The following is a 42292-nucleotide window of genomic DNA, read 5'->3' on the forward strand; positions in this document are numbered from 1 at the left end:
AGTTTCCAGCCAACGGCGCAGCCCCTCGTGGGTGGTGTCTGGGTGGTCGCGGAAAGCAGAAGCCGCGGGTGGGCCGGTCGGGTTGGGTACGCGGGGGACGCCGTGAATCCGTCCCTGGAGGCTTGGCAGCCGCTTGCTCGTGTGCGCTGTCCTGCGCACACGGCAAGACCCGGGTTGGGCGTCCTGCCCAACCCGCCCGAGGCATGCCTCGGGCCCATGCGGCTGACACCCCCGCGCACCCAACCCGACCGGCCTCCGACAGATTTCGGTGGCCTGCACCCACGGAGAAGAAAATAAGATCAAAAGCGGGTCGCGCGCTGCGCTTGCTCGTGTAGAGCCGAGCCCATGCTCGGCTTCACGGACCGGCCAGAAAGCAGCCGAGCGTGGGCTCGGCTCTGCAAAAAGCGGCCTGTCAGGCTGCCTTTGCTTTTGATCTTCTTTTCTCTTCCGTGGATGGATGCGCACGGAACCTGTCCGTGGCCGGGTAGCTGGGCTGCGCAGGGGCGTGAGCCGCATGGATGCGGCGACCGAGCTTACATGGATGTACTTGCAGCGGCCCCTGTGCAGTCCACCTGCCCGGCCTCACCCATGAACTGCTCTACGTGTCCACCCACGAGGGGCTGCGCCGTTTGCTGGAAACTACAGCCCGATGCCGGCGTCGCCCTCGGGCTCCAGCGCCTTCACCAGCACCGCCGCCTGTGTGCGGCTGTGGCACTCGAGCTTCTTCAGGATGGCGGTGACGTGCACCTTCACCGTGTTCTCGGCCAGCCCCAGGGTGTAGGCGATCTGCTTGTTGAGCAGGCCATCGGCCAGGCAGAGCAGCACGCGGAACTGCTGCGGGGTCAGCTGGGCCAGGCGGCTGGCCAGTAGTGCATCGGCCTCGGAACGCTCGGCGGCCATCGCCGGGAACCACAGGCCGCCATCGAGTACTGCCTGCACGGCCTCGCCGATGGTCTCGGCCGGCGCGGACTTCGGGATGAAACCGGCGGCGCCGAACTGCTGGGCACGGCGGATCACCCGCGGATGGTCGTTGGAGGAAAGGATCACCACCGGGATGTCCGGATGCGAGCCGCGCACGTGCAGCAGCGCGGAAAAACCGTGCGCGCCGGGCATGGTCAGGTCGAGCAGCACCAGGTCCACGTCCGGCTGTGCGTCGAGCGCCTCGGCCAGCGCATCGGCACTGGCCACCTCGCGCACCTGCGCCAGCGGCAGGCTCTGCCGCAAGGACTGCACCACCGCCGAACGCAGCAGCGGGTGGTCGTCGGCGATCAGGATGGTGTATTCGCTCATGCCGCCATTGTACGGGCAGGCCGGAGCCTCAGCGCCCCGCCGGCTCGACGCTGCTGCGCCAGGCATCGAGGAACTGGCGGCGCTTGAGCGCATCCAGGTACACCAGCAGGCCCGGGCCGAGCTGGATCGGACGCCGGCTGCGGCCGGGCGCATCGTCGCCACGTGCGTTGCCGGTCACGATCGGCATCAGCCGCGCCTCGCGCGACAGCACCTGCTGGCCACGGGGCGACAGCAGGTAGTCGAGGAAGCGCCGCGCTTCTTCCGGGTGTGGGCCGGTACGCGGAATCACCGCGGTGCGCAGCACCACCAGCGTGTAGTCCTCAGGCTCGACGATGGCCAGTGGCGCGCCGGCATCGACCCGTGCCTGCGCGTAGGAACCAAGCACGTTGTAGACCAGCGACAGCTCGCCGCTGGCCACCTTGTCCAGCAGCACGCCGGTGCGCTCTTCGCGCACTACGTCGTTGTCGCCGAGCGCCCCCAGCAGCGCGCCGGCGATGCTGCCGCGCTGCGCATCCTGGGTTGCCAGCAGGTAGCCGACACTGCTGCGCTCGATGTCATAGGTGCCGACCCTGCCGCGCAGCGGTGCACCTTCGGCACGCAGCCGGTCCAGCAGCTGGCGGCGCGTGTGCGGCACCTTTGCCGAAGGCATTGCGCGGGTGTTGTAGACCATCACCACCGGCTCGTAGCTGATGCCGAAGGCCTCGTTGCGCCACTGCGCCCAGGCTGGCAGCGCAGCGGTCAGCGCCGAGCGATGTGGCAGCGCGTGGCCATCGTTGACCAGCTTGGTCTGCAGGTCCATGCCGCTGGAGATCAGCAGGTCCGGCGATGCCGGTCCACCGCGGTCGTGCAGGTAACGCGCGTACAGGTCCTGGGTGATGATGTCCTCGTACACCACCTCGGTGCCCGGGTGCAGCCGCTGGTAATCGGCAATCACCACCGCGAACACTTCGATGTCGGTAGTGCCGTGAATGCGCAGCTGCGCGGTGGCCGCCCCCTGTGCGGGAAAACGACGCACATCGCCGGGCGCGGCCAGCACCGGCAGGGCCAGCAGCAGGGCAACGGCCGTGGCAAACAGGCGGATCATGGACTGCTCCGTGGCAGGCGGATGGTGGCGATCAGCCCGCCCTGCGGGCGGTTGCTGAGGTCGATGCGGCCGCCGTGGCTGTCGACCACCCGCTTGACGATGGCCAGGCCCAGCCCGGCACCGCCGGATGGCGCGCCTTCGCCACGCGCGAAGCGCTCGAATACGCGTTCGGCATCGGCAGCCGCGATGCCGGCGCCATGGTCGGCGATGGTCAGCACGGCCTGCCCGCTTTCCACGGTCAGCGCGATCTGCAACGGGCCGTCGCCGCCGTACTTCAACGCGTTGTCGACCAGGTTCTTGATTGCCTCGCGCAGCAGCAGCGCGTCGCCATGCACCTGCACCGGCTCGGCAGTCATCGCCAGTTGCACGCGCGGTGCCGGGCTTGCCTGCGGCAGTGCTTCATGCAACGCCTGGTGCACGGTCTCGGCCAGATCCACCGCCGCAAAGCGCTGCAGGTGCGAACGATGGATCACGCTGGCATCGCTGAGCAGCTGGTTGAGCAGCCGGCTCATATGCGTGGCGTTGCGCTCGATCGCCTGCAGGCTGCGTCGCATGTCCTCCGGATCGTCATCATCCAGCGCCAACTGCGCCTGAGCTCGCAATGCCGCCAGTGGCGTGCGCATCTGGTGTGCGGCCTCGGCCATGAACGCGCGCAGTGTCTCGTTGCTGCTGGACAGGCGCTCCATGAAGCGGTTCAACGCGGCCACCATCTGGTCCATCTCGCGTGGCACGCGGGCATCGAGCGGCTTCAGGTCGGACGGCTCGCGGCGCGACAGCTCGCGCTCCACCCGCACCAGCGGCCGGAACGCACGATGCACGCCGAACGCCACCAGCGCCAGCAGCAGCCCAGACAACACACCGATCGCCAGCAATGCACGATTGACCATGTCCTGCGCAACGGCTTCGCGCGCGCGCCGGGTCTGGCCCACCTGCACCTGCACCTCGCCCTGTGCCGAGGCCGCGGCGAAACTGCGGCCGACCACCACGAAGCGCACGGTTTCGCCGCTGTAGGGGGCGTCGAACAGCTGCGGCTGGGTACCGGGCCTGCGCGGCGGTGTCGGCAGATCACCGTAGCCGGTGATCAGCGTGCCGCGGCTGTCGGCCACCCGGTAGAACACGCGGTCCTCCGGCGCCATCGCCAGCAGGTCCAGCGCCGCATAGGGCAGATCGACCTGCCACTGGCCGTCGACCAGGGCCACCGAATCGGCGATGGACAGCGCCGAGGACACCAGCAGGTGATCGTAGGATCGGTTGGCGGCGCGCTGGCCGTAATCGCGTGCGGCGAACAGCAGGGCCACCGCGAACACCGCCAGCAGCACGCCGAGGTAGAGCAGCAGCGTGCGCCGCAGCGAACCCGGCGCCGCAGTCGCAGCACGCGTGTCAGCCATCGGCGTCGGCATGGGTATCGCTGGCTTCCAGCAGGTAACCGACGCCACGCACCGTGGTGATGCGCAGCGGCGCGCCCGCCAGCTTCTTTCTCAGGCGACCAACGTACAACTCGATGGCATTCGGGCCCGCTTCGTCATCGAAACCAAACAGGCCGTTGCCGATCTCGTCCTTGCCGACCACCTGGCCAAGACGGCCGACCAGGATCTCCAGCAGGCGGTACTCGCGATTGGGCAGTTCGATCGGCTCCCCGTCGAGGCTGACCCGGTGCGCCGCGTTGTCGAACTGGAATCCGCCAATCTGCACCACTTCGCTGGCCTGGCCGCGCGCACGCCGCAGCAGCACGCGGCAGCGTGCTTCGAACTCGCGGAAATCGAACGGTTTGCCCAGGTAGTCGTCGGCGCCGACGTCCAGCGCCTGCACACGGTCTTCGATGCCATCGCGCGCGGTCAGCATCAGCACCGGCGTGCTGTCGCCGCGCTCGCGCATGCCGGCCAGCACGCGCAGGCCATCGAGCTTGGGCAGGCCGATGTCCAGCACCACCAGGTCGAAGCTCTGGTAGCGCAGCACGCTGGCCGCCGCCAGGCCATCGGCCTGCCAGTCCACGGCATGCCCACTGCGGCGCATGCGGCGGATGATCGCATCGGCCAGATCCGGGTTGTCTTCGACCAGCAGCAGGCGCATGGGCACGGGGGTGGGAAGGGAAACGAATGCTACCGCATGCCGCTGCCGCGCTAGCCGCGCCCCGCCCGGAGGCGGCAGCGGGCCGCTTTACGCTGCACCGCACAATCCGTTGACAGGACGATGACAGCTTGCCCGACCCAGACTGCGGCCGCGCACCGTCCGGTGCCCACGATTGCCGCGCGCCTGGCGCGCACCTGGGAGGGTTTGTGGAATTCATGTTTGCCTGGCGGCGCCCTGCCGCCATGGTGGCGCTGGCTGCCCTGTCGGCGCCGGCCATTGCCGCCGAAGACGACCGTCCGGTCACCGCCACCCTGGGTGGCCGCCTGCACCTGGACTTCGCCACCTTCGACAACGACAACCGCGGAACGCCGAACAAGGATGACACCGAGATCCGCCGTGCATGGGTCGATGTGTCCGGCAAGTTCTTCGTGGTCGACTACAAGCTGGAAGCCGACTTCTCCGGCGACCGCGTCGAGGCCAAGGATGTCTACCTGGCCCGCAGCTTCGGCAAGGCGGGCAAGCTGACCGTGGGCCAGTTCAAGCAGTATTTCTCGCTGGATGACCGTACCAGCTCCAACTACGGCAGCTTCCTGGAGCGCGGCAACGCCGGCACCACCCTGGCGCCGCTGTACCGCCTGGGTGCGTCCTGGCAGGCCAACCCCGGTGACTTCACCTGGGCGGCCAGCCTCTACAGCCTGGAGAGCATCGACGCCTGGCAGGTGAAGGGGCGCGCTGCCGGTGGCCGCGTCACCTGGGCGCCCTCGCCCAGCGATGGCGACGTGCTGCACCTGGGCCTGTCGCTGGCCCGCGAGGCCTACGACAACCCCGGCGCCAACGGCGTGCCCGGCCTGCGCATCCGCCCGCGCCCGGCCGGCCATCTGTCGGACGAGAGCCGCCTGACCCTGGTCGACTTCTCCGCCGGCCGCGATACCGACGTCAACAAGTGGTCGCTGGAATACGCGCAGGTGCGCGGCCCGCTGTCGTGGCAGGGCGAGTTCAGTGGCGCCACCTTCGATGACGGCGCCCAGCGCGGCGACGTGATGGCCGCCTACGGCATGCTCAGCTGGTTCGTCACCGGCGAAAGCCGCGCCTATGACCGCAAGACCGGACGCTTCGCGCGGGTGAAGGACATCCGCCACAAGGCCGGTGCATTCGAAGTGGCGCTGCGCTACGACCAGATGTGGGGCGCGCAGCACCTTGATGGTGCGCCGGACCTGCGTCGCGGCAGCACCGAAGCCTGGACGCTGGGTGGCAACTGGTACCTGCGCGACAACCTGCGCTTCATGCTCAACGTGATCGAAAGCCGCAACCGTGATCGCCTGGCCGGGGTCACGGTGGACCGCACGCGCGCGGTCACCGGCCGCCTGCAGTACGACTTCTAGGCCCGACATTCCGGGCATTCCGCCCGGGCCCCTTCCACTCCCCACGTCCTGTTTTCGCAAGGAGTCCGCAGATGATGCTGAGCATCCTCGGCTTTGGCATGGTCATTACGTTCATGTACTTGATCATGAGCAAGCGCCTGTCGCCGCTCGTCGCCCTGATCACCATTCCCATCCTGTTCGCGCTGATCGGTGGCTTCGGTGCCGGCATCGACGAGATGATGCTGGAGGGCATCAAGAAGATCGCGCCGACCGGCGTGATGCTGATGTTCGCCATCCTCTACTTCGGGGTGATGATCGACGCAGGCCTGTTCGATCCGCTGGTGCGGGTGATCCTGCGCTTCGTCAAGGGCGATCCGATGAAGATCGTGCTTGGCACCGCCGTGCTAGCGATGCTGATCTCGCTCGACGGCGATGGCTCGACCACCTACATGATCACCGTCTCGGCGATGCTGCCGCTGTACCAGCGGCTGGGCATGAACGCGCTGAACATGACCTGCGTGACCATCCTTGCCGGCGGCGTGATGAACCTAACCCCGTGGGGCGGCCCGACCGCACGCGCGGCCACTGCGCTGCACGTGGACCCGGCCGATGTGTTCGTGCCGCTGATCCCGTCGATGGTGATCGCCTGTGCCGGCGTGCTGCTGCTGGCCTGGTACCTGGGCTTGAAGGAACGCCGTCGCCTCGGCGTGGTGACCCTGCCCAAGGGCGGCAGCTGGATGGACAACAGCGTGTCCGATGACAGCAATCCGCTGCCGACCGTGGAAGACGCCGAGGACATCAAACGGCCGAAGCTGCTGTGGGTGAACCTGGCCCTGACCGTGGCGCTGATGACCGCGCTGATCATCGGCGTGCTGCCGATGCCGGTGCTGTTCATGGTCGGCTTCGCCATCGCCCTGGTGATCAACTACCCGAACCTGGCCGAGCAGCGCCGCCGCGTGGTCAACCACGCCGGCAACGTGCTGTCGGTGGTGTCGCTGATCTTCGCCGCAGGCATCTTCACCGGCATCCTCAACAACACCGGCATGGTCGAAGCGATGTCGCACAGCTTCCTGGCGGTCATTCCGGAGTCGTGGGGCCCGTACCTGGCGGTGATCACCGCGGTGGCGTCGATGCCGTTCACCTTCTTCATGTCCAACGACGCGTTCTACTTCGGCGTGCTGCCGATACTGTCCGAGGCCGCCGGCAACTACGGCATTACTCCGGTGGAAATGGCGCGCGCCTCGCTGGCCGGCCAGCCGGTGCACCTGCTCAGCCCGCTGGTGCCGTCCACCTACCTGCTGGTGGGCTTGGCCAAGGTCGAATTCGCCGACCACCAGAAGTTCACCCTGAAGTGGGCCATCGCCATCTCGATGCTGCTGATGGTCGGCAGCCTGCTGTTCGGCCTGTATCCTCTCGCCGCTTGACCCTTTGCCAAGGAGCCTTCTGCAATGACGCTTCGAATCGCTTACGTCACCAGTGGAATGGGCAGTGTCGGCACTGCCATCTGCCAGAGCCTGGCCCGCAGCGGCCACACCGTGGTTGCCGGCTGCGCGCCGAACTCGCCGCGCAAGGCCAACTGGCTGCGCGAGCAGCGCGAACAGGGCTTCGACTTCATCGCCTCCGAAGGCAACGCGACCGACTGGGCCTCGACCAGCGCCGCGTTCGCCAAGGTCCGCGCCGAAGTGGGTGAGGTCGATGTACTGGTCAACAACTCCGGCGGCAGCCGCGACCTGCTGTTCCGGCAGATGACGGTGGAGGACTGGAACGCGGTGATCGCCTCCAACCTCAATGCGCTGTTCAACCTGACCAAGCAGGTGGTCGACGGCATGGCCACGCGGGGCTGGGGCCGCATCATCAACATCGGCTCGGTCAGCGCCCACAAGGGCCAGATCGGCCAGGTGAACTACGCCACCGCCAAGGCCGCGATGCATGGCTTCAGCCGTGCGCTGGCCGCCGAAGTGGCTTCGCGCGGCGTCACCGTCAACACGCTTTCGCCGGGCTACATCGCCAGCCAGGCGATCAGCAGCTTCCCGCCGGATGTACTGGACCGGCTGGCGGCCTCGGTGCCGGTGCGCCGCCTGGGTCGCCCCGAGGAAGTGGCCGGCCTGTGCGCCTGGCTGGCCTCGGATGAAGCCTCGTACGTGACCGGCGCCGACTATCCGGTCAACGGTGGCCTGTACATGGGGTAAGCCAGTCTCCACGCTGCGCGTGGACCGCCTCCCCCACGGAGTGCGCGGGGCCGGTGAACCTTTGCTTGCGAAGGGAATCCGGCCCCTTTTTCATCCGGCTGCGGGACCTGCGCGGGTGCCCTGCACCATTCGTTGGTTTTCCGTAAAGAAGGTTTCATGTTCCGTTCGCATAGTGGCCCTGCACCGCGCACGCGTGCCGGTGATCACCCCCCATGCAACGGACCACCATGCAGACCCGACACCTGACGATCGCCGTAGCGATCGTGCTCTCCGCCGCCGCCAGCGCCCATGCCGCCACCACCGCCGATACCGGCGCCAGCACCGATGCCGCGCTGAGCGCGCAGACGCTGGATACCGTCTCTGTGATCGGCCAGGGCGAGACCCGCCAGGTGCAGCGCATCACTGCCGTGGACAAGCAGGTGCTGCCGCCGGGCACCAGTGGCCAGAAGATCCTCGATCGCCTTCCGGGCGTGTCGGTGCAGTCCAACGATGCCTTTGGCGCCAACGAGGAATCGCAGACCATCAGCCTGCGCGGCTTCGACAAGAGCCGCCTGGGCTACACGCTGGACGGCATCCCGCTGGGCGACAACAGCTACGGCAATTACAACGGCCTGAGCATCGCCCGCGCGATCATCGCCGAGAACCTGGCCGGCGCCGAACTGTCGCAGGGCATTGGTTCGCTGGGCGTGGCCTCGACCAGCAACCTGGGCGGCACCATCCAGTATTTCTCGATGGATCCATCCACCGAATTCGGTGGCCGCGCCAGCGTCACCGTCGGCGACAACCACCAGCGCCGCGGCTACCTGCGCGTGGACACCGGCGACCTCAACGGCTTCTCGGCCTATGTGTCCGGCGTGCACCAGGACCAGGACATGTGGGCCGCGCCGTACCAGAACCAGACCACCCGCCAGTTCAATGCCAAGGCAGTGTGGAACGTTGGCGACCACCGTTTCGGTGCGTTCGTGGCGACCTCGCGCGCCAGCCAGGCCAACTATGCCTACCTGTCCAAGGACATGCTGGCACGCGGACTGGGGTATGACTGGAACATCTACGCGCCGGACTGGGATCGCGCCGTCGCCGCCGCGTACTGCGCGCCTGGCACCTACAACAAGGCGCGCTGCAAGTTCAGCGGCGGCGTCAACAGCATCGACGATGCGTACTATCAGAGCCGTGCGCTGCGCGACGACAACCTGTACTCGGTCGATGCCGACCTGCGCCTGGGCGAGCAGGGCCGCCTGAAGCTGCTGGCCTACCACCACGACAACCGTGGCCAGGGCCACTGGTGGGCACCGGGCCAGCCGTCCTACCCGGGTACCGACAGGATGCTGCCGATCTCGATCCGCAGCACCAACTACACGATCAACCGCGATGGCCTGACCGCCGCGCTCTCGTGGACGGTGGGCATCCACGAGCTGGAAGCCGGCCTGTGGTACGAGCAGAACGACCATAACGTGTCGCGCAACTTCTACTACATCAGCGGCCCGTTCCTGGACGACCTGTACCTGAAGAACCCCGACCGCTTGCTGTTCAACCAGGACTTCGACATCCGCACGCGCCAGTTCTACGTGCAGGACCGCATGCGCTTCCTGGACCAGCGCCTGACCGTGGACGTGGGCATCAAGAGTCCCAACACCCGCATGCGCGCCACCGCGCAGCCCGGCGTTGAAACCCGCATTGCGTCGGGCACACTGACCGCCAAGGAATCGGTGCTGCCGCAGGTAGGCCTGGGCTTCAAGCTCAACGCCAACAACGAGCTGTTCGCCTCCTACGCCGAGAACATCGCCGCCTTCGTCGGCGGTGGCAGCGGCGGCCCGCTGCAGGTGTCGCCGGAATCGTTCGCGGCCAGCGCCGGGCTGGAGCCGGAGAAGTCCAAGAGCCTGGAAGCCGGCTTCCGCACTTTCGGTGAGAAGTACCAGGCCTCGATCGCTGCATACAACGTCAAGTTCGACAACCGCCTGCTGTCGCTGAACCCGTGTTCGAGCATCGAAGTCGGCACGCGCCCGGAGTGCGTGACGCGCTTCATCAACGTCGGTTCGGTGAAGAGCCATGGCGCGGAACTGACTTTCATCCTCAAGCCGATTGATGGCCTGCAGTGGTACAACGCGCTGTCCTGGAACAAGACCACCTACGAGGATGACTACACCTCGGGCGGTGCGATCGTTCCGGTGGCCGGCAAGATCACGGTGGATACGCCGCAGCGCATGGCCTCCAGCGAGATCAGCTGGAACCGCGACGGCTTCTTCGCCAGCCTGCGTGCGAAGTACACCGGCAAGCGCTACTACACCTACACCAACGACCAGTCGGTGCCGGGCGTGACCACCTTCGACGCCGGTGCGGGCTACGATTTCGGCCCGGGCCTGGGCCTGCGCAACGTGCGGGTGTCGTTGAACGCGACCAACCTGACCAACAAGCGCTACGCCGGCCAGCTGAGTTCGTTCGCACCGACTGATCCGAAGGGCACGCGCTATGCGATCCATGCGAGCGCACCGCGGCAGCTGTTCATGACGGTGGCGGCGGAGTTCTAAGTCAGAAGCGGGCGCTGCGGCGCATTGAGTTTTCCTGCATGGCGCAGGTAGGCAATTCCCAGCGCCGGCGCGGAGGCAATGGAAAGCTAGAGCAAAAGCAAAGCGCCGGGCATTGACCGGCGCTTTGCTTTTCAAGCTTTCCAAACGCAATCCCTTTGGTGGACCTGCTGCCGCGCCCGCAGGAAATTGTCTGGAGGAGGCGGGGCACCCTGGTCAGGACCGTTGGCGCCATGGATGGCGCCATCGAGCACCATGGAGGGGCTTTTGCGTGTCCTGACCAGGGTGCCCCGCCTCCTCCCAGCCGATAGCAGGCAGGCGCAGGAGGATCCGCCAACGCATTTCATTCCGGCGCCAGCTGGTCCATCCGTATCCGGTTGGCGAACAGCGAGAACGCCAGCATGCCGGCCAGGCCGTTCGCCCGGCTCACCCAATGCGGCAGCCAGCGCGGCGGCTTCAGCACCCCCGCCTCGAACAGCGGCGCGAACGCGATCGCATCGGCCAGGCTCATCTTGCCGGCGAACAACCAGCGGCAGACCTGCAGGCGGTCCTCGGCCAGCATGTGCCGGAAGAAGGTATGCACCGATACCAGGCCGCGCAGGTACACCGTGTCCTTGGTGAAGGCCAGGCCGCCACTCGGCGGCACGCCACGGAACACGCGCTGGGCCGAAGCGAAACTCTCTTCCGCGTTCTGCCCGGCATCGCAGAAATAGCGGAACACTTCGATGAAATCAGCGCCTTCGCGTGCCATCGCAATCGCTTCGGTACGCAGGCTGATGCGTTTCAGGCGCTCGATGTCGATGCTGCCGGTGATCTGCTCGGCGAAGGTCGCCAACCCTTCCTGGGTCGCCGTTACCCGTGGCGAGGACAACGCCAGGCTCGGCAGTACCGGCTGGCCGCGGCCATTCAATGCGGTCAGCGAATGCACCAGCGCTTCATGGTGGAACAGCTGCGCGCGGTCGTAGGCGCTGAAGCGCGCGCTGGTGCGCAGGCGGATGCGGGTCGGGCCGGCGGCGGCCTTGGACACCAGTTCCGGGTCGAGCTGCACCTGGATGATGCGCGATTCGAAAAACGCATCCAGATCATTCTGCAGCTGCAGCTGCAGGGCGATGGCCGAGACCGGCACCTGCTCTTCCGGCGCCAGCAGTTCGTGGTCCAGTTCGGCGGCAATCTGTATGAAGTGGCGCGCCGCGTCGCGCGTGCTCGGGCCATTGCCCGGCAGCGGCTGCTCGGGGGCGCCGAACAGCTGCACCGAACAGGTATCAACGGCGGCGGTGCCCAGTCCTTCCAGCAGCTGCGCGGCCAGGTCCCAGCTCTGCGCTGACTGCCGCACGTAGTGGCCCAGCGGATGAGTGTCGTCGCAGTCGGCTGCGATCGCGGCCAGCGCGCGACGTTCTTCGCTGAAGTCCAGCCGGGGGTAATCCACCTTCGGCAGCACCGGCTGGCCGCGCGCCACGCTGTCCAGGAACGGTGCCTGCAGCGTTGCCGGCCAGCTGGTCAGGCCCAGCAGGCGGATGCCTCCCACGGCCTCGACCAGGCGCGCATCGAGCGCTGCATGGTGGGCCACGTCACGGTCCAGCGTCGCAGTCGGTTCCATGCGCGGACTATAACGCCCTGCCCCTGCTTTGGTAGGTGCCAACCTTGGTTGGCATCCGCCGACGGCGGGCTTGCCGACACACCCGTGCCAACCAAGGTTGGCACCTACCAGGCGCGGGCTGTTGGCACCCGCTCGAAGCAGGCAGTGGCGGGTTCATTGCAGGGGTCAGAGCCCATTGCGGCGCAATGGGATCCGACCCCGCGGTACCGATCAGCGCCTACGCGGCTTGCCTGCCGGGCGGAACTGCTGGCCCTTGCCCTTCCTGCCGCCGCGCTCCTGCGCGGTCTCGGCCTGGCGTACCGCCAGCTTGGCGGCAGCGGCAGCCACTTCTTCCTTCAGCTTGAAGTAGTTCAGCAACCGGCTTTCTTCGATCTCGCCCGCCTCGATCGCCGCCCGCACCGCACAACCTGGTTCCTGCTGGTGCTTGCAGTCGTTGAAACGGCACTGTGCGGCCAGCGCCTCGATGTCCGCGAAGCCACCTTCGGACAGCGTCTCTTCGCCGGTCGGCTTCAGCTCGCGCATGCCCGGGGTGTCGATCAGGCAGGCGCCCGTCGGCAACGGCATCAGCGCGCGGTGGGTGGTGGTATGGCGGCCACGCGAATCGTTGGCGCGCACCGCGTTGGTCTTCATCCGCTGCTCGCCAAGCAGGGTGTTGGTCAACGTGGATTTGCCGGCACCGGAGGAACCGACCAGCACCACCGTGCGGCCCGGGCCCAGCCACGGTTGCAGCACCGCCACACTGTCGGCATCCAGGCCGTTGATCGCATGCAGCGCGATGCCCTGCATCTCCAGCTCTTCCAGCACCGCCAGCGCATCCTCGCTGTACTCGGTCTGGTCGGCCTTGGTCAGCACCACCACCGGTTCTGCACCACCACCGCCGACCAGCAGCAGGTAGCGCTCGATGCGGCGCGGATTGAAGTCGGCATCCAGGCCGCAGACGATGAACACCGTGTCGATGTTGGCCGCGATCACCTGCTGGTGGTAGTGCTCGCCGGCGGCGCCACGCTTGATCGCGGTGCGGCGTGGCAGCAGCGCGACAATGCGGATGCCGTCCAGCAACACCCAGTCGCCCACTGCAGGCCGCTCGTGGCTGGGGAAGCGCGGGCGCTGCCATTCCGGCAGCGATTCGGCCTTGATCGACGCATCCGGGCCATCGGCCACCACGTAGTGGGTGCGGTGCTGTTCGATCACCCGCGCCGGGCGGGCCTGCGAGTGCGCGGCCATCACGGCCTGCCATTCGGCCTGCTGCGCCGGGCCCGGCCAGGGCCAACCGATGGTCTGCAGGGCGATGAAATCGGGGGTCTGGGTCATCGCCGCCATTCTACCTGCGCCGGCGCCCTGCCAGCCCAGCAATGACAAGCCCGGCACCCCTGCCATGCACTGCAGCAATTCCGGTAGGATGGAATCCCCATGCCTTTTGACGGCCCAGCCCCCATGTCCACCATCTCGCCCAAGCCCCTGGCCATCCGCGAGCGCCTTTCCGAAGTGCGCTACGAAATCCGCGGAGAACTGGCGCGGCGAGCCCGGGAGCTGGAGGCGCAGGGCCGCAAGCTGATCAAGCTCAACATCGGCAACCCGGGCAACTTCGGTTTCCGCGCGCCCGAGCACCTGCAGCGCGCGATCGCCGATGACATGGGCCGCACCGATCCATACACCCACCAGCAGGGCCTGCCGGTCGCACGCGAAGCCATCGCGGCGTACTACGCCCGCCGTGGCGCACCGGATGCGCACCCCGACCGTGTGTTCGTCGGCAACGGCGTCAGCGAACTGATCGACCTGTCGCTGCGCGCATTGCTCAACCCGGGCGACGAAGTGCTGGTGCCCTCACCCGACTACCCGCTGTGGTCGGCCTCGACCATCCTCAACGATGGCCGCCCGGTGTACTACCGCTGCGCCGCCGAGAACGGCTTCCAGCCGGACCCGAGCGAGATCGAGACGCTGGTGTCCTCGCGCACCCGCGCCATCGTGCTGATCAACCCGAACAACCCCAGCGGCGCCAGCTACCCGCGTGAACTGCTCGAGCGCGTGGTCGAGATCGCGCGCCGCCACAACCTGCTGCTGCTGGTCGATGAGATCTACGACCAGATCCTGTACGACGATGCGGTATTCCAGCCGGTCGCGCCGCTGGCCGGCGACCACCCGTGCCTGACCTTCAGTGGCCTGAGCAAGGTGCACCGTGCCTGCGGCTGGCGCGTGGGCTGGGCCCACCTCAGCGGCGACGACGCGCGCCTGGGCGACTTCCGCGCCGCGCTGGACCTGCTCGGCGCGCTGCGCCTGTGCGCCAACGTGCCCGGCCAGTACGCCATCGAGGCCGCAGTGAACGGCCCGGACACCATCTCCGAACTGTGTACCCCGGGCGGCCGCCTGTATGAGACCCGCCGCGCAGTGATCGAAGCCTGCGAAGCCAGTGAGCACCTGTCGCTGGTCGCGCCGGCCGGTGCGCTGTACGCGTTCCCGGCCGTGGTCGGTGCCGCTGCCAAGGGCTTCGACGACCACAACTTCGCGCTGGACCTGATGAACAATGAAGGCGTGCTGGTGGTACCGGGTTCCAGCTTCAACGTGCCCTACCGCCATCATTTCCGCGTGACCCTGCTGCCGGAAGCCTCGGTGATGCGCGATGTGTTCGCCCGCATCGACCGCGTGCTGGCCCGCCGTGCCGAGGACGCGACCAAGGTCGTACCGTTGAAGCCGCGCCGTTCGGTGGCCTGAGCCGTGGCGCTGTCCTACCTGGCGCTGGGCGATTCGTACACCATCGGAGAAGCCGTTGCCGTTGAAGGCCGCTGGCCACACCAGCTGGCCGCCGCCCTGCGTGCGCAGGATGTGGCGCTGGCCGACCCGCAGACCATCGCCACCACCGGCTGGACCACCGACGAGCTGGACGCCGGCATCGATGCGGCCGCGCCGCAGGGCCCGTTCGATTTCGTCAGCCTGCTGATCGGCGTCAACAACCAGTACCGCGGCCGGCCGCTGGACGAGTACCGCCTACAGTTCCACGCCCTGCTGCAGCGGGCGATCGGCTTTGCCGGTGGCCGCCCCGGGCGTGTGCTGGTGCTGTCCTTCCCCGACTGGGGTGCAACCCCGTTCGGTATCGGCAGCGGCCGTGACCTGGCCGCGATCGAGATCGAGACCGACGAATTCAACGCGGCCGCTGAAGTGATCTGCACCCAGCAGGGCGTGGCCTTCGTCGACATCACCGACATCAGCCGTGACCACGGTGGCGACCCGGCGATGATCGCCGACGACGGCCTGCACCCTTCAGCACGGATGTACGCGCTGTGGAGCGCGCGCGCGCTGCCGGTCGCCGCCCACCTGCTCGGCGGAACGGACTGAGGCGATGGACGGCACGCCACGGAACGGCCCGCCCCTGCCCTGCACACCCTTGAGCGCCGCGCAGGCCCGCGCGATCGCCGAGGCATTCCGCCCCGCACACGCCTGGGCCAGCCGCCGCGACTACTACTACACCCGCAGCAAGCTGGGCAGCGACCCGCTGTATGACGGCGTGCTGCAGCACCTGCCTGGCGACGGGCAACCCGTGCTGGACCTGGGCTGCGGGCTGGGCCTGTTCGCCCACGTGCTGCGCCAGCGCGGTGGCTCCCAGCCCTACCGGGGCGTGGACGTGGATGCCAGCAAGATCGCCCGCGCCCAGCGTGCCGCCACCGGCCTGCCCGCTGTGCGCTTCGACTGCCTGGACGTGCAGGCGCCGCTGCCGGCGCAGGCCGGGCATGTGCTGTTGCTGGATGTGCTGCAGTACCTGGACGCGGGCCCACAGCAGGCACTGCTGCGTGAGGCCAGTATGCGGGTCGCTCCCGGCGGCCGCCTGCTGCTGCGCACGCCACTGGCCACCGGCGATGGCCGCGACCGCACCACGCGGGTGGCGGACCGGCTGGCCTGGCTGGTCGGCTGGATGGGCACGCGGCCGCGCCACTACCCCGACCCGCAGGTGCTGCAGGCGACACTGGCCGAGGCCGGATTGAAAGTGACGGCGCCGCGCCCCCTGCACGGGCGCACGCCGTTCAACAGCTGGTTGCTGGTGGCCGAACGCCCCGCGTTGTAGCGCCGAGTGCAGCATGTGCCGGCGCTACGCTACAGGATGATCGCCAACCCTTGTAGCGCCGAGCCCATGCTCGGCGGCTCCACACCACCAGGGCCCGGCGTTACGGAACCGGCAGCCGCGCCTTCAGCCCCCGCTCGTCCAGCGCCTGCAGCACGCGTTCGATGATCGCCAGGTTGTGGCCGTGGGCGGCCCCCTCATGCAGCAGCACGATGGCGCCCGGGCGCAGGTCCGGCAGCAGCCGCGACAGCACGCCCTCCGGCGTGCAGCCGACACCGTCGTAGCCACGGGCGCTCCAGCCCACGCGCACCAGTCCCAGCGCCTTCAGCACCGGCGCCACGAACGGATTGGTCATGCCCACCACCGAACGGTACCAGCGCACCGGGCGGCCGCTTACCGCCTGCAGCGCATGCTGGCAGCCCTCGATCTCGGCACGCATCGCTGCCGGGCCCAGCCGCCAGAAGCGCGCCTGCGGATGGCTGTGGCTGTGGTTGCCCAGGTCGTGGCCGCGGCGCAGGATCTCCTGCACCAGCTCCGGCTGTGCCAGCGCACGCTCGCCCACCAGGAAGAAGGTGGCGCGGGCCTGGTAGCGGTCCAGCAGGTCGAGCACCGCACGGGTCTCCGGGCCGGGACCGTCATCGATGGTCAACCAGACGCTGTTGCCGGCCTCTCCCATCCGGCTCAGCACCGGCGCGTAGAAGCGGCTGTTGGGCAGGAATACCGGCACCAGGAACAGTGCGTGGCTGGCCACCATCACGGGCAGCCCCCAGTGCCAGCCGGCCAGGGCCCAGACCAGGATCACGGCCAGCTGCGACGCCACCAGCCAGGGCAGCCAGCGCCAGGGCCGGGTCGGGATGCGATGCAATGTTCCTGCGTTGCTCATCCCCCATGATGCCATGAGGGGTAGAATTGATGATTCGAATTCCCGGAACCCCGACGTCCATGTCCCTCGATCCCGCCCTGCGTTCGCGCATCGAATCCATCCTCAACGCCAACCGCGTCGTGCTGTTCATGAAGGGCCAGCCGTCGATGCCGCAGTGTGGTTTCTCGGCCAAGGCCGTGGGCGCCCTGCAGGACCTCGGTGTCGAGTTCGCCCACGTCAACGTGCTGGCCGACCAGGAAATCCGTGAAGGCATCAAGGCCTATGGCGACTGGCCGACCATTCCGCAGCTGTACATCGACGGCGAACTGGTCGGCGGCAGCGACATCGTGCTGCAGATGGCTGCCAGCGGCGAGCTGAGCAGCGTGCTGGGCCTGGCCGCGCCGGACCGTACCCCGCCGAGCATCACCGTCACCCCGGCGGCCGTGGAAATGCTCAAGGGCGCGCTGGCAGATGCCCCGGGCGCTGCTCTGCAGCTGTCCATCGACGCCGGTTTCCAGCCGAACTTCCAGCTGGCCCCGCACGACGAAGGCGCCATCGCCGCCGAGTCCAACGGCCTGCGCGTGCAGTTCGACCTGGCCAGCGCCCGTCGCGCCAACGGCATCACCATCGACTGGGTGGACGACATCCGCGGCAAGGGCCTGGCCATCGACAACCCGAATGCGCCCAAGCCGGTGCAGGAAATCAGCGTGCGCGATGCCGACGACCTGGTGCGTGCCGGCAACATCACCCTGGTGGACGTGCGCCCGGCCGACGAGCGTGAAATCGCCGCCGTGGGCGTGCCGTTCAAGACCTTCGACGGCAACGGCCGCGCCGCGCTGGAAGCCCTGCCCAAGGACACCGCGCTGGCCTTCATGTGCCACCACGGTGGCCGCAGCGCGCAGGCCGCCGAGCAGTTCCGCGCCCTGGGCTTCACCAAGGTGTTCAACGTCACCGGCGGCATCAACGCCTGGTCGGAAGACGTCGACAACGGCGTGCCGAAGTACTGATTGAAGGCCCGGGGTCAGAGCCCTTTCCTGCGGAAAGGCGATCTGACCCCTAAAAAGGGGACGGAGGGAATTAAGTCGTTTGTGGCAAAAACGACTTAATTCCCTCCGTCCCCTTTTTCTTAGCCGGCGAAACCGCCTTCGGCCAGGTAGTCCAGCTCTTCCGGTGAAGGAATGCGACCCAGTACGGCGTTGCGGTGCGGGAAGCGACCGAAGCGGCGGATGATGTCGCGGTGCAGCTCGGCGTACTGCAGGTATTCCTTGTCGCCCAGCACGTCGAACATCGCCACCGAGCGGTCCTGGTCCAGCGGATCCTCGGAGTGCTCGAACGGCAGGTAGATGAAGGCGCGCAGCTTGGGCACCAGCTGCAGGTCCAGGCCTTCCTCGATGGCGCGCATGGCGTAGTGCCGGGCCAGGCCATCGGTGGCGTAGGAATGGGCGCTACCGCGGAAGCAGTTGCGCGGGAACTGGTCCAGCAGCAGCATCAGCGCCAGTGCGCCCTCGGCACTGCCCAGCCAGTGTTCGCGCGCGCGCGAGGCGGCTGCGAAATGCTCATCCAGGAACAACTGGCGGAACTGCGCGTCGAACGCATCATCGCGGGCGAACCACTTCGCAGGGCCCGCCTCTTTCCAGAATTCCACCACGTGCGCGGCAACGTCCATCACCTACTCCCCAGGGCCGGCGCGCCGCGCCAGGCCATCATCATCATTCGTCGAAGCGCAGGTGGCGGACCGACTTGCCGTTGCGCCGGATAAGCTTAAGCGCCTCGATACCGATCTGGATATGGTTTTCCACGAACTGGGAGCTGACCTTGGCATCGGAGGCCTCGGTCTTGACCCCATCGGGGATCATCGGCTGGTCCGACACCAACAGCAGTGCGCCGCTGGGAATGTGGTTGGCGAAGCCAGCGGCGAACACGGTGGCGGTTTCCATGTCGATGGCCATGCAGCGCATCGCCCGCAGCCGCTCCTTGAACGCCTCGTCGTGCTCCCAGACCCGGCGGTTGGTGGTGTAGACGGTACCGGTCCAGTAGTCGTGGCCGAGATCACGGATCATGGTCGAGACCGCACGCTGCAGCGCGAACGCCGGCAAGGCCGGCACTTCCGGCGGCAGGTAGTCGCCCGAAGTGCCCTCACCGCGGATCGCTGCGATCGGCAGCACCAGGTCACCCAGCTGGTTCTTGCGCTTCAGGCCACCGCACTTGCCCAGGAACAGCACCGCCTTGGGCATCACCGCCGACAGCAGGTCCATGATGATCGCGGCATTGGGGCTGCCCATGCCGAAGTTGATCATGGTGATGCCATCGATGGTGGCGCTGGCCATCGGCCGGTCCAGGCCGATGACCGGGGCGCCGGTCAGCGCGGAGAAGGTGTGCAGGTAGCCGCCGAAATTGGTCAGCAGGATATGCTGGCCGAACTGGTCCAGCGGAACGCCGGTATAACGCGGCAGCCAGTTGTCGACGATTTCCTGTTTGCTCTTCATGCCCGGTCCGGTTCTGCAGGGGCGCCATTGTAGGCAACGCTGCGCCTGCCCTGCCACACAAAGAGAAGGGGCGGCCCAACGGCCGCCCCTCCTGGTTTCCCTGCGGGAGCCGGTGGCTTAGAAACGCACCGACCAGCGCAGGTTGGCACCGTGGTCACGGCTTTCGTCGCCGAACTGGCCGCTGTAGCCCAGTTCCAGCTGCTGCTTGGCGGTCAGCCAGGCCGAGAGGCCCAGTTCGGCCACCACCGCGCTGTCGGCGATGGGTGCACCGTTGACCACGAAGCTGTCACCGCCGGTGGCAAAGCCCAGGCGGGCCGACGGGTTGCGGTCGCCGCTGGCGTGGCGGTACGCCACCGCGCCGCGCACGTGCAACCAGCTGTCCTGCTGGAACGAGGCCTTCAGGCCCTTGTCGAAGCGCACGCCGGCCGTGGCCAGGGTGGTGCGCACGTCGTCCACCGAACCCTGCAGGGCCGCAGCACCGCCACGCTCGTTCACGTGCTTGGTGTCCACTTCCACGCGGGCCACCTGCACGTACGGCTCCAGGCCAGCCTCGCGGCCACCGAAGCGGTAGGCCGCTTCGATGAAGGCCTGGCGGGTACGCGCGTCGTAGCGGGCGCTCAGGGTGTCGCTGTAACCGGCGAACGCCAGCTCACGGGTACTGTCCACATCGTGTTCGCTCCATGCCAGGCCGCCACGCAGGCCGAAACCGCCCCAGTTGTGGCTGGCGTAGGCGCCGAAGTGGGTGTTGTCCACCTTCGACCTCGCACGGCGCCCTTCGCCCTGCTTCACGTCGGTGCGGCCGGTACCGGCCAGCACGCCCACCTGCCAGCCGCCGAACTCGCGGTCGGCACCGACCAGCAGGCCGTTGCTGTTGGCTTCGGTGCGGGCGGTGTTGGTGTTGCCGTCCAGCGTGGTGCTGCCGGCCAGGGCCTGCACCCACACACCGGTGGCGTCGCCGCCTTCGGCACCCGGTGCAGCGGCACCGGCACGGCGGGCCAGCGCGGCATCACGCACGTAGCGGCTGCCTTCCAGCAGGGCCGCGCTGGTGGCGGCATGCAGTTCGCCGCTGAGGCTGTCCAGTGCGCTGCCCACCTGTTCCGGGAACAGCATGGTCAGCGGACGCGGCAGGCCCTGGTTGACCGCCAGACCGTCGACCACGGTGGCCACGGCCAACTGGTTGGCGGTGGTGGCCGCGGTAGCCAGCGCGTTGCCGCGGGTCACTTCAATGCGCGCGCCGGCGGCGGAGTAGGCCAGGCCGAACTGCAGGAAGGGCGAGAAGGCGCTGAAATCGGTGCTGGCGAACCGACCGTTCACGCCGCCGTCGGCCTGGATGAAGTTGAACTGCTCGCCCAGGTAGTAGGTGCCCGGTTCCGGCAGCGCCACCAGGGTGCCGCCCAGGGTGGCGGTGCCGGTCACGTGCAGCTGGTCGCTGCGGCTGCCCGGGGCCACCTCGGCCTGGTACACGCCAGTGGCGGTCTGCACATAGTCACCGTTGATGGTGAGCGTGCCGATGGAGTTGCCCGGAGCGATGATGCCGGCCACGGTGGTGTTTCCCAGCTGGCCCACGCCCTTCAGCGTGCCCTTTTCACCCACGAAGGTGCTGCCGCCGGTCTGCACGCCGTTGAAGGACACCACGCCGCCGGTGACGGTCAGGTCCGAGCCGTCCAGCACACCGGTGGCGGTGATGCGGCTGCTGCCGCCCAGGCTGTTCAGCGCTGTGTTCTGCAGGGTGCCGTTCAGCAGGAAGGTTCCGCCGGTCACGTCCACGGCGCTGGTCAGCGTGTTCACGCCGTCCAGTTCCAGCACGCCTTCGCGCACCACCGCGCCGTTGAAGCTGTTGTCGCCGCTCAGGCGCAGCCAGCCGATGCCGCTCTTGGTCAGTTTGCCCGGGCCGCCGATGTCATTGGTCCAGTCGTCCCATGCATCACCTTCCCACACCTTCAGGCCGCCGGCCTTCTGGTTCATCACCACTTCGGTGTCCACGCGCAGCGAGCCGTAGCCTTCGACGGCCGCAGCCAGGTTCATCAGGCCCCAGCCGTAGACATCGTCCACGCCTGCAGCACCCAGGTCGGTGGCGGTGGTCAGCAGCACGTCGCGCACCTGCGTGCTGTCCAGGTACGGGAAGCGCTCGAACAGCAGGCCCAGCGCGCCGGTGACGTGCGGGGCGGCCATGGACGTGCCGCTCAGTTCCTCGTAATCGGACGACGGGGTCTGGCTGATGATGTCCACCACCAGGTTGCCATTGTCATCGTAGAAATCACCTTCGATCACCGAATCGGGACCGTACACGGTCGAGTTGATGTTCGAGCCGGGCGCGGCGAGGCACCAGTTCGCCGCCAGGCCACAGCGCATCGAGCGGTTGCTCAGCTCCAGGTCCTGATTGACGTTGACCACGGCCAGCCAGTACGGCTCGACGTCGGCGACGGCGCGCGGCAGCGAGGCATACATGCCGGCAATCGGCGCTTCTTCCGGCGAAGTGTTGGGCGAATCGGTGTTGCCAGCGGCCCATACCTGGATCAGGCCGCTGCTGCGCGAACCTTCGGCCATCGCAGCCAGACTGGCGGCGAACACCGGGTGCGACTGGTACATGTCCAGGTCTTCCGCTGTGGTCGGCTCGTTGGCCAGGCCCCAGCTGTGGTTGATGGCGCGCACACCCTGCTCGTTCATCTGCGCATACAGCTGCGGGTAGATCGAATCGTCGGCCTGGATGGCGGCGATGGTCTGTTCGTCCAGATACAGGGAACCGCCGATATTCACCACCGACAGGTAGGTGGCGCTGTTGGAGAACAGGCGGGCCACGCTCAGGTCGGCGCCGAAGGCAACACCGTGGGTGCCGTTGCCATCACGGTTGGCGGCGATGGTGCCCGACACGTGGGTACCGTGCACGTTGTAGCTCAGGCCTTCGTAGAAGCCATTGCGCTCCAGCAGATCGGCATAGTCCGGGTCGAGCAGCTGGTAGGACACGGCCACCTGGTCACCGTCGCTGGCGAAGCAGGCGTCCGGGCCACTCAGCACTTCGCGCGCGCACAGGCTGCCATCGGCCAGCACGTCGGCCAGATGGATGCTGCGGTGGTCCTTGCCGGCGAACTCGTCGTGGTCCAGGCCGGTGCCGCTGTCGAACACGCCCAGGCGGATGCCGGTGCCGGTCAGGCCGCGTGCGTAGGCCACATCGGCGTTGATCGCCTGCAGGCCCCAGTCGCTGTTGAATTCGGTGGTGCGCCAGCTGGCGGCATCACCCGGCTTGCCCATGATGGGTTCCGGATCGACTTCCACATCGGCGGCGGCGACGGCCAGCGACGGCGAAGCGGTGAGGACCGGTGCGGCAAACGCGGCCTGCAGGCTGCGCTGGAACTGGTAACGCGACAAGGCGTCTGCGTTGCTGTCCTGGGCCAGCGCCGGCAGAGCGGCGGCCATCAGCAGCGAGCCGACAATGGCCGAGGCCAGGGGTGAGGGGAGGATCGAGCGGCGGGAAGCGGTGGAGCGATACGACGGGAAGACAATCATCTGCAGTTACGTCCTTGATTCCTTGAAATATTTCAGGTGCAGCTCCGTCATGGAGCAATGGAAAGCACACCTCACGGCGGGTCAGCGCTCGCTGTCCCACCCGTTGGTAGCGGCAGGTGTCACAAAAAATTAATGCTTCGTTCAGAATTTTTGTATAGGAAAATCCCCACCCCTGCCCCTGCCCAAGGTCACTTGGCAAGTGGTATCGACGACAGATAGCGTCGGCGGATTCACGCGTGGGTTGGGGGATCTCTGCATGGCATCGATGGTGTTGCGCGCCGCTCTTGGGATGGCGCTGGTTTCGTTGAGCACGGCACCGGCGGTGGGCGCCTCGCGCTTCGTCGCCGATCCCTACCCCAGCACCTACCGGGCGCATCCCGATGCGCCGGTGCTGATCCAGAACGCCACCGTGCTGACCGGCACCGGCCAGCGCCTGGACAACGCCGACGTGCTGCTGCGCGAGGGCCGCATCGTCGCCGTGGGCCGCCAGCTGCAGGCCGATGCCGGGGTCACCCGCATCGATGCGCGGGGCAAGTGGGTCACCCCGGGCCTGATCGACGTGCACTCGCACCTGGGCGTGTACCCCAGCCCGGGCGTCGGCGCGCACAGCGACGGCAACGAGATGACCGCACCGGTCACCGCCAATGTCTGGGCCGAGCACTCGGTGTGGCCGCAGGACCCGGGCTTCGCTACAGCCCTGGCCGGAGGCGTGACCAGCATGCAGGTGCTGCCTGGCTCGGCCAACCTGGTCGGTGGCCGTGGCGTGACCCTGAAGAACGTGCCGGCCATCACCTACCAGGCCATGAAATTCCCGGGTGCTCCGTGGGGGCTGAAAATGGCCTGCGGCGAGAACCCGAAACGGGTTTACGGCGAAGGCAAGGGCGTCGCCCCGGCCACGCGGATGGGCAACGTTGCCGGCTACCGCGCCGCCTTCATCGATGCTGCCGACTACATCGCCAAGAACAAACCCAAGCCGGCCAAGCGCAAGGGCTGGTTCGGCAGCGACAAGGGCGACAGCGCCGGTGATGCCGGCGGCAAGCGCGATCTCAAGCTGGACACGCTGGCCGGCGCGATCGAAGGCGACATCCGCGTGCACATCCACTGCTACCGCGCCGACGAGATGGCCACCATGCTCGACCTGGCCAAGGAATTCGGCTTCAAGGTGGCGGCCTTCCACCACGGCGTGGAGGCCTACAAGCTGGCCGACCGGCTGGCCGCCGACGGCGTCTGCGGTGCGCTGTGGGCCGACTGGTGGGGCTTCAAGATGGAAGCCTTCGATGGCATTCCGGAGAACATCGCACTGGTCGACCGGCCGAAGAACAGCTGCGCCATCGTCCATTCCGATTCGCCCGAAGGCATCCAGCGCCTGAACCAGGAAGCGGCCAAGGTGATCGCCGCCGCGCGCCGCGCGCACATGCCGGAGATCACGCCCGAACATGCCATCACCTGGATGACGGCCAATGCCGCCAGAGCGCTGGGCATTGAAGGCCAGACCGGCACCCTGGAGGCCGGCAAGATGGCCGACGTAGTGGTGTGGAACGGCAACCCCTTCGGTTCCTACGCGCTGGCCGAACAGGTCTTCATCGACGGCCGCCGCCTGTACGACCGCAGTGCGCCGGCAGCGACGCCGCGTTCCGATTTCCAGCTCGGCCAGGAGGTGCACTGATGGGCGCGTTGAACAAGCGTCGCCGGGCTTGGCTCGGCGCTACGGTCATGGTGCTGGTCTACCTCTCCGCAGCTGCGCAGGCGCAGGACCTGCTGGTCCGCAACGCCACCGTACATACGGCCAGCGCGCGCGGCAGCCTGCAGCACGCCGATGTACTGGTGCAGGGCGGCATCATCCGCGCAGTCGGCAACGGGCTGTCCGCACCGGCCGGGGCCAACGTCGTCGAGGCCGATGGCCGCCCGCTGACACCCGCGCTGTTCGGGGGCATCACCGAGATCGGCATCGAAGAAGTCTCCGGTGAAGCGAGCACGGTCGACAGCACGCTGAAGATCGGCGAACAACCGTTGCGCCCCGAATTCGATGTCACCCTGGCCTACAACCCGGCCTCGGTGCTGATCCCGGTGGCGCGCCTGGACGGCATCGGCTTCACCGCCCTGGGGGCCGCCACCGGTGGCGGCTTCGTCGCTGGCCAGGGCGGTGTGATGCGGCTGGACGGCAGCGCCGATCCCCTCGGGCCGCGCGCGCTGTTCCTGCGCCTGGGGTCGGCCGCAGTGGAACTGACCGGGCATTCGCGTGCGGCGCAATGGATGCTGCTGCAGCAGATGGTGGACGAGGCGCGTGGCCAGGTCGCCGCGGACTCACCGCATGCGCTGCTGACCCCGGCCGGGCGCCGCACGCTGGGCCGCTACCTGGCCGGCCAGGGCCGCATCGTGGTGGAGGTGGACCGTGCGGCGGACATCCACCAGCTGCTGCGCTGGGCCGCCCGCGAGAAGGTGAAGATCGCCATTGCCGGTGGCAGCGAAGCCTGGCAGCTGGCACCGGAGCTGGCCGCCGCGCAGGTGCCGGTGTTCGTCGACGTGCTGTCCAACCTGCCGGCCAGCTTCGACCAGATCGGTGCAACCCTGGAAAATGCGGCACGCCTGCAACGGGCCGGCGTGGCGGTCTCGTTCGTGCAGCGTGGCGACGCCTCGCACAACGCCCGCAAGATGCGCCAGCTGGCCGGCAATGCCGTGGCCAATGGACTGCCCTGGGCCGACGGCCTGGCCGGCCTGACCCGGGTGCCGGCGCAGGCGTTCGGTGTGGCCGACCAGATCGGCAGCATCGAGCCGGGCAAGCGTGCCGACCTGGTGCTGTGGGAGGGCGACCCGCTGGACGTGGCGCACTATGCCGAACAGGTCTGGCTGGGCGGCCGGGCGATGCCGATGCGCTCGCGCCAGACCGAGCTGCGCGATCGCTACCTGCTGCGCAACGCGCAGCCCTGACCGCATTGAAGGACACCACCATGGCCACCCTGCGCTGGTATTTCGACTTCGTTTCGCCGTACTCCTACCTGCATTGGCAGAAGCTGAAGCAGCTGCCCGAGTTCCCGCGGATCCAGCCGGTGCCGATCGCCTTTGGTGCCGTGCTGCATCACCTGGGCAACCTCGGGCCGGCCGAGATTCCGGCCAAGCGCCGCTTCATCTACCGCCAGCTGCTGTGGACCGCGCAGGCCGAAGGCACACCGCTGCGGTTCCCGCCGGGCCACCCGTTCAATCCGCTGTCTGCCCTGCGCCTGTGCCTGGCCGCGGGTGGCAGCGCACAGGCGGTGGACGTGCTGTTCGACTGGATCTGGCGCGACGGCAATGCCGCCGACAGCGCCGAGGCCCTGCGCGAACCAGCCGCGCGGCTGGGGATCGAGGATGTCGCCAGCGCCATCGCGACGCCCGCGGTCAAGGAGCAGCTGCGGAGGAACACCGAGGCCGCCATTGCAACCGGCGTGTTCGGCGTGCCGACCCTGGCCATCGATGGCGAACTGTTCTGGGGCAACGACGCCCACCCACTGATGGCGGCGGTGCTGGCCGACCCGGATCTGCTGCGGCAGCCCGAATGGCAGCGCCTGGCCGAGCTTCCGGTGGCCGTGCAGCGCAGTCGCTGAACAGGGCGTGCCGCGTTTCCCTCGCGCGCCACGCCAGAATTTGAGATAGATTTCACATTTCCGAACCTACAACCGCCCTGGAGGGGGAGCCGCGGATGCGCATCGGAATCGTCGTCGACTCGGCCTGCGACCTGCCGCAGGACTTCATTGCCGAGCACAACATCGTGCTGCTGCCGATCACCGTACGGATCGGCGAAGCCGTGCTGGCCGATCATCGCGATGAGCAGGCCACCCTGAGCTTCCTGCACGCGCATGTGGCCGAACATGGCGCTGAAGCGGAAACCATCCCCTTCAGCGTCAACCAGATCCGCGACCTGTTCCTGCAGCAGCTGGTGATCGATTACGACCACGTGTTCTGCATGACCATCACCAAGACCCGCAGCCCGATCCACGACAACGCGCTGCAGGCCAGCTTCGCCATCCTCAACGATTACAAGCCGGTGCGGCAGGCAGCGGGCTACAACTCGCCGTTCGCGCTGCGCGTACTTGATACCCAGAACCTGTTCGCCGCGCAGGCCGTGACCGCGGTGGAGGCTGTCCGCCTGCGTGACAGTGGCGCCAGCGTGCAGCAGATCCGCGAACGGCTGGAAGAACTGGCCGGCAACGTGCACGGCTACATGATCACCCGCGACCTGTACTACATGCGCGCACGCGCGCGGCACAAGGGCGACCGCAGTGTCGGCCTGCTCAGCGCGGCACTGGGCAGTGCACTGGACATCAAGCCGGTGCTGCACGGCTACCGTGGCGAGACCGGGCCGGTGGCCAAGATCAAGGGCTTCGACAGCGCCGTGCAGAAGCTGTTCGCGGTGGTCGGCCAGCGCGTGCGTGCCGGGCTGATGACGCCGACGGTGTGCGTCAGCTACGGCGGCGAACTGGACGAGCTGCGCAGCCTGCCCGGCTATGCACAGATGAAAGAGGTCTGCGCCGGCCATGACGTGACCGTGTACGAATCGGTGATGAGCCTGACCGGCATGGTCAACGTCGGCAAGGGCGCGGTCACCGTGGGATTTGCCGATGGGCCGCATCGGTTCGAATGAGCGCTGGCCACGGCCGGAATCTGCACATCGATTCCACCCCGACTGTGCCAGCCTTGCCGCACTTCAAGGAGAACTCCATGCCTGCGCAGTACCACATCAGCCTGCCCGATCCGTCCAAGGCCCGCGGCAACGACCCTGACCTGTCCTTCCATTCCCAGGGCGCCGCCGGTTTCGCCGAAGAGCTGCAGGATGCCCTGCGCAGCGGCACGCTGTTCGAACGCTGGAAGGCCAAGCAGCCCGACCCGGATGCGGTGGAACCGCAGTGGGGCGTGACCGACCCGGAGGCCACCGTGACCGGCGAGCAGAAGGACCTGCGCATCAACCTGGTCGCCACCACCCGCATCGACAGTGACGTGTTCAAGCAGCGCCTGCGTCTGCTGGCCGGCAGCCACTGGGAACTGCGCGACGTGCGGTAGTGCCGGCCGCTGGCCGGCATCTACACACCTCATGAAAATGCCGGCCAGCGGCCGGCACTACCAGCCACCGCCCAGCGCGCGGTACAGCTCTACACGCGCGATCGCGGCGGCGGCCTGGCTGTTGGCCAGCGCGGCCTGGTTGTCCAGCGCGATGCGCTGGGTGGTCAGCACGTCCAGCATGTCGACCACGCCGGCCTGGTACTGCCGGCGCGCCGCCCCCAGTGCCGTCTCGCTCTCATCCACCGCCACGTGCAGCTGCACCGTGCGCTGCTGCTCGGCACTGTAGCCATCCATGGCGTCGTCCACCTCATGCCAGGCCTGCAACACGGTACGGCGGAACTGCAGGGCCGACTGTTGCTGCTGCAGCCTGCTCAGCGCGAGGTTCGCCTTCAGCCGCCCGCCCTGGAAGATCGGCAGGCTGATCGACGGCCCGATGCTGAAACGGTGCGCGTTCCAGCCATCCAGGTCATCCAGCTGCTTGGCCTGGAAGCCTGCGTCACCATTCAAGGTGATGCGCGGCAGGAAACTGGCCTTGGCCACGCCGATGCCGGCCGTTGCCGCATGCAGTGCCGCCTCGGCACGACGGATGTCCGGGCGACGCTCGGCCAGTTCACTCGGCAGACCCACCGCCACCGCTGGCAACGCCGGCCAGTCACGGCGTGCATCCTGCAGCTGCGCGTCCAGTGCCTGCGGCGGCTGTGCCAGCAGGAACGCCAGCGCATTGCGCAGCTGCGATTCGCGATGCCGCAGCGGCGCGATGCGCGCCTGCAGCGAAGCCACCTGCGCGGCCGCGCTGGACACCTGCAACGTGCTGGCCACGCCCTGCTTCTGGCGCGCCTCGGTCAGCCGTTTGATGTCATGCGCGATGCTGAGGTTGTCCTCGGTGATCGCCAGCAGCTGCCGCGTCGCACGCAGCTGCAGGTAATCACGCGCGGTTTCCGCCAGCAGCGCGATGCGCACGGCGTGTGCATCCTCCTCGGCCATCTGCACGCGCGCGTCGGCCGCTTCCACCTGGCGCCGCACGCGGCCCCACAGGTCCAGTTCCCAGCCCAGGCCGATACCGGCGTGGAACAGCCCGTAGTCATCACGGCCGCCGTTGCCGGACGGATCATTCAGGCCCACTTCGCTGTTGCGTGCACGCACGCCACTGGCGCTCGCGCTGACGCTGGGCAGGCGATCGGCGGCGGTGATGCCGCGCGCGGTGCGGCTCTGCTGCACGCGGTTGGCGGCCAGCTGCAGGTCCAGGTTGGCCGCCAGCACCTGGTGGGCCAGCTGCCCCAGCAGCGGATCGTCGAAGCCGGCCCACCAGGCGGCGTCCTGATCGATGGCGTTGCCGGCGACAGCCCCACCCCGCCAGTGGCCGGGCAGTTCCGCCTGCGGGCGTACGAAGTCCGGGCCCATCGCGCAGGCAGCCAGGGCCGTGCACAGGCTGGCCGCAACGAAGGTGCGGAAAACGGTAATGGCGCTCATGCGCCCTCCCCGCGCTTGTGGCCCGGTCCGTGCTGCATGCTCTGCGTACGCGCGCGGCTGCCCAGGTCAACGCTGGCTTCCACCGACATGCCGGCACGCAGCTGGTCCAGCAGCGGTTGGCCCGGCTCCAGCACGATCTTCACCGGAATGCGCTGCACCACCTTGGTGAAGTTGCCGGTGGCGTTCTCTGGTGCGACTGCAGCAAAGGTGACGCCGGTGGCTGGTGCAATGCTGTCGATGTGCCCGCGCAGCGGCGTGCCCGGGAATACGTCCACCTTCAGTTCGACCTGCTGGCCGGCCTGCATGCGGGTCATCTGCGTTTCCTGGAAGTTGGCGACCACGAAGGCGCGCTTCAGCGGGACCACCGCAGCCACCGGCGTACCCGGGGTCAGGTAGGCACCGACGCGCACTGCGCGGCGACCGACCATGCCATCGATCGGCGCGCGCAGCACGGTGTGCGACAGATCCAGTTCGGCGCGTGCCTGTGCCGCTTCTGCACGCTGCACCGCCGCCTGTGCAGCCTGCACGCCCGCGCTGAGGATGTCGGTACGCTGGCGTGCGGTCGACAATGCGGCCTGGCCCTGCTGCAGATGCGCACTGGCTACGGCCTGCTTCGACTGCGCCTGCTGCGCGTTCTGCACGGTACCGGCGCCATCTCGGGCCAGTTCGCGGTAACGCTGCTGGTCGGCACTGGCCAGGGTCAGTTCGGAACGGCTGACATCGACGCTGGCCCTGGCCTGCGCGATCAGCGAGTCCTGCTGGGCCAGTGCGGCCTGCGCATTGGCCAGCTGCGCACGGGCATTGGCAAGGTCGGCACGCGCAGCCTGCAGTGCCACCTGGTAGTCGCGGTCGTCGATGCGCGCAAGCACGTCACCGGCCTTCACCGACTGGTTGTCCTCTACGTCCACGGCACTGACGAAGCCGGCAATCTTCGGCGCTACCAGGGTGTAGTCGGCCACCACGTACGCATTGTTGGTGGTCTGGTGACCGCCATCGCGCAGCAGCAGCCACGCGCCGATGGCCAGGGCCAGCACGCCCAGGCCCAGGCCGGTGTTGAGAGGGGTTCGATTGATCGTCATGAGGGGTTCCTGCGAAAGGTTCAGGCCACGGCGCGTGGCGGATGGATGCGGGTGGGCATCCAGGCAATGAGGGGAATGAAGGCCAGCGCCACCAGTGCGACCACCCAGTACAGGTCGGCAGAAGTCAGCGCCTGTACCTGTGCATGCAGGCGCGCGCCCAGCTGCGGGCCATCGGCCAGCCACGGTTGCTCGCCAAGGCGGTCGACCAGCACGGTGGAATGGAAATGACGGCGGCCTTGGGCGATGGCATCCAGTACGCCACCGGCGAGCACCGCAGCGAAGCCCTTGACCGTGTTGAACCAGGCCGAGGCAAACGGGCCATCCTGTGGCGCCAGGCCGCCGGTGGCCAGCATCAGCAGCGGCAGCACCGCCATCGGCTGGGCAAACACCTGCAGCAGCTGCACCCACAGGAAGTTGTCGCGGATCCAGGCCACGTCCAGGTGCGAGCCCAGCCAGCAGGCCAGGGCCAGCATCGCCAGGCCGGTGGCCTGCACCCAGCGGCAGTCCACCGCGCGGATGTTCAACAGGGCCGCCACCAGCGGCAGCGCGATCACCTGTGGCAGTGCCACCCACAGCAGCATCGGTGCGGTCTGCAGCGGCCGGTAGCCCTGCACGCTGGCCAGGAAGCCGGACGGGATCGAGATCACCGCCAGCAGCACGAACAGCACGCCACCCAGGGTGACCAGCGAGTAGCTGAGATTGCGATTGGCCAACAACTGCAGCTTGAAGAACGGCAGCGGGTGGAACCATTCGTTGATCATGAACAGCACCATCAGGCCGGCACCGCCACCGATCATCAGCGTGATCATCGGCGAATCGAACCAGTTCAGCCGCGGGCCCTGCACCAGGCCCAGCACCAGCAGCACCAGCGCCGGCAGGCCGAGCAGCAGCCCAACGCCATCGAACTGGGCGAAGCGTTCCAGCCGCAGCGGGTCCTGTGGCAGGCCCCAGCCGACCATCGCCATGGCGGCCAGGCAGTACGGCACGATCTGCCAGAACGCCCAGTGCCAGCCCACCTGCTCGACCCAGAACGCGGCCAGCGGCGTGCCCATGCTCGGGCCGAACGTCGCCGTCAACGCGTAGCCGGCCAGGCCGTACAGCTTGATGCCAGGCGGCAGGAAGCGCAGCGCCACGCTCATCAGCAACGGCGGCAGTGCACCGCCGCACAGGCCCTGCAATGCACGCAGCAGCAGGAACACCTGCAGGTTCGGGGCGAGCGGGCACAGCACGCCCAGCACCATGAAGCCACCGATCATCGCCAATGCGAAGCGGCGCAGCGAGAAGGTGGCGGCACACCACGGCGCGAAGGCCATCGCGCTGACCGACATCGCGCTGTAGAGGGCGACGATCCAGCTGCCGTCGTCGACGCTGAAACCCATCGCGCCACGGATGTCGGCCAGCGCGACCTTGGTGATGTTCTCGTTGAAGCCGGACACCAGCACCGCCAGCAGCACGCCACACAGGCCGACCAGAATGCGGCGATCGAGCCCGGGGGCGGCGGCAGGACGGGGCGCCGCGGCGGCCGGGACAGCGGCGGCCGGCGCACTCATCGCCAGGCGCCGATCCGTGCAGTGCACGGCATGTTGAGGGTCATTGGAATGCGCTCAGTGAAACTCCGGGGAGCGCAGTCTAGGGAGCCGGTACCCTGTGAAAAATGGCGTCGCCGGCATCCCAGGCGTGCGTCCAGCGCACGCCTGCGGGTCTCAGCGGTGGGCGTCCTCGACGCGCTCGCACATGGTCTTGATCGAACGGCGAAGCCACTGGTGCGCGGCATCGTTGTCCAGCCGCGGATGCCAGGCCTGCACGATGGCCGCGGTACGCACCGGGATCGGCAGCGGGAACAGGCGCAGCGGCAGGCGCATGCTGACGATCCGCTCCAGCATCACGCTTGGCATCTGCGGCAGGATCAGGTCTGATTCGGCCGCCGCGAAGATCGCACCGTGGAAGGTCGGGCTGATCAGCGCCACGCGGCGCTGCAGGCCGAGCGTGGCCAGGTCATCATCGATCGGCCCACGCGGCAGGCCACGGCGCGACACCGCGATGTGGTCGCACGCGGCAAAGCGCTCTGCACTGATCTCCTCGTCGAACAGTGGATGGTCCTCGCGCGCGGCGCCCATGAACGAGGTACTGAACAGGTTCTGCACCTTGGTATCGGGCGCATGCTTGCCGGCGGTGCTGATGTACAGGTCGATCCGGCCCTGCGCCATCGCATCATCGTCGGTATCGCCCTCGGGTACGAAGCGCAGCACCGCGCGCGGTGCCTGCTGGCGGAAGATCTCGCGCAGGCGACCGCCAAATCCACCGATGAAGACATCATTGGCGCGCACGCTGAAGGTTCGCTCGAGCACGCGCATGTCCACTTCACGACCAGCGTTGAAGACGCGGTGGGCCTGCTCGATCACATCGCGGACCTGCTCGCGCAGCTGCAGCGCGCGGGGCGTGGGCGCCAGACCGCGGCCGGCACGCACCAGCACCGGGTCACCCAGCGCAGTGCGGATCCGGCCCAGGGTGCGGCTCATCGCCGGCGCGCTCAGGTTCATGCGGCGCGCGGCGGCGGCCACGCTGCATTCGTCAATCAGCACGTCCAGTGCCAGCAACAGGTTCAGGTCCGGCAGGGGCATGACAGTCTCCAGTAAATCAGATGACTCTACGGCACTTGCAACCACCGTGGGTTGCGTTCGACGCATTCATTGACTGCCGCGCACGGCATGGGTGCGCGCGGTGACATCGGCGACCATCCCCGTCCTGCCAAGGAGACATCCATGTTCACTACCCTGCTGGTCGCCCTGGATGGTGGCCCCCAGCACGCACGCGTGCTGGACCTGGCCGCCGCCATCGCCGGCCCCCACAGCCGCCTGCACCTGCTGTGCGTGCTCGACCCCGAATTCGCGCTGGCGGCCGATGCCAGCGAAGCCGATCGCACCGAGTATCCGGAAGCCGCCCGCCAGCGCTCCCGCGCCGAGGCAGTATTGGCCGAAGCCCTGGCCGAACTGCGCGAGCGCGGCGTCGATGCCATCGCGCAGATCCCCTCCGGCGATCCCGGCGAAGTGATCAGCGAGCAGGCCCGGCGCCTGAAGTGCGACCTGATCGTGATCGGCCATCGCCACCTGTCCCGGCTGGAACGCCTGTTCGAACCCTCGATCGGGCAATGGACCATCGACCACGCGCCCTGTCCGGTGCTGGTGGAAACCCGCGACCCACAGCCCTAGCCACCATGGCCTCCCGTTCCCCCTTGTTTCCCACCCGGGTCAACTACCGCGCCTTCGGTCGACAGTTCGGCCGGGGCGAACAGGCGCTGCTGGGCGCGATACGGCAATTGCGCGACCCCGATCTGCAGGCCGATGGCCTTGCCCAGCTGAGCGGACTCGGGCTTGGCCAGGAGGGCTGCGACGCCTTCATCGGCCTGCTGCCGCTGCTGGCCGCGCCGGCGGCACCGATCGACCTGTTGCCCGCCGGCTCCCCCTTCATTGCCGCCAGCGAACTGGACCTGCTGGTCTGCCTGCTGCGCATCGCACAATGGCGGCATGCGCGGCCCCGCGAAGACGACACGCTGGCACCGTTGCGCCGGCAACTGGCACGCTGTGCGATGGCCGTGCAGGCGGCAAACCTGCCGTTGCGGCAGCGCTCATTGTCACCGGTCGGGCTGAGGCTGCTCGATCCGACCGGCTGGTTGCGGCAGCGATAAGCCGTCGCGCCCCCCGTGTGATCGCATGCAGAGAGCTGCTCAGCAGTCCATCGTTCCGTGCGTGCTGCCCTCGTCATCCAGCACGTGCGCATGCAGGATCACCTGGTTGCGGCCAGCCCGCTTGGCGGCATACAGGCCGGCATCGGCGTCTGCCAGCAACTGATCGGCACTGGCCAGAGCCGGCGGATGCAGGTAACCCACGCCGATGCTGATACTGACCGATCCTTCCGGCAACGGCAGCGCTTCCACCGCCTGGCGCAGGCGCTCGGCCAGCGCCAGAACGCCCGACAGCGCGCTTCCGGGCACGATCACCGCAAATTCCTCGCCGCCATAACGTGCGACGCTGTCACCGGCGCGACCGGCGCTCGCCTTCAGTACCGCTGCCACGGCCTGCAGGCAGCGGTCGCCGGCGGGATGGCCGTGGCGGTCGTTGAAGGCCTTGAAATGATCGATATCCAACAGCAGCAGGCCCAGCTCGGTGCCACTGCGCCGTGCGCGATTCCACTCGGCCAGCAGCAGCGCGTCGAACTCGCGCCGGTTGGCCACGCCTGTCAGGCCATCCTGGCGCGCCAGCTGGTCCAGCGAGGCCTGCCGTTCCATCAGGTCCACCTGCAGCAGGATGCTGCGCAGGCCGAACCCCAGCGTCGCCACCACGAAACCGCTCACGGCCAGGGGCCGGGCATGGTCGACCACCAGGGTGCCCACCACCAGCAGCAGCAGCGGCAGGATCATCGGGCCCGCCGCCTGCACCGTGCGCGCCATCCGCGGATGCGGCGTCAGGACCCGCGCCGGTGCCTGGCTGAGTGCGAGCAGCGCCAGCAGCAGGAACGGCAGATCGATCAGCAGATCGGCATAGGCACCGAACGCATCACCGGAGGTGTAGTGGTTGATGTAATACGCCACCAACAGGTAGGTCGCCGCATACATTGCCAGCGCGCGGAAAAAGGTACGCCGCTCGGGAACGTCGCCGGCCAGCCAGCGCACCACCGCGAACACGGCGATGCACAGGTTCTGGATATCGAACATGCGTTGCATGTTGGACAACGCGTGGTCGTCGATGTCAACGCGGGCGGCGAACGACTGCGCGTGCACGAAGAACAGCACGCCCAGCAGCGCCGCCATGGCCGCATCGATCAGGCTGATGCTGACCCGTTCCCGGCGCGCCCTGGCCAGGATGAACACCAGGGGCACACCGTAGAGCACGTAAAGGAACAGGCTTGCGCGCGGGGTGAAATCGGCACGCCCGGCGCCTAGGGCGTCGATCATGTTGAACGCCATGCCGCCGGCCCACAGCAGCAGCGCCAATGCCGTGGCGCGCCACCCCAGTGCCGCGCGGTCGCGGCGGGCCCGCCACAGGCAGGCGGCCGCCGCCAGCAACGGGGCACCGGTCAGGAAAACGAAGGAGCCTACCCCGGCCGGACCAGGCCACAAGGCCAGCACCAGGCCATGGCACAGCACATACAGCAGCGCCAGCACTACCGGCATGCATCCCCCGATCCGCAAGGCCGTCTACGCGCACGATAGCGCGGGGCGGCGCCACGAGGGTGTGATCCATCGCTGAAAAAGGGGACGGAGGGGATTAAGTCGTTTGCGGCACAGCGGCAAATGCGACTTAATCCCCTCCGTCCCCTTTTTCCGTCCCCTTTTTCCCGGGGGCTCAGCCGTGCAGGGCGCGGGCGTGGTGGGCGATGTGCTCGCCGATGAAGCTGCCAATGAAGTAGTAGCTGTGGTCGTAGCCGGGCTGCAGGCGCAGGGTCAGCGGATGGCCGGCAGCGGCGCAGGCCTCCTGCAGGCGCTGCGGCTGCAGCTGGGTCTGCAGGAACTCGTCCGCCTCGCCCTGGTCGATCAGCAACGGCAGGCGCTCGCTGGCCGCGGCAATCAATGCGCAGGCGTCCCATTGCGCCCAGTCGGCCGGGTTGTCGCCAAGGTAGGCGTGGAAGGCCTTCTGCCCCCACGGAACATGGCTGGGCGCGACGATCGGCGAGAACGCCGACACGCTGCGGTAGCGCCCCGGATTGCGCAGCGCGATCACCAGCGCACCGTGGCCGCCCATCGAGTGCCCGCTGATGGCGCGTGCGCCGGTCGCCGGGAACTCCGCTTCGATCAGCGCCGGCAACTCCTGCACTACATAGTCATGCATGCGGAAGTGCTTCGCCCACGGTGCACGGGTGGCGTTGAGGTAGAACCCTGCGCCCTTGCCCAGGTCGTAGCCTTCGGCATCGGCCACGTCATCACCGCGCGGGCTGGTATCAGGCGCGACAATGATCACGCCGTGTTCGGCCGCATAGCGCTGCGCGCCCGCCTTGGTGATGAAATTCTGCTCGGTGCAGGTCAGTCCGCTCAGCCAGTACAGCACCGGCAGCGTCTGCGTTTCCGCCTGCGGCGGCAGGTACACGGCGAACTGCATGTCGCAGCCCAGCGTGGTCGAATGATGGCGGTAGACGTCCTGCCAGCCGCCGAAACAGGCGCGGTGTTCAATGCGTTCCATGGTGCTCTCCTGCGCGGCGCGTCAGCGCACGCGTGCTTCTGGTAGATGCCGACCTTGGTCGGCTTATCCACGCCCGGCGTGGACGCCTTGGTTGATCAGTTCATCCAGCTGTGCCAGCAGGCGCAGCAACGATTCGACGCCAGGCTGGCCGTCCAGGTTGCGGTACGCCGCCACCGCCACGTCGCTGCGCGGTGGCCACTGGCCGTCGGCGCGGGCTTCGTGCAGGCGCGGCAGGAATACCTGTGCCAGCCAGTGCTCGAACGGCATTTCATCAATGCCGAAGGGCGAGTCCACCACGCGCGGTGGACCCACGCCGCCCTCGACCCAGCCCAGCGCGCGCAGCGCCTGCTCGATCGGGTCGACCAGGGCCGCGCGTGGATCCTCCACACGCGGCCTGCGCAGGGCGTCGAACCAGCCCACGCCGCGGCTCAGTAGTGGACCACCGAACGGATCGACTTGCCTTCATGCATCAGGTCGAAGGCGTCGTTGATCTTGTCCAGTTCCATGGTGTGGGTGACGAACGGGGCCAGTTCGATATCGCCCTTCATCGCATCCTCGACCATGCCCGGCAGCTGGCTGCGGCCCTTCACGCCACCGAAGGCGGTGCCCATCCACTTGCGGCCGGTCACCAGCTGGAACGGACGGGTGGAGATCTCCTGGCCCGAACCGGCCACGCCGATCACCACGCTCTGGCCCCAGCCACGGTGCGCGCATTCCAGCGCCGCGCGCATCACGTTGACGTTGCCGATGCACTCGAAGCTGTGGTCCACGCCCCAGGTGGTCATTCCAACGATGACCTGCTGGATCGGCTTATCGAAGTCCTTCGGGTTGATGCAGTCGGTGGCGCCGAATTCGCGCGCCAGTTCGAACTTGGACGGATTGGTGTCCACCGCGATGATGCGGCCGGCCTTGGCCTGGCGCGCACCTTGGATCACCGCCAGGCCGATGCCGCCGAGGCCGAACACCGCAACGCTGTCGCCCTCCTGCACCTTGGCGGTGTTGTGCACCGCGCCGATGCCGGTGGTGACACCGCAACCGAGCAGGCAGACGTGCTCCGGGTTCGCTTCCGGGTTGATCCTGGCCAGCGACACTTCGGCCACCACGGTGTATTCGCTGAAGGTCGAGCAACCCATGTAGTGGTACAGCGGCTCACCGTTGTAGCTGAAGCGGCTGGTGCCATCGGGCATCACGCCCTTGCCCTGGGTCGCGCGCACGGCCACGCACAGGTTGGTCTTGCCGCTCTTGCAGAACAGGCACTCGCCGCACTCGGCGGTGTACAGCGGAATCACGTGGTCGCCCGGCTTGACGCTGGTCACGCCCTCGCCCACTTCAACCACGATGCCGGCGCCTTCATGGCCCAGCACCACCGGGAACAGGCCTTCCGGATCATCGCCGGACAGCGTGAACGCATCGGTGTGGCAGACACCGGTGTGGGTGATCTTCACCAGCACTTCGCCCTTCTTCGGCGGGGCGACGTCGATCTCGACGATCTGCAGCGGCTGGCCGGGACCAAAGGCGACGGCGGCACGGGACTTCATGGTGGACTCTCCAGAGACAGGCAATGACAGGATGGGCGGCGCCATGTTGCGCCGTCGTTTATTTCAGGTACGAACGGATCAACGCGCTCATGTCGCGCACGCGTTCGGCGCGTTGTTCGTCGGAGGCGGCGGGTTGCCCGAACTCCTCGCGCAGATGGGCCTCCATCACCTCGGACATCAGGCCGTTGACCGCGCCACGGATGGCGGCGATCTGCTGCAGCACCGGCCCGCAGTCGGCGCCAGCTTCCAGCGCGCGGTCCAGCGCATCGCACTGGCCACGGATGCGGCGCACGCGGGCCAGGACCTTCTTCTTCTCTTCGGGGGAGTGCGGCATGATCAGGCCACCTCGAAACTATACTGGGGGATAGTATACACGGGCAACCATCCCGCTCAATCGTGCCGGTTCAATCGAACAAGCCCTCACCCGCCAGCCGCGCCAGTTCATCCACCACATAGCGCACCTTCGGCCGCAGGTGCCGGGTCGGTGGCCACAGCGCATGGATGTCGATATGCCGTTGCATGTGCGCATCCAGCACCGAGTGCAGCGCGCCGGATTCCAGATGTCGGCGTACCAGTGAAATGGGCATCTGGCAGATGCCCAGTCCTGCGATGGCCGCATCGATCACCGCGTCACCATCGTTGAGCTGGTAGGCCGCGTTCGGGATGAACGTTCCCTCGGCATCATCACTGCCAATCCGCCACGCCACCGGTTGCCCATGACGGAAGCCAACGATGCTGCGATGCTGCGCCAGTTCCTCCACGGTCGCAGGCACGCGATGCGCCTGCAGGTACTCCGGCGATGCGCAGGTGACCAGGCGCTGGCGACCCAGCCGCCGCGCCACCAGGTGCTCGGCCTGGTGCAATCCGCCGAAGCGGATCAGCAGGTCGATGCCCTCTTCGACGGGATCGACGAAATGATCGGTGAAGGTCATCGTCAGTTGCAGGTCCGGGTACTGCCGGCACAGGCGCAGCAGCACGGGCAGCACCACCAGCCGCCCGAACGAGGACGGCATGTCGATGCGCAGCCGTCCGCTGGGCAGGCCGGCCGACCCCAGGCAGGCCTCGGCGGCGGAGATTTCTTCCAGCGCCGCCGCGCACGATGCGTAGTACGCCTCGCCGTCGGTGGTCAGCGCGATGCGCCGCGTGGTGCGGTGGAACAGGCGCACGCCCAGCCGCGCTTCCAGCCGGGCGATGGCCTTGCCCACTGCCGAGCGCGAGATGCCCAGCGCCTCGGCAGCCTCGGTGAAGCTGCCTGAGCGGGCCGTGGTAACGAAGGTCACCAGGCCATTCAACGATTCCAGCGGCAGCATCTATCACGCTCCATTGGGGACAAATAGTCCCGCGCCCAGGGAGATCGAAGCGCTTTATGCGTCTGCATGTCAACTCCATCCTGTGTGCATCGCGCCGCTGGCGCCTTCCCCCCACACCGAGATGACCGACATGACCGCCGCCCTGTTCCGCCCCTTCGATCTGGCAGGCACCGCCCTGCGCAACCGCATCGCGATGGCCCCGATGACCCGCGCCCGCAACCCCGGTGCGGTCGCCAACGAACTCACCGCGCAGTACTACCGGCAGCGCGCCAGCGCCGGCCTGATCATCAGTGAAGGCACCCCGGTCTCGCCGCAGGGCCAGGGCTACATCGACGTCCCGGGTATCTGGTCGGCCGAGCAGGTGGCCGGGTGGAAGCTCGTCACCGAGGCGGTGCATGCCGCACAGGGCACGATCTTCGCCCAGCTCTGGCACGTCGGCCGCATGTCGCATTCCTCGCTGCAGCCCGACGGTGGGCAACCGGTCAGCGCCGGTACCCGCCCGGTGGCCAGCGCACCGAAGAACACCTCGTTCGTGTACCTGGACGATGGCAGCCGCGGCCACGCCGATCCCACCCCGGCACGTGCACTGGAGACCGCAGAGATCCCCGGCATCGTCGACGACTTCGTGCGCGGCGCAGAGAACGCCATCGCCGCCGGCTTCGACGGCATCGAACTGCATGCCGCCAACGGCTACCTGTTCGAACAGTTCCTCAATCCGGTCATCAACCAGCGCGAAGATCACTACGGCGGCTCGCTGCCCAACCGCGCGCGCTTGATCCTGGACACCGTCGATGCGATGGCCCAGCGCATCGGTGCGCAGCGCATCGGCGTGCGCCTGGCACCGAACAATCTCACCTTCGACATGCCGTTCTACCCCGACAACGAAGCTACCTATCTGTACCTGGCCGAGGAACTGGGCAAGCGCGGCCTGGCCTATGTGCATCTCAACGACAACCAGCAGGCGGGCCAGTCGGTGCTGGGCGAGGCCTTCCTGCAGCAGTTCAAGCAGGCCTACGGTGGCACCGTGATCCTGGCCGGCGGCATGACCCGCGAACGCGCCCTGCAGCTGGTCGAGGCCGGCACCATCGACCTTGCCGCGTTCGGCCAGCCGTTCATCGCCAACCCGGATCTGGTCGAACGCCTGCAGCGCAACATCGCGCTGGCCACGCCCGACCGCAGCACCTATTACGGGGGCGGCGAGGCGGGCTATCTCGATTACCCGGCCGCAGGCTGATCCCGCACGGGGTCGGATCCCTTTCCAACGGAAAGGGCTCTGACCCCTGCTCGGCGAACAAGGAGTCAGAGCCACGCTGCGCGCGGATCCGACCCCGGCCTTCAGGCGTCCTCGCGCACGTAGGCGAACGACTCGTCCAGCCGCTCGAAGCCGATCACTTCAGCGACGATGGCCTGTGCCTCGTCTTCGCTGAAGTTCCCTTCTTCAATATCGTCAACGCGGGCGAACAGCCGCTGCAATGCCGCGTACTGGTCGCCGCGCAGGAAGGAATGGTGAGTCTGCAGCCAGCACTGCAGATTCCCGGCCAGCTCGCCGTGCGACAGCAGTGTGTACGGCCGCTGGTAGTCGGCAACCGCTTCGACCATCTTGCGGAACACGAAATCCTGGTAGCTGGCGGCCAGCACGTCGGCACGGTCGTCGTCATGCCACACCATCACCACCGGCGGTTCGCTGAAACCGGGCGCGTTGCTCCAGAAACAGTAACTGTCACCCGCGCCGGTCCGCGCAAAGGGCAGCAACTGCAGGTCAGTGCGCAGGGGATTGTAATGATCCTCCGCGGTCAGCTCCTGCCACGCCTCGAGCAGTTCATCGTGTTCCAACGGCTCATAGTCCTGGGCGTACAGCAGCACCGGCGGTTCCGCCTGCAGCGCCGGGAATACCACCTCGGACCATTCCGGATGGGGAGCACCCCAGCTCAACCGACCCGCTGCATGCAACTGCTTGAACAGGGGCGGGAAGGTCTGGCCGGTGGCCTGTTCGATGCCGGATAGCGCGCTCATGGATGTCCTTGTCGATCGAGACCGCCCAGCTTGCCCGAATCCGCGCAGGAGATGAACCGGCAGCACCACGCGGCAGGACTAGACTGCGACCACCGGATGCCGCCCATCGCTACCATGAACGCCACTGCCCACAGCTTCATCGTCAACATGGACGTGCCCGACCTGGCCGCCGCCGAAGACTTCTACATCCGGGCCTTCGGCCTGCGCATCGGCCGCCGTCTCGGCCCGGGCGCCGTGGAGCTGCTCGGTGGGCCAACGCCGCTCTACCTGCTGCACAACGACGCCGGCAGCGCCGCCACGGAAGACGGCGACGTGCGCGACTACGAGCGTCATTGGACGCCGCTGCACCTGGACTGGGTGGTGGATGACATTGAAGCCGCGCTGGCACGTGCAGTTGCGGCCGGGGCGACACTCGAGCAGTCCGTGCGCGAGCGTCGCTGGGGACGCATCGCCGTACTGGCCGATCCGTTCGGGCATGGCTTCTGCCTGATCCAGTTCAGTGGCGAAGGCTACGATGCGCTGGTTGAATGACCGGCGCGCCGTTCACCACGGCAACGGCACTGCTTCGCCGTTGGCGCGCTCGCCGTAGTACAGCGAAGGCAGCAGCCGCGACAGGAAACTGAACTCCGTATAGCAGTGCCTGAGCAGGCCCAGGCCGA

The 42292-nt window shown here is 67.8% G+C and carries 38 protein-coding genes and 1 pseudogene; 17 read left to right on the top strand and 22 right to left on the bottom strand.

The genetic code is table 11. The annotated features are described in order from the left end of the window. Positions 1-639: 639 nt before the first annotated feature. From VG566_RS19120 to VG566_RS19135, 4 genes are read right to left on the bottom strand one after another with little or no spacing between them, the layout of a single operon-like run. Positions 640-1290: a response regulator gene (locus VG566_RS19120; RefSeq protein WP_014648360.1), complete on the bottom strand. Its 651-nt coding sequence runs from the start codon at positions 1288-1290 to the stop codon at positions 640-642. Between the two features lie 28 nt (positions 1291-1318). Next, positions 1319-2374 (bottom strand): ABC transporter substrate-binding protein, encoded by a 1056-nt coding sequence (locus VG566_RS19125; RefSeq protein ID WP_014648361.1) that lies wholly within the window; start codon positions 2372-2374, stop codon positions 1319-1321. Beyond that, a complete protein-coding gene (locus VG566_RS19130) occupies positions 2371-3762 on the bottom strand; it encodes a sensor histidine kinase (protein ID WP_014648362.1) in 1392 nt (463 codons plus the stop codon). Before VG566_RS19130 ends, VG566_RS19125 begins: the two co-directional genes overlap by 4 nt. Further along, on the bottom strand, positions 3755-4444 hold the full coding sequence (locus VG566_RS19135; RefSeq protein ID WP_005419188.1) for a response regulator transcription factor: 690 nt from the start codon (positions 4442-4444) through the stop codon (positions 3755-3757). The genes VG566_RS19130 and VG566_RS19135 overlap by 8 nt, the downstream gene beginning before the upstream one ends. A 242-nt stretch (positions 4445-4686) precedes the next feature. On the opposite strand from VG566_RS19135, the gene VG566_RS19140 reads away from it, so the two are divergent. From VG566_RS19140 to VG566_RS19155, 4 genes are all read left to right on the top strand, one after another. Then, positions 4687-5826, top strand: coding sequence for an OprO/OprP family phosphate-selective porin (locus VG566_RS19140; protein WP_111151103.1), 1140 nt, complete (start codon positions 4687-4689; stop codon positions 5824-5826). A gap of 74 nt (positions 5827-5900) precedes the next feature. Then, positions 5901-7229 (top strand): CitMHS family transporter, encoded by a 1329-nt coding sequence (locus tag VG566_RS19145; RefSeq protein WP_012481220.1) that lies wholly within the window; start codon positions 5901-5903, stop codon positions 7227-7229. Positions 7230-7253: 24 nt separating this feature from the next. Beyond that, positions 7254-7994: an acetoacetyl-CoA reductase gene (gene phbB / locus VG566_RS19150; protein ID WP_005419193.1), complete on the top strand. Its 741-nt coding sequence runs from the start codon at positions 7254-7256 to the stop codon at positions 7992-7994. A gap of 227 nt (positions 7995-8221) precedes the next feature. Next, entirely contained in the window at positions 8222-10519 is a 2298-nt protein-coding gene (locus VG566_RS19155; RefSeq protein ID WP_069117896.1) for a TonB-dependent receptor, read from the top strand. 340 nt (positions 10520-10859) lie between these two features. Here VG566_RS19155 and VG566_RS19160 read toward each other — a convergent pair whose 3' ends face one another. Together VG566_RS19160 and rsgA are read right to left on the bottom strand one after the other, a co-directional pair. After that, complete coding sequence (locus tag VG566_RS19160; RefSeq protein WP_075076345.1) at positions 10860-12113, bottom strand: flavohemoglobin expression-modulating QEGLA motif protein; 1254 nt, start codon at positions 12111-12113, stop codon at positions 10860-10862. Positions 12114-12323: 210 nt separating this feature from the next. After that, entirely contained in the window at positions 12324-13433 is a 1110-nt protein-coding gene (gene rsgA, locus VG566_RS19165; RefSeq protein WP_134965967.1) for a ribosome small subunit-dependent GTPase A, read from the bottom strand. Positions 13434-13547: 114 nt separating this feature from the next. Here rsgA and VG566_RS19170 point away from each other — a divergent pair, with 114 nt between their 5' ends. Genes VG566_RS19170 through VG566_RS19180 form a run of 3 tightly spaced genes read left to right on the top strand, consistent with a single transcriptional unit; the run spans position 13548 to position 16167 of the window. Further along, the gene (locus tag VG566_RS19170) at positions 13548-14822 is read left to right on the top strand and encodes a pyridoxal phosphate-dependent aminotransferase (RefSeq protein WP_032956570.1); all 1275 of its coding nucleotides are present in this window, start codon (positions 13548-13550) and stop codon (positions 14820-14822) included. Between the two features lie 3 nt (positions 14823-14825). Then, a complete protein-coding gene (locus tag VG566_RS19175; RefSeq protein WP_164110859.1) occupies positions 14826-15443 on the top strand; it encodes an SGNH/GDSL hydrolase family protein in 618 nt (205 codons plus the stop codon). Positions 15444-15447: 4 nt separating this feature from the next. Further along, positions 15448-16167: a class I SAM-dependent methyltransferase gene (locus tag VG566_RS19180; protein ID WP_164110860.1), complete on the top strand. Its 720-nt coding sequence runs from the start codon at positions 15448-15450 to the stop codon at positions 16165-16167. Between the two features lie 100 nt (positions 16168-16267). Here the strand turns inward: VG566_RS19180 and VG566_RS19185 are convergent, their stop codons facing one another. Continuing rightward, positions 16268-17047: a polysaccharide deacetylase family protein gene (locus VG566_RS19185; RefSeq protein ID WP_032956574.1), complete on the bottom strand. Its 780-nt coding sequence runs from the start codon at positions 17045-17047 to the stop codon at positions 16268-16270. Between the two features lie 59 nt (positions 17048-17106). On the opposite strand from VG566_RS19185, the gene grxD reads away from it, so the two are divergent. Next, positions 17107-18033, top strand: a complete 927-nt coding sequence (gene grxD / locus VG566_RS19190) for a Grx4 family monothiol glutaredoxin (RefSeq protein WP_032956577.1) — start codon at positions 17107-17109, stop codon at positions 18031-18033. A 119-nt stretch (positions 18034-18152) separates the two neighbouring features. Here the strand turns inward: grxD and VG566_RS19195 are convergent, their stop codons facing one another. The 3 genes from VG566_RS19195 to VG566_RS19205 form a co-directional block, all read right to left on the bottom strand. Beyond that, positions 18153-18692, bottom strand: a complete 540-nt coding sequence (locus VG566_RS19195; protein ID WP_014648372.1) for a DUF924 family protein — start codon at positions 18690-18692, stop codon at positions 18153-18155. A 43-nt stretch (positions 18693-18735) separates the two neighbouring features. Continuing rightward, positions 18736-19512 (bottom strand): AMP nucleosidase, encoded by a 777-nt coding sequence (locus VG566_RS19200; RefSeq protein ID WP_005419211.1) that lies wholly within the window; start codon positions 19510-19512, stop codon positions 18736-18738. Between the two features lie 117 nt (positions 19513-19629). Then, on the bottom strand, positions 19630-23016 hold the full coding sequence (locus VG566_RS19205; protein WP_241884210.1) for an autotransporter serine protease: 3387 nt from the start codon (positions 23014-23016) through the stop codon (positions 19630-19632). A gap of 256 nt (positions 23017-23272) precedes the next feature. Here VG566_RS19205 and VG566_RS19210 point away from each other — a divergent pair, with 256 nt between their 5' ends. The 5 genes from VG566_RS19210 (at position 23273) to VG566_RS19230 (ending at position 28050) form a co-directional block, all read left to right on the top strand. After that, positions 23273-24682, top strand: a complete 1410-nt coding sequence (locus VG566_RS19210; RefSeq protein WP_142235187.1) for an amidohydrolase — start codon at positions 23273-23275, stop codon at positions 24680-24682. Beyond that, positions 24682-25944 carry an amidohydrolase family protein gene (locus VG566_RS19215; RefSeq protein ID WP_164110864.1) on the top strand — a complete coding sequence of 421 codons (1263 nt, stop codon included), beginning with the start codon at positions 24682-24684 and terminating at the stop codon, positions 25942-25944. The genes VG566_RS19210 and VG566_RS19215 overlap by 1 nt, the downstream gene beginning before the upstream one ends. 20 nt (positions 25945-25964) lie before the next feature. Continuing rightward, positions 25965-26597 (top strand): 2-hydroxychromene-2-carboxylate isomerase, encoded by a 633-nt coding sequence (locus VG566_RS19220; protein WP_032956588.1) that lies wholly within the window; start codon positions 25965-25967, stop codon positions 26595-26597. A 95-nt stretch (positions 26598-26692) separates the two neighbouring features. Continuing rightward, positions 26693-27634, top strand: a complete 942-nt coding sequence (locus VG566_RS19225; protein WP_164110866.1) for a DegV family protein — start codon at positions 26693-26695, stop codon at positions 27632-27634. Between the two features lie 77 nt (positions 27635-27711). Next, the gene (locus tag VG566_RS19230; RefSeq protein WP_005410998.1) at positions 27712-28050 is read left to right on the top strand and encodes a hypothetical protein; all 339 of its coding nucleotides are present in this window, start codon (positions 27712-27714) and stop codon (positions 28048-28050) included. A 57-nt stretch (positions 28051-28107) separates the two neighbouring features. On the opposite strand, the gene VG566_RS19235 is transcribed toward VG566_RS19230, so the two are convergent. The 4 genes from VG566_RS19235 to VG566_RS19250 all read right to left on the bottom strand — a co-directional run bounded on the left by VG566_RS19235 (position 28108) and on the right by VG566_RS19250 (position 33220). After that, positions 28108-29520 carry an efflux transporter outer membrane subunit gene (locus VG566_RS19235; RefSeq protein ID WP_164110867.1) on the bottom strand — a complete coding sequence of 471 codons (1413 nt, stop codon included), beginning with the start codon at positions 29518-29520 and terminating at the stop codon, positions 28108-28110. Further along, entirely contained in the window at positions 29517-30599 is a 1083-nt protein-coding gene (locus VG566_RS19240) for an HlyD family secretion protein (RefSeq protein ID WP_164110869.1), read from the bottom strand. The genes VG566_RS19235 and VG566_RS19240 overlap by 4 nt, the downstream gene beginning before the upstream one ends. A gap of 20 nt (positions 30600-30619) precedes the next feature. Next, positions 30620-32149, bottom strand: a complete 1530-nt coding sequence (locus VG566_RS19245) for an MFS transporter (RefSeq protein ID WP_014648380.1) — start codon at positions 32147-32149, stop codon at positions 30620-30622. A 153-nt stretch (positions 32150-32302) separates the two neighbouring features. Next, the gene (locus VG566_RS19250) at positions 32303-33220 is read right to left on the bottom strand and encodes a LysR family transcriptional regulator (RefSeq protein WP_014648381.1); all 918 of its coding nucleotides are present in this window, start codon (positions 33218-33220) and stop codon (positions 32303-32305) included. Positions 33221-33361: 141 nt separating this feature from the next. Here VG566_RS19250 and VG566_RS19255 point away from each other — a divergent pair, with 141 nt between their 5' ends. Both VG566_RS19255 and VG566_RS19260 read left to right on the top strand, forming a co-directional pair. Then, positions 33362-33808 (top strand): universal stress protein, encoded by a 447-nt coding sequence (locus VG566_RS19255; protein WP_049408788.1) that lies wholly within the window; start codon positions 33362-33364, stop codon positions 33806-33808. A gap of 5 nt (positions 33809-33813) precedes the next feature. After that, complete coding sequence (locus VG566_RS19260; protein ID WP_069117887.1) at positions 33814-34284, top strand: hypothetical protein; 471 nt, start codon at positions 33814-33816, stop codon at positions 34282-34284. Positions 34285-34323: 39 nt separating this feature from the next. Here the strand turns inward: VG566_RS19260 and VG566_RS19265 are convergent, their stop codons facing one another. The 6 genes from VG566_RS19265 to VG566_RS19290 form a co-directional block, all read right to left on the bottom strand. Then, entirely contained in the window at positions 34324-35769 is a 1446-nt protein-coding gene (locus VG566_RS19265; RefSeq protein ID WP_049408786.1) for a GGDEF domain-containing protein, read from the bottom strand. 172 nt (positions 35770-35941) lie between these two features. Continuing rightward, a complete protein-coding gene (fghA, locus tag VG566_RS19270; protein ID WP_049408785.1) occupies positions 35942-36772 on the bottom strand; it encodes an S-formylglutathione hydrolase in 831 nt (276 codons plus the stop codon). Positions 36773-36835: 63 nt separating this feature from the next. Continuing rightward, positions 36836-37192 (bottom strand): YqcC family protein, encoded by a 357-nt coding sequence (locus VG566_RS19275; RefSeq protein WP_241884209.1) that lies wholly within the window; start codon positions 37190-37192, stop codon positions 36836-36838. 8 nt (positions 37193-37200) lie between these two features. Further along, positions 37201-38310, bottom strand: coding sequence for an S-(hydroxymethyl)glutathione dehydrogenase/class III alcohol dehydrogenase (locus VG566_RS19280; protein WP_241884208.1), 1110 nt, complete (start codon positions 38308-38310; stop codon positions 37201-37203). A gap of 58 nt (positions 38311-38368) precedes the next feature. Beyond that, the gene (frmR, locus tag VG566_RS19285) at positions 38369-38644 is read right to left on the bottom strand and encodes a formaldehyde-responsive transcriptional repressor FrmR (RefSeq protein WP_005411009.1); all 276 of its coding nucleotides are present in this window, start codon (positions 38642-38644) and stop codon (positions 38369-38371) included. Between the two features lie 70 nt (positions 38645-38714). Beyond that, positions 38715-39620 carry a LysR family transcriptional regulator gene (locus tag VG566_RS19290; RefSeq protein WP_241884207.1) on the bottom strand — a complete coding sequence of 302 codons (906 nt, stop codon included), beginning with the start codon at positions 39618-39620 and terminating at the stop codon, positions 38715-38717. Positions 39621-39750: 130 nt separating this feature from the next. Here VG566_RS19290 and VG566_RS19295 point away from each other — a divergent pair, with 130 nt between their 5' ends. After that, positions 39751-40854 carry an alkene reductase gene (locus tag VG566_RS19295; RefSeq protein WP_197561721.1) on the top strand — a complete coding sequence of 368 codons (1104 nt, stop codon included), beginning with the start codon at positions 39751-39753 and terminating at the stop codon, positions 40852-40854. A gap of 101 nt (positions 40855-40955) precedes the next feature. Here the strand turns inward: VG566_RS19295 and VG566_RS19300 are convergent, their stop codons facing one another. Then, positions 40956-41633: an SMI1/KNR4 family protein gene (locus VG566_RS19300; protein ID WP_241884206.1), complete on the bottom strand. Its 678-nt coding sequence runs from the start codon at positions 41631-41633 to the stop codon at positions 40956-40958. A 114-nt stretch (positions 41634-41747) separates the two neighbouring features. Here VG566_RS19300 and VG566_RS19305 point away from each other — a divergent pair, with 114 nt between their 5' ends. Beyond that, positions 41748-42164, top strand: a complete 417-nt coding sequence (locus tag VG566_RS19305) for a VOC family protein (protein WP_014648391.1) — start codon at positions 41748-41750, stop codon at positions 42162-42164. Between the two features lie 12 nt (positions 42165-42176). On the opposite strand, the pseudogene VG566_RS19310 reads toward VG566_RS19305, so the two are convergent. After that, positions 42177-42292: pseudogene (locus tag VG566_RS19310) on the bottom strand (hydrolase); the annotation flags it as partial.

It is taken from the genome of Stenotrophomonas sp. CASM114 (assembly GCF_049384325.1).
Lineage (GTDB): Bacteria > Pseudomonadota > Gammaproteobacteria > Xanthomonadales > Xanthomonadaceae > Stenotrophomonas > Stenotrophomonas muris.

Coding starts and splice junctions, on each gene's coding strand:
- VG566_RS19120 (WP_014648360.1), bottom strand. CDS start 1,290: ATGAGCGAATACACCATCCTGATCGCCGACGACCACCCGCTGCTGCGT.
- VG566_RS19125 (WP_014648361.1), bottom strand. CDS start 2,374: ATGATCCGCCTGTTTGCCACGGCCGTTGCCCTGCTGCTGGCCCTGCCG.
- VG566_RS19130 (WP_014648362.1), bottom strand. CDS start 3,762: ATGGCTGACACGCGTGCTGCGACTGCGGCGCCGGGTTCGCTGCGGCGC.
- VG566_RS19135 (WP_005419188.1), bottom strand. CDS start 4,444: ATGCGCCTGCTGCTGGTCGAAGACAACCCGGATCTGGCCGATGCGATC.
- VG566_RS19140 (WP_111151103.1), top strand. CDS start 4,687: ATGGTGGCGCTGGCTGCCCTGTCGGCGCCGGCCATTGCCGCCGAAGAC.
- VG566_RS19145 (WP_012481220.1), top strand. CDS start 5,901: ATGCTGAGCATCCTCGGCTTTGGCATGGTCATTACGTTCATGTACTTG.
- phbB (WP_005419193.1), top strand. CDS start 7,254: ATGACGCTTCGAATCGCTTACGTCACCAGTGGAATGGGCAGTGTCGGC.
- VG566_RS19155 (WP_069117896.1), top strand. CDS start 8,222: ATGCAGACCCGACACCTGACGATCGCCGTAGCGATCGTGCTCTCCGCC.
- VG566_RS19160 (WP_075076345.1), bottom strand. CDS start 12,113: ATGGAACCGACTGCGACGCTGGACCGTGACGTGGCCCACCATGCAGCG.
- rsgA (WP_134965967.1), bottom strand. CDS start 13,433: ATGGCGGCGATGACCCAGACCCCCGATTTCATCGCCCTGCAGACCATC.
- VG566_RS19170 (WP_032956570.1), top strand. CDS start 13,548: ATGTCCACCATCTCGCCCAAGCCCCTGGCCATCCGCGAGCGCCTTTCC.
- VG566_RS19180 (WP_164110860.1), top strand. CDS start 15,448: ATGGACGGCACGCCACGGAACGGCCCGCCCCTGCCCTGCACACCCTTG.
- VG566_RS19185 (WP_032956574.1), bottom strand. CDS start 17,047: ATGAGCAACGCAGGAACATTGCATCGCATCCCGACCCGGCCCTGGCGC.
- grxD (WP_032956577.1), top strand. CDS start 17,107: ATGTCCCTCGATCCCGCCCTGCGTTCGCGCATCGAATCCATCCTCAAC.
- VG566_RS19195 (WP_014648372.1), bottom strand. CDS start 18,692: ATGGACGTTGCCGCGCACGTGGTGGAATTCTGGAAAGAGGCGGGCCCT.
- VG566_RS19200 (WP_005419211.1), bottom strand. CDS start 19,512: ATGAAGAGCAAACAGGAAATCGTCGACAACTGGCTGCCGCGTTATACC.
- VG566_RS19205 (WP_241884210.1), bottom strand. CDS start 23,016: ATGATTGTCTTCCCGTCGTATCGCTCCACCGCTTCCCGCCGCTCGATC.
- VG566_RS19210 (WP_142235187.1), top strand. CDS start 23,273: ATGGCATCGATGGTGTTGCGCGCCGCTCTTGGGATGGCGCTGGTTTCG.
- VG566_RS19215 (WP_164110864.1), top strand. CDS start 24,682: ATGGGCGCGTTGAACAAGCGTCGCCGGGCTTGGCTCGGCGCTACGGTC.
- VG566_RS19220 (WP_032956588.1), top strand. CDS start 25,965: ATGGCCACCCTGCGCTGGTATTTCGACTTCGTTTCGCCGTACTCCTAC.
- VG566_RS19225 (WP_164110866.1), top strand. CDS start 26,693: ATGCGCATCGGAATCGTCGTCGACTCGGCCTGCGACCTGCCGCAGGAC.
- VG566_RS19230 (WP_005410998.1), top strand. CDS start 27,712: ATGCCTGCGCAGTACCACATCAGCCTGCCCGATCCGTCCAAGGCCCGC.
- VG566_RS19235 (WP_164110867.1), bottom strand. CDS start 29,520: ATGAGCGCCATTACCGTTTTCCGCACCTTCGTTGCGGCCAGCCTGTGC.
- VG566_RS19240 (WP_164110869.1), bottom strand. CDS start 30,599: ATGACGATCAATCGAACCCCTCTCAACACCGGCCTGGGCCTGGGCGTG.
- VG566_RS19245 (WP_014648380.1), bottom strand. CDS start 32,149: ATGAGTGCGCCGGCCGCCGCTGTCCCGGCCGCCGCGGCGCCCCGTCCT.
- VG566_RS19250 (WP_014648381.1), bottom strand. CDS start 33,220: ATGCCCCTGCCGGACCTGAACCTGTTGCTGGCACTGGACGTGCTGATT.
- VG566_RS19255 (WP_049408788.1), top strand. CDS start 33,362: ATGTTCACTACCCTGCTGGTCGCCCTGGATGGTGGCCCCCAGCACGCA.
- VG566_RS19260 (WP_069117887.1), top strand. CDS start 33,814: ATGGCCTCCCGTTCCCCCTTGTTTCCCACCCGGGTCAACTACCGCGCC.
- VG566_RS19265 (WP_049408786.1), bottom strand. CDS start 35,769: ATGCCGGTAGTGCTGGCGCTGCTGTATGTGCTGTGCCATGGCCTGGTG.
- fghA (WP_049408785.1), bottom strand. CDS start 36,772: ATGGAACGCATTGAACACCGCGCCTGTTTCGGCGGCTGGCAGGACGTC.
- VG566_RS19280 (WP_241884208.1), bottom strand. CDS start 38,310: ATGAAGTCCCGTGCCGCCGTCGCCTTTGGTCCCGGCCAGCCGCTGCAG.
- frmR (WP_005411009.1), bottom strand. CDS start 38,644: ATGCCGCACTCCCCCGAAGAGAAGAAGAAGGTCCTGGCCCGCGTGCGC.
- VG566_RS19290 (WP_241884207.1), bottom strand. CDS start 39,620: ATGCTGCCGCTGGAATCGTTGAATGGCCTGGTGACCTTCGTTACCACG.
- VG566_RS19295 (WP_197561721.1), top strand. CDS start 39,751: ATGACCGCCGCCCTGTTCCGCCCCTTCGATCTGGCAGGCACCGCCCTG.
- VG566_RS19300 (WP_241884206.1), bottom strand. CDS start 41,633: ATGAGCGCGCTATCCGGCATCGAACAGGCCACCGGCCAGACCTTCCCG.
- VG566_RS19305 (WP_014648391.1), top strand. CDS start 41,748: ATGAACGCCACTGCCCACAGCTTCATCGTCAACATGGACGTGCCCGAC.